The 57671-nt window shown below is 42.3% G+C and carries 57 protein-coding genes, 1 tRNA gene and 11 pseudogenes (1 of these 69 running past the window's edge); 38 read left to right on the top strand and 31 right to left on the bottom strand.

The features are described from left to right. The 12 genes from JCM10519_RS20705 to JCM10519_RS20650 form a co-directional block, all read right to left on the bottom strand. Positions 1-450: the 5' end (the start) of a doubled motif LPXTG anchor domain-containing protein gene (locus JCM10519_RS20705; RefSeq protein WP_054741526.1), read on the bottom strand. It extends 2202 nt beyond the left edge of the window; only the first 450 of its 2652 coding nucleotides appear in the window; it begins with the start codon at positions 448-450; its stop codon lies off the left edge, out of view. Positions 451-520: 70 nt separating this feature from the next. Continuing rightward, positions 521-814 (bottom strand): prealbumin-like fold domain-containing protein, encoded by a 294-nt coding sequence (locus JCM10519_RS32610; RefSeq protein WP_347845019.1) that lies wholly within the window; start codon positions 812-814, stop codon positions 521-523. Positions 815-887: 73 nt separating this feature from the next. Further along, positions 888-1154, bottom strand: a complete 267-nt coding sequence (locus tag JCM10519_RS20700; RefSeq protein WP_054741525.1) for a SpaA isopeptide-forming pilin-related protein — start codon at positions 1152-1154, stop codon at positions 888-890. Continuing rightward, entirely contained in the window at positions 1108-1608 is a 501-nt protein-coding gene (locus tag JCM10519_RS20695) for a hypothetical protein (protein ID WP_054741522.1), read from the bottom strand. Before JCM10519_RS20695 ends, JCM10519_RS20700 begins: the two co-directional genes overlap by 47 nt. Beyond that, positions 1581-3470: a hypothetical protein gene (locus JCM10519_RS20690; RefSeq protein WP_054741520.1), complete on the bottom strand. Its 1890-nt coding sequence runs from the start codon at positions 3468-3470 to the stop codon at positions 1581-1583. The genes JCM10519_RS20695 and JCM10519_RS20690 overlap by 28 nt, the downstream gene beginning before the upstream one ends. A gap of 90 nt (positions 3471-3560) precedes the next feature. Further along, positions 3561-5711 carry a SpaA isopeptide-forming pilin-related protein gene (locus tag JCM10519_RS20685; protein WP_054741518.1) on the bottom strand — a complete coding sequence of 717 codons (2151 nt, stop codon included), beginning with the start codon at positions 5709-5711 and terminating at the stop codon, positions 3561-3563. 63 nt (positions 5712-5774) lie between these two features. Continuing rightward, a complete protein-coding gene (locus tag JCM10519_RS20680) occupies positions 5775-8066 on the bottom strand; it encodes a SpaA isopeptide-forming pilin-related protein (RefSeq protein WP_054741516.1) in 2292 nt (763 codons plus the stop codon). A gap of 341 nt (positions 8067-8407) precedes the next feature. Then, on the bottom strand, positions 8408-9892 hold the full coding sequence (locus tag JCM10519_RS20675) for a hypothetical protein (RefSeq protein WP_347844996.1): 1485 nt from the start codon (positions 9890-9892) through the stop codon (positions 8408-8410). A 119-nt stretch (positions 9893-10011) separates the two neighbouring features. Continuing rightward, positions 10012-10395, bottom strand: coding sequence for a SpaA isopeptide-forming pilin-related protein (locus JCM10519_RS20665; protein WP_054741511.1), 384 nt, complete (start codon positions 10393-10395; stop codon positions 10012-10014). Between the two features lie 105 nt (positions 10396-10500). Beyond that, positions 10501-12258: a hypothetical protein gene (locus JCM10519_RS20660; protein ID WP_054741510.1), complete on the bottom strand. Its 1758-nt coding sequence runs from the start codon at positions 12256-12258 to the stop codon at positions 10501-10503. Beyond that, the gene (locus tag JCM10519_RS20655; RefSeq protein WP_054741507.1) at positions 12191-12766 is read right to left on the bottom strand and encodes a hypothetical protein; all 576 of its coding nucleotides are present in this window, start codon (positions 12764-12766) and stop codon (positions 12191-12193) included. Before JCM10519_RS20655 ends, JCM10519_RS20660 begins: the two co-directional genes overlap by 68 nt. Next, entirely contained in the window at positions 12747-13184 is a 438-nt protein-coding gene (locus JCM10519_RS20650; RefSeq protein WP_054741505.1) for a hypothetical protein, read from the bottom strand. Before JCM10519_RS20650 ends, JCM10519_RS20655 begins: the two co-directional genes overlap by 20 nt. 248 nt (positions 13185-13432) lie before the next feature. Between JCM10519_RS20650 and JCM10519_RS20645 the strand changes: the two genes are divergently transcribed. Together JCM10519_RS20645 and JCM10519_RS20640 are read left to right on the top strand one after the other, a co-directional pair. After that, the gene (locus JCM10519_RS20645; RefSeq protein ID WP_054741503.1) at positions 13433-14020 is read left to right on the top strand and encodes a biotin transporter BioY; all 588 of its coding nucleotides are present in this window, start codon (positions 13433-13435) and stop codon (positions 14018-14020) included. A 406-nt stretch (positions 14021-14426) separates the two neighbouring features. Next, complete coding sequence (locus JCM10519_RS20640; protein ID WP_347844995.1) at positions 14427-15101, top strand: NUDIX domain-containing protein; 675 nt, start codon at positions 14427-14429, stop codon at positions 15099-15101. 62 nt (positions 15102-15163) lie between these two features. Here JCM10519_RS20640 and adhE read toward each other — a convergent pair. After that, positions 15164-17781 (bottom strand): annotated as a pseudogene (adhE, locus tag JCM10519_RS20635) (bifunctional acetaldehyde-CoA/alcohol dehydrogenase). Between the two features lie 641 nt (positions 17782-18422). On the opposite strand from adhE, the gene JCM10519_RS32605 reads away from it, so the two are divergent. Together JCM10519_RS32605 and JCM10519_RS32600 are read left to right on the top strand one after the other, a co-directional pair. Further along, positions 18423-18848 (top strand): hypothetical protein, encoded by a 426-nt coding sequence (locus tag JCM10519_RS32605; RefSeq protein WP_347844994.1) that lies wholly within the window; start codon positions 18423-18425, stop codon positions 18846-18848. Then, on the top strand, positions 18781-19251 hold the full coding sequence (locus JCM10519_RS32600) for a hypothetical protein (RefSeq protein WP_347845018.1): 471 nt from the start codon (positions 18781-18783) through the stop codon (positions 19249-19251). The genes JCM10519_RS32605 and JCM10519_RS32600 overlap by 68 nt, the downstream gene beginning before the upstream one ends. A gap of 146 nt (positions 19252-19397) precedes the next feature. On the opposite strand, the gene JCM10519_RS20625 is transcribed toward JCM10519_RS32600, so the two are convergent. From JCM10519_RS20625 to JCM10519_RS20610, 5 genes and pseudogenes are all read right to left on the bottom strand, one after another. Next, on the bottom strand, positions 19398-19832 hold the full coding sequence (locus JCM10519_RS20625) for a DUF4446 family protein (protein WP_347844993.1): 435 nt from the start codon (positions 19830-19832) through the stop codon (positions 19398-19400). Between the two features lie 263 nt (positions 19833-20095). Continuing rightward, positions 20096-20317 (bottom strand): hypothetical protein, encoded by a 222-nt coding sequence (locus JCM10519_RS32595; protein ID WP_347844992.1) that lies wholly within the window; start codon positions 20315-20317, stop codon positions 20096-20098. A gap of 14 nt (positions 20318-20331) precedes the next feature. Beyond that, a pseudogene (locus JCM10519_RS32590) lies at positions 20332-20669 on the bottom strand (ParB/RepB/Spo0J family partition protein). 22 nt (positions 20670-20691) lie between these two features. Further along, positions 20692-20880, bottom strand: coding sequence for a hypothetical protein (locus JCM10519_RS20615; protein ID WP_054741501.1), 189 nt, complete (start codon positions 20878-20880; stop codon positions 20692-20694). Between the two features lie 2 nt (positions 20881-20882). Further along, positions 20883-21656 (bottom strand): annotated as a pseudogene (locus JCM10519_RS20610) (AAA family ATPase). Positions 21657-22074: 418 nt separating this feature from the next. On the opposite strand from JCM10519_RS20610, the gene JCM10519_RS20605 reads away from it, so the two are divergent. Beyond that, on the top strand, positions 22075-23022 hold the full coding sequence (locus JCM10519_RS20605) for an alpha/beta fold hydrolase (RefSeq protein ID WP_054741499.1): 948 nt from the start codon (positions 22075-22077) through the stop codon (positions 23020-23022). 130 nt (positions 23023-23152) lie between these two features. Here the strand turns inward: JCM10519_RS20605 and rsmG are convergent, their stop codons facing one another. From rsmG to rpmH, 8 genes and pseudogenes are all read right to left on the bottom strand, one after another. After that, a complete protein-coding gene (rsmG, locus tag JCM10519_RS20600; protein ID WP_054741497.1) occupies positions 23153-23884 on the bottom strand; it encodes a 16S rRNA (guanine(527)-N(7))-methyltransferase RsmG in 732 nt (243 codons plus the stop codon). Positions 23885-23894: 10 nt separating this feature from the next. After that, positions 23895-25796 (bottom strand): tRNA uridine-5-carboxymethylaminomethyl(34) synthesis enzyme MnmG, encoded by a 1902-nt coding sequence (mnmG, locus tag JCM10519_RS20595; protein WP_054741495.1) that lies wholly within the window; start codon positions 25794-25796, stop codon positions 23895-23897. A 36-nt stretch (positions 25797-25832) separates the two neighbouring features. Then, positions 25833-27211: pseudogene (mnmE, locus tag JCM10519_RS20590) on the bottom strand (tRNA uridine-5-carboxymethylaminomethyl(34) synthesis GTPase MnmE). An 87-nt stretch (positions 27212-27298) separates the two neighbouring features. Beyond that, a complete protein-coding gene (gene jag / locus JCM10519_RS20585; RefSeq protein WP_054741494.1) occupies positions 27299-27961 on the bottom strand; it encodes an RNA-binding cell elongation regulator Jag/EloR in 663 nt (220 codons plus the stop codon). A gap of 11 nt (positions 27962-27972) precedes the next feature. After that, on the bottom strand, positions 27973-29253 hold the full coding sequence (locus JCM10519_RS20580) for a membrane protein insertase YidC (protein WP_054741492.1): 1281 nt from the start codon (positions 29251-29253) through the stop codon (positions 27973-27975). Positions 29254-29272: 19 nt separating this feature from the next. Beyond that, positions 29273-29467, bottom strand: coding sequence for a membrane protein insertion efficiency factor YidD (yidD, locus tag JCM10519_RS32585; protein ID WP_347845017.1), 195 nt, complete (start codon positions 29465-29467; stop codon positions 29273-29275). 27 nt (positions 29468-29494) lie between these two features. After that, positions 29495-29839 (bottom strand): annotated as a pseudogene (gene rnpA / locus JCM10519_RS20575) (ribonuclease P protein component); the annotation flags it as partial. Between the two features lie 120 nt (positions 29840-29959). After that, positions 29960-30095, bottom strand: a pseudogene (rpmH, locus tag JCM10519_RS32580) (50S ribosomal protein L34). 358 nt (positions 30096-30453) lie between these two features. On the opposite strand from rpmH, the gene JCM10519_RS32575 reads away from it, so the two are divergent. From JCM10519_RS32575 to JCM10519_RS32560, 6 genes are all read left to right on the top strand, one after another. Then, entirely contained in the window at positions 30454-31008 is a 555-nt protein-coding gene (locus tag JCM10519_RS32575) for a family 43 glycosylhydrolase (protein ID WP_347844991.1), read from the top strand. Between the two features lie 192 nt (positions 31009-31200). Then, on the top strand, positions 31201-31329 hold the full coding sequence (locus tag JCM10519_RS32570) for a hypothetical protein (RefSeq protein ID WP_347844990.1): 129 nt from the start codon (positions 31201-31203) through the stop codon (positions 31327-31329). A gap of 52 nt (positions 31330-31381) precedes the next feature. Next, positions 31382-31537 (top strand): hypothetical protein, encoded by a 156-nt coding sequence (locus tag JCM10519_RS32565; protein ID WP_347844989.1) that lies wholly within the window; start codon positions 31382-31384, stop codon positions 31535-31537. 10 nt (positions 31538-31547) lie between these two features. Beyond that, positions 31548-32237: an AraC family transcriptional regulator gene (locus JCM10519_RS20565; protein ID WP_347844988.1), complete on the top strand. Its 690-nt coding sequence runs from the start codon at positions 31548-31550 to the stop codon at positions 32235-32237. A gap of 219 nt (positions 32238-32456) precedes the next feature. Further along, a complete protein-coding gene (locus JCM10519_RS20560; RefSeq protein WP_054741490.1) occupies positions 32457-33371 on the top strand; it encodes an ABC transporter permease subunit in 915 nt (304 codons plus the stop codon). A 34-nt stretch (positions 33372-33405) separates the two neighbouring features. Beyond that, positions 33406-33774 (top strand): hypothetical protein, encoded by a 369-nt coding sequence (locus JCM10519_RS32560; protein WP_347844987.1) that lies wholly within the window; start codon positions 33406-33408, stop codon positions 33772-33774. Positions 33775-34231: 457 nt separating this feature from the next. Here JCM10519_RS32560 and JCM10519_RS32555 read toward each other — a convergent pair whose 3' ends face one another. Then, entirely contained in the window at positions 34232-34408 is a 177-nt protein-coding gene (locus JCM10519_RS32555; protein WP_347844986.1) for a hypothetical protein, read from the bottom strand. An 88-nt stretch (positions 34409-34496) separates the two neighbouring features. Between JCM10519_RS32555 and JCM10519_RS20550 the strand changes: the two genes are divergently transcribed. The 6 genes from JCM10519_RS20550 (at position 34497) to JCM10519_RS32540 (ending at position 37193) form a co-directional block, all read left to right on the top strand. Next, positions 34497-34928, top strand: coding sequence for an extracellular solute-binding protein (locus JCM10519_RS20550; RefSeq protein ID WP_347844985.1), 432 nt, complete (start codon positions 34497-34499; stop codon positions 34926-34928). Between the two features lie 215 nt (positions 34929-35143). Then, entirely contained in the window at positions 35144-35344 is a 201-nt protein-coding gene (locus JCM10519_RS20545) for a hypothetical protein (RefSeq protein WP_054741486.1), read from the top strand. Beyond that, positions 35341-35631, top strand: coding sequence for a hypothetical protein (locus JCM10519_RS20540; protein WP_054741484.1), 291 nt, complete (start codon positions 35341-35343; stop codon positions 35629-35631). The genes JCM10519_RS20545 and JCM10519_RS20540 overlap by 4 nt, the downstream gene beginning before the upstream one ends. Positions 35632-35676: 45 nt before the next feature. After that, positions 35677-36396 (top strand): hypothetical protein, encoded by a 720-nt coding sequence (locus JCM10519_RS32550; protein ID WP_347844984.1) that lies wholly within the window; start codon positions 35677-35679, stop codon positions 36394-36396. Further along, entirely contained in the window at positions 36320-37009 is a 690-nt protein-coding gene (locus JCM10519_RS32545) for a hypothetical protein (RefSeq protein WP_347844983.1), read from the top strand. The genes JCM10519_RS32550 and JCM10519_RS32545 overlap by 77 nt, the downstream gene beginning before the upstream one ends. After that, a complete protein-coding gene (locus tag JCM10519_RS32540) occupies positions 36990-37193 on the top strand; it encodes a hypothetical protein (protein ID WP_347844982.1) in 204 nt (67 codons plus the stop codon). The genes JCM10519_RS32545 and JCM10519_RS32540 overlap by 20 nt, the downstream gene beginning before the upstream one ends. On the opposite strand, the pseudogene JCM10519_RS20530 reads toward JCM10519_RS32540, so the two are convergent. Continuing rightward, a pseudogene (locus tag JCM10519_RS20530) lies at positions 37194-37820 on the bottom strand (ECF transporter S component). It abuts the gene before it with no gap. Between the two features lie 125 nt (positions 37821-37945). Continuing rightward, complete coding sequence (locus JCM10519_RS32535) at positions 37946-38080, bottom strand: hypothetical protein (protein WP_347844981.1); 135 nt, start codon at positions 38078-38080, stop codon at positions 37946-37948. A gap of 206 nt (positions 38081-38286) precedes the next feature. Between JCM10519_RS32535 and dnaA the strand changes: the two are divergent. The 8 genes and pseudogenes from dnaA (at position 38287) to JCM10519_RS32530 (ending at position 48423) form a co-directional block, all read left to right on the top strand. Further along, a pseudogene (dnaA, locus tag JCM10519_RS20525) lies at positions 38287-39665 on the top strand (chromosomal replication initiator protein DnaA). A gap of 258 nt (positions 39666-39923) precedes the next feature. After that, positions 39924-41044: pseudogene (gene dnaN, locus JCM10519_RS20520) on the top strand (DNA polymerase III subunit beta). A gap of 53 nt (positions 41045-41097) precedes the next feature. Next, positions 41098-41307, top strand: a complete 210-nt coding sequence (locus JCM10519_RS20515; protein WP_054741589.1) for an RNA-binding S4 domain-containing protein — start codon at positions 41098-41100, stop codon at positions 41305-41307. Positions 41308-41315: 8 nt separating this feature from the next. Beyond that, positions 41316-42401, top strand: a complete 1086-nt coding sequence (recF, locus tag JCM10519_RS20510; protein ID WP_054741482.1) for a DNA replication/repair protein RecF — start codon at positions 41316-41318, stop codon at positions 42399-42401. 21 nt (positions 42402-42422) lie between these two features. Beyond that, positions 42423-44335, top strand: a pseudogene (gyrB, locus tag JCM10519_RS20505) (DNA topoisomerase (ATP-hydrolyzing) subunit B). Positions 44336-44349: 14 nt separating this feature from the next. Next, the gene (gyrA, locus tag JCM10519_RS20500; protein WP_054741480.1) at positions 44350-46911 is read left to right on the top strand and encodes a DNA gyrase subunit A; all 2562 of its coding nucleotides are present in this window, start codon (positions 44350-44352) and stop codon (positions 46909-46911) included. Between the two features lie 194 nt (positions 46912-47105). Further along, positions 47106-48050 carry a hemolysin family protein gene (locus JCM10519_RS20495; protein ID WP_347844980.1) on the top strand — a complete coding sequence of 315 codons (945 nt, stop codon included), beginning with the start codon at positions 47106-47108 and terminating at the stop codon, positions 48048-48050. Between the two features lie 7 nt (positions 48051-48057). After that, on the top strand, positions 48058-48423 hold the full coding sequence (locus JCM10519_RS32530; protein ID WP_347844979.1) for a transporter associated domain-containing protein: 366 nt from the start codon (positions 48058-48060) through the stop codon (positions 48421-48423). A 76-nt stretch (positions 48424-48499) separates the two neighbouring features. Here JCM10519_RS32530 and JCM10519_RS20490 read toward each other — a convergent pair whose 3' ends face one another. Both JCM10519_RS20490 and JCM10519_RS32525 read right to left on the bottom strand, forming a co-directional pair. Next, the gene (locus tag JCM10519_RS20490; protein ID WP_347844978.1) at positions 48500-50026 is read right to left on the bottom strand and encodes a PRD domain-containing protein; all 1527 of its coding nucleotides are present in this window, start codon (positions 50024-50026) and stop codon (positions 48500-48502) included. Between the two features lie 48 nt (positions 50027-50074). Next, positions 50075-50422: an HTH domain-containing protein gene (locus JCM10519_RS32525; RefSeq protein WP_347844977.1), complete on the bottom strand. Its 348-nt coding sequence runs from the start codon at positions 50420-50422 to the stop codon at positions 50075-50077. A 226-nt stretch (positions 50423-50648) separates the two neighbouring features. Here JCM10519_RS32525 and JCM10519_RS20485 point away from each other — a divergent pair, with 226 nt between their 5' ends. The 13 genes and pseudogenes from JCM10519_RS20485 (at position 50649) to JCM10519_RS20440 (ending at position 57475) form a co-directional block, all read left to right on the top strand. Next, positions 50649-50954 (top strand): PTS lactose transporter subunit IIB, encoded by a 306-nt coding sequence (locus JCM10519_RS20485; RefSeq protein ID WP_054741478.1) that lies wholly within the window; start codon positions 50649-50651, stop codon positions 50952-50954. 22 nt (positions 50955-50976) lie between these two features. Beyond that, a complete protein-coding gene (locus JCM10519_RS20480) occupies positions 50977-52008 on the top strand; it encodes a PTS transporter subunit EIIC (RefSeq protein WP_347844976.1) in 1032 nt (343 codons plus the stop codon). Next, a complete protein-coding gene (locus JCM10519_RS32520; RefSeq protein WP_347844975.1) occupies positions 51978-52241 on the top strand; it encodes a hypothetical protein in 264 nt (87 codons plus the stop codon). The genes JCM10519_RS20480 and JCM10519_RS32520 overlap by 31 nt, the downstream gene beginning before the upstream one ends. 17 nt (positions 52242-52258) lie before the next feature. Then, positions 52259-52600: a PTS lactose/cellobiose transporter subunit IIA gene (locus JCM10519_RS20475; RefSeq protein ID WP_054741475.1), complete on the top strand. Its 342-nt coding sequence runs from the start codon at positions 52259-52261 to the stop codon at positions 52598-52600. Between the two features lie 32 nt (positions 52601-52632). Continuing rightward, positions 52633-53139, top strand: a complete 507-nt coding sequence (locus JCM10519_RS32515; protein WP_347844974.1) for a family 1 glycosylhydrolase — start codon at positions 52633-52635, stop codon at positions 53137-53139. Then, complete coding sequence (locus JCM10519_RS32510; RefSeq protein ID WP_347844973.1) at positions 53136-53513, top strand: family 1 glycosylhydrolase; 378 nt, start codon at positions 53136-53138, stop codon at positions 53511-53513. The genes JCM10519_RS32515 and JCM10519_RS32510 overlap by 4 nt, the downstream gene beginning before the upstream one ends. Positions 53514-53608: 95 nt before the next feature. Further along, positions 53609-54070, top strand: a complete 462-nt coding sequence (locus JCM10519_RS32505) for a family 1 glycosylhydrolase (protein ID WP_347845016.1) — start codon at positions 53609-53611, stop codon at positions 54068-54070. A gap of 13 nt (positions 54071-54083) precedes the next feature. Further along, positions 54084-54356 (top strand): HPr family phosphocarrier protein, encoded by a 273-nt coding sequence (locus tag JCM10519_RS20465; RefSeq protein ID WP_054741473.1) that lies wholly within the window; start codon positions 54084-54086, stop codon positions 54354-54356. Between the two features lie 193 nt (positions 54357-54549). Continuing rightward, positions 54550-54981 (top strand): Rrf2 family transcriptional regulator, encoded by a 432-nt coding sequence (locus JCM10519_RS20460; RefSeq protein ID WP_054741471.1) that lies wholly within the window; start codon positions 54550-54552, stop codon positions 54979-54981. Between the two features lie 181 nt (positions 54982-55162). After that, positions 55163-56004: pseudogene (locus tag JCM10519_RS20455) on the top strand (fumarate hydratase). A gap of 27 nt (positions 56005-56031) precedes the next feature. Beyond that, entirely contained in the window at positions 56032-56583 is a 552-nt protein-coding gene (locus JCM10519_RS20450) for a Fe-S-containing hydro-lyase (RefSeq protein ID WP_054741587.1), read from the top strand. 4 nt (positions 56584-56587) lie between these two features. Further along, complete coding sequence (locus tag JCM10519_RS20445) at positions 56588-57301, top strand: 1-acylglycerol-3-phosphate O-acyltransferase (protein WP_054741469.1); 714 nt, start codon at positions 56588-56590, stop codon at positions 57299-57301. An 86-nt stretch (positions 57302-57387) separates the two neighbouring features. Continuing rightward, positions 57388-57475: transfer RNA gene (locus tag JCM10519_RS20440), tRNA-Ser, on the top strand. The last annotated feature ends 196 nt before the right edge of the window (positions 57476-57671 follow it).

Below are 57671 nucleotides of genomic sequence, written 5' to 3'. Positions count from 1 at the left end.
AAACCCGGAACCTTCCTCCTGGCTTTCCTTTAATCCGGTATAGGAGTTGTTTTCATCAAGGGCCACATACTTTCCGTCTGCAGTCATCAGTACAAACACTGCACCCTGCAGTATCTCTTCTGTCATTTGATCCCGTTTTTCAATGTTCAGCTCATGAGGCGTATTGACAATACCATTGTTTCCTGTAAAACTCACGCCTTCGGCGCTTTCAATGGTGAAATCCTTAGTCCATTCACTTCCGCTGCTGAATAAATATCCTTCCGGCGCCTTGATCTCCTTTAAGGTGTAGCTGCCGTATGGGATCTCCGTCAGAAGACCGGCCTTTGAATCTCCGGTTCCATCTACCTGGAACCTGATCCACAGCCTTCCGTCCTCATTTCCGGTTGATACATGGGATACTCCCAGACCTAGTACCTGATTTTGGTAAGAGGCAAACGCCCCGTCAATCACTGAGGTTCCGCTTAACTCAAACTGGACTCCACCGATGGCCTTTCTGGTTTCCCCGTCGATCTTTTCTAAGCTAAGAACCGGTTTTAATCACGTTCTTAACAATCAGGTTGATCTGGTTCTGTTCTGAGCTGTTTAAAGTAAGCTCGCCCCGCTCTTCCCCATCTAACAGAGAAACGGTTCCAGCCACATCAATTCTTACGTAAAATGGCTTCACAGATTTATAACCCTCTGCATTAAATTCCTCTATTTTGTAATCCCCATATGGCAGATTCCAGGTGATAAGGCCGTCTTCATTGGTCTGTTTTACTTCATATCCTTTTTCAGACGGATCATTTAACTTAAATCTGGCTTTGCTGAACGGAATCCATGAACTGCTTTCATATTTCCCAGGACCAGTTATGGCAAACTGTATTCCGGCTACCTTGTCGTTGCCTGCATTATCCGCCTTTTTTTATGCTTAAGCTGTATTCGGTTCTGGTATTCTTAATAAGGTTGCCCTCAGGGCCCGCAAGCACTGCCTGCTGCCCGTTGGTTTCGATGCGGAATTCCATATCAGCCTGTTTCTTAGTGATATCGTATCCATCAGGCACCCTGATTTCTGACAGAGTGTAGGTTCCATATGGGATTCCGGTCAATATTGCCTTACCAGATACCACCTCAAATTCTACTGTACTGTCTGTTGCCGTTACCTTTGTCACTCCCATGGAGCCGGATCCGCTTCATGGCATCTGTAAATGCCTTCCAGGCCTCCTCTACCACAGTACCCTTTTTCTCAATCCTGAATGCTGCTCCGCCAAGCTCCTTTTCCGTCAATCCATCCAGCTTTGTAAATTCCAGAGTCCCGGATACATAGCGGTTCTTAACCGTTATAGTGCTTGGTATTGAGGTTCCAGCCGTCTTAAACTCCTTGCTGAGAAGCTCCCAGGCCTTCTGACCCTCCACCTGATAGGAATCCATTGGAATCATATCATCGGATTGTGCACCGGCAATCTCATATCCCACAGGCGCCCCATCCTCTACAACAATATAATTCCGGTAATAGAGTAGTTCTCCTGCATTCCAGACTGCCTCGCCGCCGGCCAGAGCCGTACTGCCTTGGGCAGCCGGACTTCCAAGAGCTGCTGCATCCCTTATTCCATTTTTCCGGAATGCTTCCATCTCTTCGTTGGTATACGGCCCGTATACGCTGAATGAGTGCCCGTCACCGGGTTTCCGGCTTCATTTGTCTTATTAATCGTTACATTCCGATATGGTACAAAACCGATATCCTTTGTCTTGTCATAGTCACTTCCTGTAGACCATAAGAAGAAGTCTTCTGATGCATAAGAGCCTTTTGCCTCCTTAAAGTTGCTGTCGCGGCTCTCTTCGTAATTGCTTCCTCCTTCTGCCAGAGTGCCAGGCAGCCTTGATCTTCCGGCCTCCGGATTTTCCCCGGTGGAAAGCATGGTCGGTTTTGCCAGCTTAAGCACCAGATCTTCATATCCCTCCGGCATGGTACCTGTTGTCACATAAATCCTGTAATGGGCCGGATCCTCGCCCTTTAGCTTTGATAAGATCAGAGACTGATTACTGTACCAGCTGTTTTCCTGATCCCTGGTGAATTCTGACCCAGTGATTCCAAAGGGCTTTGCAGGTATCAGATTTTCAAACAGGAATCTGGCATCCCTGACTCCTACTGCTCCTGTTACATCTTCGTCACCGCTCTTACTGCTGTACTTCAACAGACTGACCTTAAAGTACTCTGACTGAAGCACCGGAAGCAGATCCGTAAGGAGATGATCGTTCTCAATGCTCTCATCCTGTATACCGTTATTGTTGTCATCAATCCATATCCGTCCTGATACCTTCACTTTTCCCGGAACCAGAACTACCTGAACCGCGTTGCTGGTCTGAACCAGAGTGAAGTCTATATCAGCAGCATCTGATAGTTTCTTCTTATAGCTAAAGGAAGTAGCAAAGTCATTGACCGCATATCCGTAAGCTACATCATCCAGCTCCTTCATTGTGTTATAAGGTACAACCGTTTTATAGACCACCACCAGGTTTTCTCCCGGAGCCAGGTAAAATTCGGGATCAGTGATCTTAATGCGGATAGCCGTGGGGTCACTGGAGCTTCCAGACCAGAACCCGTCTTTGTTGTTATTTAACAGAGAGTCTTTTCCTTGCAGAGCCGTTTCTTTATTGTTAATTGCCTTTTCAGAATAAGTCACCTCTTTGCTGAAATCACTAACTTTTCTTCCTTCCTTGTTATCTGTTCTGTTCTCAATGGAAACAGACACAATATCCTCAAACTTCAAGCGGTAATCACTAAGCCGTTCAAAATTGCCGGTACTATAGTCGCCCTTAACCGGAAGGATATCCATAAGCTGCAGCTGGGTGATATAATCAGTGGCTGAAACATTATTGACTGTGAGCCGGTATAATACGGTACCATCCTTATCAGCGAGCTCCGTATCATCCCCACTCTTTTCCACCTTTCCTACCGTAGTCCCTGATACGAATCTGGTGTCTAAATTTCCTTTTACCTCCTTATGGAGGACAATTCCGGTACCGGTGCTCATGGTGTTCTCCGCAGAATCCGAAGCATAACCATAGCCGCGGTACTTTTCATCCGGCAGCTGCACATCCTTTGGCAAGTCCGCACTGGGCCATTTGCTGCCTGAATCTGTTTTGAGCATAAAGGAAGCACCTGTCTGATTTAATGAAAACGCAGGCTGAAGAACATCACTTGTAACATAAAGTTCATTGAGAATGTTCTTTCCATAATTGATAATGCTTCCCGCAATCTGTGCTTTTACTTCAACCGTAACGGACTCACCCTTATCCAGAGCTCCGCTTAACTGGATGAATAAGGTTTCCCTTCCTGTCTCTGGATCAATCTTTTTAATAGTCTTTTCAATGGCAACGCCATGTGGCGCATCCTTTAGGCTGACAGCCTTTAACAGGCGATTTTCACCGGCTGACTCCCCTGATACAGTAACTCCAAGAGGCACATAATCAATGAGAATGGGCTTTTGCATTGGAACAATATCAGGATTATTGCTTGTGGTATCATTCTTTACATAAAGCGTATAAGTCAGGATATCACTTGGCTGTATGCCTTAATGGGATCAACGCTCTTTTTTTACCGAAATCGCCGGGGCCTGGCTTTGTACGACCGGAATATCCCATTCCTTTTCTGCCTGACTCTTTTCCTGGCCCTGAACCAGCGTTCCGTTAATATCCCATTTTCTGAATTCCATAGCCACATTGGCCTCGTTGCGGATATATTTGATTTCTTTCTTAAAGGTTCCGTTAGACAGCTTTGGATCCTGGCGGTTCAGCTTTACCGTAACTTCTATGCTTCCCGGTACAAAATCATTTCCGAGGACATATTGGTTTTCCGTAGAGCCTTTTAAAGTGTCATCCCGGTAGCTGATCTGGAAGGATTTTACCTTTTTGCCGCTTACCGGTTTTACCAGACCAATCTCTCCGTCACCTGATACCGCAACGCTCTGCACCTCTCCCACCTGGTTTCCGTTAAAATCATAGAAGGTCACATCAGCCATGATGGTTCCGGTCTTTGCACCTTTCATGCGGTTTTGTTCCGTGGCTTTTCCCGGCTTAATCCCGGTGATCGTATATTTTTCGTAGGTGTAATCAGCCTCTGAAAGCACTGTTTTTCCTTCATCCAGCATCTTTAAGCCCGTATCTGTTACTACAAACCGGTCCAATGGTATGCTGTTGACCACATGAGGCGTTAAGGTATAGGTTACTGTCTGGCCGTCATTCCACCATAAATCCTTTAGTGAGGCCGTTAGAGATGTCTTATCCAGTGTCACTCCTGTCTTCTGCTTTACGTTAGTAAATTCGCATGGCTCTGGAACTGCCCCCTTCTTAACTTCCACTTCTTTCCTGTAAATAGTTCTGACATCATCCTTATTAATGACATATCCCTGGTTATTCTGGGTCACTGCCATCTCTTCGATGATATAGGTTCCCGGTAACAGAGGCACCGTAATTCCGGTTTCCCCGTATGGTACGGCAACCAGATCACCAACCTGCTTTCCAGATTCTTTTTCCATGATCTTCATGGAAGCGGTAATGGATCCGCCAGGATTATCTGATTTATTCACATCGTTCTTAATGAGTTTTAAAGGCAGCGCTTCCTGGTTATGAGCCTTAAAGTCATATACTCCCGGAGTAACAGTATTGTCTCCTGTCAGAACATAAAGATCCAGACCTGTTTTGGTTTCTCCGTTTTTTACCACCTCCGCTGTTATAGGAAGGATGGTTCCTGCCTCTCCTTCAAAGGAAGCCATACGGAATGTTTCAAAGCCTTTTTCCTTCTTCGTCACCTCATAAACTCCGTAAGAGTCACCTGCCGTCAGCTCAAGTCCCCGGAAGGAAAGCTTTCCTCCGGAATCGGTGGTTCCTTCTGCAACATAATTCCAGGCACCTTCGGACTTTTTGTAAAGCTCAAAGCTGATTCCTGATTTAAGGGATTCTGAACCTCCATTTCCGCTGTATTTGGTAATCTGCAAATCAATACCACCCTGATTTTCCACGGTAATTTCTGTTGTTTTTCCTGTCTCTGCTGTCAGGCCTTCCGCCGGTATGGCTGTTGTGATTGCAATATAACCTGCAGGAGCATTCACTTCTTTTATATAGTAGGTTCCAGGGCTGTAAAGCTTGGTGGAAAATACCATTTCATATACTCCGCTCTGCCCTATCTCTGTGAAATCTCCTACCGCTTTTGTCAGCTCCGGATCAGAATACAGCTTAAAGGCTGCTCCCGTTAATTTCTTTAAAGGATTCGTCCCATCCACCTTGGTCAGACGCACCCTTGCTTTTGCATATTGGTTGTTCACCGTAATGGATACCGGGTTTTGGGAAGTAAAATCTGTTTCTCCGCCTACCTTAATATATCCGTCTTCCTGAAGGGTACCGTTATCTTCCACACCTAAGGCTGAAAGCATCCAGTCAGGGTTTTCCTGCTCCTTCAGATAATAGGCGCCGCCTTCCGGCTTCTGAGGAAGTAACGCAGTTCCCTTTGCCGTATAATATCCATCCTGAGCTTCAAAGCTCTGGAGTTTTACCTGAACCGGCCTGCTGCTTTCGTCTAATACCTGCTTATAGGCATTATCGGAATAGGTATAAATATCAAATATGATCTCAGCCGGAAGCTTTTTAGCAATGTTCTCTTCATTTATAAATCCATCGCCAAAGAAAAGCTTCTTTGTTACGGTCAGTTCTGCTTTCTTTCTGTTTTCAAAGGTCACAGGAGTAATCCCCTGGTATCCGCCTGCATATCTCCCACTACAGCCACAATCATCGGCTGGGCGTCAATGGTATAGCCTTCCGGGGCTTTCTGCTCTGTAATCCGGTACCAGCGGTGCACAGTCCTCCAATGTATAGGAACCGTCCTTGTTATCAGTCAGAGTCCCTGAAATTTCTTCAAAGTCCTGATCTGGTTTGCTATATCCTTTATCTGTTACATTCTTCAGAACCCCTTCGAATAAATCTGTATCGGAACGGAACTTCAAGTATTCCACTTTAAAGGAAGCACCTGCCATACCAGAACTGCTTTCCGTTGTTTCTGCATCTGTCTTATAAATAACAAGATCAGCCAGACGCGGATTCTTAACTACAGCTGTTGCCAGCTTTCCTGTTACGCTTTTTTCAACGGGAACCAGAGATACCTTTTCTCCGGCAGCTGTTGCTTTGTATCCCACATTCACTGATGCCGTTTCAAAATATCCGCTGGTCACAGATTTTGCCGCTCCGTCTCCTAAATCCTCCGCCTGAATGGTGTAAATGCCGCTGTCTAAATCTTTAAAGCTGGCAGCATATTTTCCATTCTCAAGTTTTACAGTAGCAGCCTTGATCTCGCTGCTGCCTGATTTTTGAATGGTGAAGGTGATCCCCTGAAGGTCTATGGAAGAATCTCCTGCCCAGGTGGTCTTTTCAATTACAAGATCCGGTTTCTCCGGGTTATAAACGTTCACAGTGGAAGGAGTGCTTCCTACCGTAAAGTATCTCCAAAGATTGTCCTTGCCGGTATACATGGTAACATACTTACTCTTCTGGGCTGTTGTCAGGGTTTCCTTTAACCGGTACCGCCCCGCTTTTAAGCCCTTAGGTATCTTGATCTGGCCATTGCTTTCCGTAGTATAAGTTCCAATGCTTACATAACTATAACTGCCGTTTGCCCACTGGTACTGAAAGATTTCAAACTTTACGCGGCTTAAAGGCGTTTTTATGATGTTTAAGGCATCCAGCTCCTCATCCGTTTTACCAAAAGTACTGGAATCCGGTACGTATCCGTATTTAGCCAGAGTTACCGGGTATTCCTCCAATACTGTGTTCATCAGACGGTATTTCTCTGACTTTCCCTGCTTCCAGAAATACTGGGAATCAATGGCATCCTGGTTTTTGGGAATTGTCACTTCCAGGTAGTGAAGGGTTGGATCCATCTGGACCTTAGAAGGCGCATATACCTCCTCCAGTCCAAAGAGGGCTTTTACATTATCATTCTCAAGCTTAAGGATCCTTTCAATACTTTCTTTATCAAATCCTTTGCTTTCAAGCTCTGTCTTAAGCTTACCCATGTTGATCATCCTGGAAAGGGCATAGCCTGTTTTGTTCTCACTGTCGGATTCCAGACCGGTTTCCACCACCTGGACAGGAAGCAGTTTTGCTTTACTATCAGGATCCAGCAGCCATATCTGGAATTTAGCTCCGCCTAAAAGGGTTGGTTCTGCATTTTGCTTCGAACCATCCTTCAGCCATTTGTTTAATGCAATCTGGAAATAGTATGCATCAAAGCCTCCCTGGCCATCTCCATGCTGATTTTTCACAACAGCGATTTGTTCATTGCGACCATTTTCATACAGATGAAGCATTTCATTATATCCTGTGTAACCGGAATCTTTTGGTGCAAATACTGCTACGATCTGGCGTCCGCCAGGAAGCTGATATCCCGGTGCAGCCTCTTCTTCTACCAGCCAGTATACCTTGCCGGTTTCCAAAATAGCGGTATCAAATTCCCCGTTCTCTCTGATTCCTGTCTTCGGATTGATGCGGGTGCCGCTCTCATAGCTGTCTACCTTCTCAAACCTGTCTTCATTCGCCAAATCCTCTAAATGAATTTCCGAAAGATCTTTCACATTACCCTTCATCTTATAAAGGCTAAATTTCGCTCCGTTGACACGTTCCTCTGTATGGGGAGTTCCATCAAATGCCTTTCCATCACAGGTTTTTAATATATTAAACTGAACCCATGGCTTATAGTTAAAAAGCGGATCAGTATTCTGGGTTAAAGAGTCCGCTGTTTTTGCAAGATCCTTACCCGTATATTTCACTGCATTGTATTTACCTGCTTTTAGGTCTGAAACAGAAAGTGTTTTCGGAGGTTCACCATTTCCTTCTGCCAAAGGTGTCTTATCCTTCATATTCAGGTCAAAATCAAAGCCAGTTTCTTCCTTTGTGGGTACCCGGACCTCAACCACATAGTAAGTGTCATTCCGGTTAATATCATAGAAGGTTGCGATCCCGTCATAGGTATTGGTGGTTTCTGTTTTTACATAGTCTGCCGTGACGCCGTCTGCGTTTATCTTATAGAGGGCCAGCTTCACGTTTCCAAGAACATGATTCGCCGGATAGAACTGGTAATTCCATTCATCCCTCCAATACTTCTGGGTACGGAGGGTTAGTTTGGGTTCGTTCTCAATAACAAGCGCACTTCCATTATCATCTCCATTGACCTTAGTAATTACCTTGCCTTCCTTTAAGGTCGTAGTTAAAATCTCATAGGATGGCAGATATCCGGCTGGTGGTGTTATTTCAGCAATGACATAGGAAATCCTGTCTCCATTGCTGTCAAAGATCTTAAGGTCTGGACTGCTGAAGGTTGCCTGGCCGCTTCCGCTTGTGGTTACCTTCTCAATTGGATTTTTAATGCTGTTTGCCCAATCATTTATATTAAATTTATCTGCTCTGAAAATACCAAAATGGCTCCGTTCACAGTGATATCCCTTAACGCATCCATTTTAGTAACCGTTACTTTTCCATTATTCTTGTAATTCTCTACGGGCTTATTCTCTCCTGCCAGATAGATATTCAGGCTCTTTTCGCTGCTTGTAGACGCTGCGGTTATGGTTACCGGTCCGTAGTATACATCGGTTCCGTAAATCTCATAGCCAGGATTACCCGGATGGGTACCTTTCTCTTTATCAGCATCAGAAAGCAGGTAATAAGGGTTGATATTACCGTCAGGAACAACTTCCTTAAAGTAATACGTTCCAGGAGCAAGCTGGGTCGGTACACTGGATTTCAGACTAGTTGCTTTTGTAAAGCTGCTGCCATTCTTTACATAAGCGTCAAACTTTATTTGTGCAATGGGATTTGCCGTGCCGTCTGCATCATATTGCGTCTTCTTAATGGAAACAGATTTATATGGTTTATTTTCAATGGTCCGGCGGGTTTCTTCATTGCCCTGGGTATACCACCGTTCCAAATCCGCTTTTTGAACAGGCCCTTTAGGAGTTGTGATCTTAATGTCTTTCCCTTTTTCAAAATTAGCAGGAGGCGTTGTTTCTTCCATGGTATACTCTGTTCCGGGATCAAGAATCACATATGTTCCCTTATTGGTCACCGAACCGCTGAAAACAACTGTCTTATCAGCATCTCTTGTTATTTTAAATTGTGCTGATATGGAATTGTTCTTATTTGTGATATCAACCTTATAAAGCCAGTAAGGTACCTTTTGAGGAATGTTATAAGCCTTTACAATGGTATCACTTTCTCTGACTACCTTATAAGGCCCGATAAAAACCTGATCTCCGGAAATTACCATCTGCTCAGAATCATCTGCTTCCAGCCTTCCGCTGCTGTTGATTTCAGACCAGTAATAGTCCTTTGTTACATCAAGGCCCTTTACCAGAATTTCTCCGTTACTGTTTGTTGTATAGACCTTATTGAGCAATACTTCGGTGAAGTCATTTCCTTCTTTATAATAAAGCTTAAACTGAAATCCACTTTTGGAAGCATTCTTATTCAAGCTTCCGCTGCTGATGGACCAGGCATCCTTTTGAAGCTTTAAGGTTCCCCCTTTATTATTTTTCAAGTCAACCTGAGCGGTCTTTAAAGGTTCCAGGGAAAAGGTCTTATAAATATAAGTGTTACTCCCTTTTATTTCCTGTGAAAAACCAGCTTCGGCGCCATTGCCGTCGGAATATCCGTCAGGAACTTCCTCAACTACGCGGTACTTAATCACCTGGCCGCTTCCATCATAAACTGGAAGAGCTGCCGTAAACTGGCTTGAACTATCCAGAGAGTAGGTGGTTTTGGAGTCAATGCTCACTTTTGTCCACGTGCCCTCCACATTTTTTTTCAAACCAAAATTTATTATTAAAGTCCCCTCTGTAAGCTCCAGGCACCTTAATATAACCAGCTTTGTCATTCTGCATCCACTTTGTCACATTTACCCTTGCTTCATTTAAAGTGTTGACAAGAAGGTTATTCCCGCCTTTTACCGGCGATGTCTTTCCGGCCTCTACGGTCACTTCATAATCATGATTGTCAAGGATATAACCGCTGGCGCTTTTTTTCTCTTACAATGTATTTGCCCGGTGTAAGAGGCTTAAACAACACATATCCTTTGCTGTCTGATTTAACGGTTTTAACTTCTGAAAGGTCTCCATCTTCATTTTTCTGGAAAAGAATGAATTCTGCGCCTTCCAAAGCATTTAATTCTGTTTCACTAAGGGTTACGCTGTTCCAGGTACGGGCCTTCTTATTAAATTCAATGGCTCCCTTTCCAATGACTTCGTTCACCACTGTGACCTCAGCGTTTTCTCCTGCCTTTAAGGTGACCTTAATATCGTCCCCTTTGGCAACCGCTTTTGTTCCCACCTTTGCGGAGCTGAATTGGGTTCCAACTGGATTTGCTGTCTCATTGATCACATAGGTTCCCGGATCTACCTGGATCTGGATGTAACCATCATCCCTGTTGCATAGAATCCGCTTTCCGTTTCATCCCTTGAAGGATTGACGGCAATGTTTTTATTGTTAATTTTTTTGACCATGTCCGTCTATAACCGTATAATTGTCATAAGGCGTCTGCTTGTTGTCAGCATCCAGGGAATAAATCTCAAAGCCAGCCATCCCGGGATATTCCTTTTCCATGGTCAATCCATACTTCTGGGTAAAGCCCAGACCCTCGTCAATTTCCTTCTTTATCTTGATAACTGCCGGCTTGTTGAACTCATGAATCGCAATATTTACATCCGAGTCTTCTGTCACCAGCTGATCTGTTCCCAGCTTTACATATTCCAGACGGGCCTTATTGTTGACCGTAAATACGGTCTCGTTCCCAATACGTTCATCATTGTACTTCAGCAAAAATGGTTCATAGGGATAGCGGGCGGTTACCAGATAAGAGCTGTAGGTTGGCGCTAAATCTGACACGTAAATATGATCCGCATCATTCTGTCCCTGGGTCTTGAACTCATTAATGGTAATCGACCCATCCCCATTGTTAATCACCCTGACATTGGATCCGCCTTCCCATTTGGCCGTTACGGAAACCGGCTTCATGGCCTCAGGAGCATGTTCCGTGAGGATCTTAAGAGAGTCTGTAATTTTATAAGAATCCTCCTTAAAACCAGTACGGCCATAAGTCTGGTAAATGGTTCCGTTAGACTGCCTGGATATATCGCCTGAGCTTCCGTACATGCCCATTTCAATCTGATAGGTAATGTCCACAAATTCAGGATTTCCTGCATTGTCGCTTACCACCGTATAAGAATGATCCGTTGGATAAACTCTCTTTTTAATATGCCATGCATCATCGGAAACAAGAGCCAGTGTGGTGTCCTCTGGCTGCTCCGCATAAGTGACTGTTTCAACATTACCGGGATAAGTTACATTCTCCTTATCTGTCTTATCAGCCACCTTAACGTCAGCATAGAAAGCAATGCTGTCCTGAGACAGTTTAAATTCTTCGCCAACCCCTCTTTTTCCATTCCCGTCAATATAGGCGTTCACGGTTATGCTGTCTGACTTGCCCGGACGAATTACATTCTGTTCATCCCCCACGCTGATTTCATAAACCTTACCACCATCATCAGAAGATACCAGCTTTACTTTTCCGGGCCGCTCTTCTATGACAATGCCGTCAGGCACAGTGAAGAGAATTTTTGCATTCTCATAGGTATCAAAGAGGGGCAGCTTTCCTCCTGCAGCATATTCGTAAAGAGGTGCTGCCTGCATGGTATAGGTGATGGTATAGGTATATAAAATTCCTGCCTTTATGGAGCCGGTCTTACTTTGAGACAGATTCACTTCAACCGTATCCTTCTTATCCTCAGCATCTGGCCCATAATAAGTCAGAGCCGTTTCATAAGGACTGAGCCTGCCTTCACTGTTCACCTCTGTATTCAGCAGGGTCATTCCATAGCTGTGGACCACCATGCCAAAGGATGGCTGGCTGAGAAATGAGAATAAACTTATTTTCTTTTCTTCCCCATTCAGGGTGGCAACATCGGTTCCCATGAGGGCGGCCCGCTCCTCTTCTGACAGGGCCTTCGTATTCCCTACAGAAACAAGATCAGCATCTTCCCCGCCGTTGAAATAATTGTCTGCTTCAGAAGCTGTTGCCAGCGTATTTTCAGCGTTTAAAAGAACCGGAACCTCATGCCTTATTATTGAAACCCCATTTATTCCGACGCTGCTTACAGAAAGAGCTTCCCCGGATTTATCAGAATTGGAACCTTCCCCCTGTTCTTTTCCGCTCTGTTCTTTTTTTGCTTTCTTCTTTGACTCCATTTTCTGATTTTTCCTCGATTTCCCTGGAGTTCTCTTCTCTCTGTGTCTCTTTCACTTCCCTGGTCTGGCTTTTTGTTTCTTCATCCGACTCGGAAAGATTCTTATGAGCCTCACTGGTTTCCTGAGCCTCAGTTTGGTTAGTCCCGGTTTCCCGAATCTCAGATTCGTTAGTCTCGGTTTCCGGAGCATCCGTTTCCTGATCCTTGGACTCTTCCTCTGTTGCGGCAGCCGTTTCCACGGTTCCGGAACTTCCAGAACTTCCCGAGCTTCCGGATTGGTTCCCGGTTGAGGAAGGTTTTGCAGCCATTTCTTCCTGTGAATTTTCCCCGATGACCGCAAATTCTTCCATCTGGGCATCTGTGATCATTAAATCTTCACCAACGATCCGCAGCCGGAATTCGCAGTCCCGGTCCTTATAGCCATTGACGCCTATGATCTGAATATTCTTAAGGATTGATTCCTGCCTGATGCGTTCGGATTTATCAGCCTCAAAAAAAAGGTTCTCCATCCAGAGTATCTGATACCACTACCAGATACATGGCTTTTCCCACCTTCTTCTGGAGCACCAGAGTTTTTCCCTCCAGTTCTTCATACAATTTTCCTATGACCAGATCCTTTTGATCTCCTTCAAAGGGAACCAAATCTTCCTTTAATTCCGGTCTGCTGTCAAAATCCTTTTTAAGAACCTTTTCAATGGCAGACTGAGTGACCTGGACGTCAATAACTCTCGCCGCCTCTGACGGGGTCGCCTCCGACGGAGATGCTTTCCCTGCATTGGAAGAAGATTCACTTCTGCGCTCAGCAGTCTCCGAAGCATATGCGGTAGTTACTGAAAGCTGTGATATATTTCCGGTAACAATCGCAATAGTCAGCAACCAGGCAATCACTCTTTTTAAGCGATGCACTTTCTTCCCTATACCTTTCATACTTATATCCTCCTTATTTATTGCAATCTCAAGGTTAAAATCTATTAATAAGCTAAAAGCTGTATTTTCTATCTATTCAGTATATATCTCAACGGTTACAGGCTGGTTATTTTTTTCAAGTTTATATCAAAATTTCCTTGTAACCACTTTTTTAATTGTTAACCTATTATATTTTTTTAGTTGACAATCGATTTATCATGTGTTACCATTCCAGTAGAATCTTATACTACATAAGGGAGCCTGATCTCATGAATACAGCAAAAACATTTCAAACAAAGACTTCATCCCCTGCCAAACGCCGGATTACAACAAAGGAATTAGTCTTGGCCGGGATGTTTGCGGCAGTTCTTGCCGTGATTTCCCAGATATCTATCCCCTTGCCAACCGGTGTTCCCATAACCATCCAGATCTTTGGAGTAGTACTTATAGGAACCGTGTTAGGATGGAGGCTGGGATTTTTAGCAACACTTATTTACATCCTTCTTGGAGCTGTAGGCCTTCCGGTCTTCTCAAACTTTCGCGGAGGCCTCCAACACTTGATGGGGTTAACCGGCGGTTACATATGGGGCTGGCTTATTATGGTACCTCTCTGCGGCATCAGACCAAAAACAGGCAGCAAGCTTTTTAACACGATTCTTATATTCCTGCTCCCGGTTCTTGGCACCCTAATAGATGAAACCATAGGAGGTCTTCAATGGGCCGCATTATCCGGTGATATGTCGGTCTTAGGGGTATTTTCTTATTCCATAGTGGCATTTGTTCCTAAGGATATTGTTCTTACAGTGATTGCTGTTATCATCGGAATTCCTATCCGAAAAGCCGTTTTACGGCAATGACAAATATATATGATCGGCCGGCGCCAATAAATGCGCCGGCCTTTCTATTTTTAACTATCTTCTAATGGCTTGACAGGAAACATTTTGAAATTTAAAATAGATTACAATACTTTAATGTAAATAATTTAGAAAGGAAGTTCAGTTTGCCTTTGGCTCACTGGATGGCTGATTTTTTTAAATACAGGCGCGCTTTGCTTGCTTCATTAAGTAAATTATGCCAAAGAAGGTTCTTTACAGATGATTCAGGATATTTTTCCCCATGTATTCCATAACGAATTTCAGATAAAAACGCCCCACATGGACAGCTATTTTCTATACTTCCAGGATGGCTGCCTCCTCCTTGACCACAAGAGTTCCACAAAAATCCCCCAATTCGGAGACTTAAAAAAACTTAAGCAAAGAAGCCATGTCCTGCTCTGACTATCTTTTCTCCATTGACCAGATGGATTTTTTTCTTGTAGATGAAACCAATATCAGCCTGACAGGAACCGATTCCCTTTTCTTTTATAAAACAGGAGCATTAAGGGAGCTAAAGCCCATGTGGGTGTCCTTTGCAGCTGTTTCTGCCGGGCAGCTTCACCGGTTTTACAGCTCCAACCGGTTCTGCGGCTGCTGCGGCTCTCCCATGATGAAAAGTAAAAAAAGAACGATCCATGGTCTGCTCCTCCTGCGGCAATACCGTTTACCCAAAGATTGCTCCAGCCGTCATTGTGGCTGTTACTTACAACGGAAAGCTTCTGCTGACCAAGTATGCGGGAAGAGAATACACCCGGTATGCCTGATCGCAGGCTATACGGAATTCGGTGAGACCCTGGAAGATACGGTAAACCGGGAGGTAATGGAAGAAACAGGTCTTCGGGTCAAAAACATACGCTATTACAAAAACCAGCCATGGGCGTTCAGTGATTCCATTTTAGTCGGTTACTGGGCTGAGCTGGATGGTTCTCCACAGGTCCGTCTGGATGAAACAGAGTTATCCACAGCAGACTGGATGGCTCCGGAGGATATCCCTGACGATTTCACCAACTTAAGCCTGACCCATGAGATGATCCTTTTATTTAAAGATGGGAAGGTAAAATAAAAAAAGAAAATGCAAAAGGCCGCCCCGCGATTCGGGTACGGCCTTTTGCCACCTATTTAAACTTATTTACCGTAGTAAGCTTTTAAATACATTTCCTTAATTTCGCTCATAAGAGGATATCTTGGATTTGCGCCTGTACACTGGTCATCAAATGCATTTTCAACCATTTCATCCAGAGTAGCCAGGAAGTTCTTCTCATCAATGCCATAATCCTTAATGGTTGCCTTGATTCCTACTGCCTTCTTTAATTCCTCGATCTTTGCAATAAATTTCTTAAGCAGTTCTGCATCATCCTTACCTTCCAGGCCGCAGAAACGAGCGCATTCTGCATATCTTGCCAGGGTATGTGGATACTCATACTGTGGGAAGGTTCCCATTTTAGCCGGAACTTCACAAGCATTGAACTCCATGACCAGGGTGATCAGCAGCGCATTTGCAACACCATGAGGAAGGTGATGATAAGCGCCTAATTTATGGGCCATGGAATGGCATACACCTAAAAATGCGTTATTAAATGCCATACCAGCCATGCAGGAAGCATCTGCCATCTTACATCTGGCCTCTACATTAGTTCCGTCATTGTATGCTATAGGCAGATAGTTAAATACATTTTTCATGGACTTAAGTGCAAGACCGTCCGTATAATCAGAAGCCATTATAGAAGCATAAGCCTCCAATGCATGAGTCAAAACGTCAATACCGGAAGCACTTGTGAGGCCCTTAGGCTGACTCATCATGTTGTCCGCATCAACGATAGCCATATTCGGCATTAATTCATAGTCTGCAAGAGGATATTTTACCCCTGTTTCCTGGTCAGTAATAACCGCAAAGGAGGTTACCTCAGAACCAGTACCAGAAGAAGTTGGGATGGCCACAAAGTAAGCCTTTTCACCCATTTTAGGGAATGTGTAGACTCTCTTACGGATATCCATAAAGCGCATGGCCATATCCTGGAAGTCCACCTCTGGATGCTCATACATTACCCACATGATCTTACCTGCGTCCATGGCAGAACCGCCGCCTAAGGCGATAATGGTATCCGGCTGGAATGCCTTCATAGCAGCCGCACCTGCCTGAGCATTTGCCAGGGTCGGATCTGGCTGAACATCGGAAAATACGGTATAAACGATGCCCATTTCATCTAATTTATCTGTAATCGGTTTTGTATAACCGTTCATGTAAAGGAAGGAGTCTGTTACTACAAATGCTCTCTTTTTGTTATATACATCCTTTAATTCACTAAGTGCTACAGGCATACAACCTTTTTTTAAAGTAAACCTTTTCAGGATTTCTGAACCACAGCATGTTCTCTCTCCTCTCAGCAACGGTCTTAATATTCAGCAAATGCTTTACCCCAACGTTTTCAGAAACAGAGTTTCCGCCCCAGGAACCGCAGCCCAGAGTCAGGGATGGCTGAAGCTTGAAGTTGTAGATATCACCGATACCGCCGTGAGAAGATGGGGTATTCACCAGGATACGGCAGGTCTTCATAGCCGCTGCATGCTTTGCCATTTTTTTCTTTTTCATTTACATTTATATAAAGAGAAGAGGTATGTCCGTAACCACCGTCAGCAACCAGCTGCTCTGCCTTTTCAATCGCCTCATCAAAGGTTTTTGCCTTATACATAGCCAGAACCGGTGACAGCTTTTCATGTGCAAATTCTTCTTCCAGATTAACGCTCTCAACCTCACCGATCAGGATCTTTGCGGATTCAGGAACTTCCACGCCTGCAAGCTTTGCAATGGTGTGAGCTTTCTGGCCTACGATCTTGGCATTTAACGCGCCATTGATAATAATGGTCTTACGTACCTTATTCAGTTCATCTTCCTTTAAGAAATAGCAACCTCTGGCTGCAAACTCTTTTTTAACTGCATCATAAACAGGTTCAAGAACCGTTACAGACTGCTCGGAAGCGCAGATCATACCATTGTCAAAGGTCTTGGAATGGATAATGGAGCTGACAGCCATCTTAATATCAGCCGTATCATCAATGATTACAGGGGTATTGCCTGCACCAACGCCAAGGGCTGGTTTTCCTGAAGAATAAGCTGCTTTCACCATACCAGGGCCGCCAGTTGCCAGAATAATATCTGCACTTCTCATGACCTCATTGGTCAGTTCCAGAGAAGGAACGTCGATCCAGCCGATGATTCCTTCCGGTGCGCCGGCCTTAACAGCGGCATCGAGAACCACCTTTGCAGCCGCAATGGTAGAATTCTTTGCACGTGGGTGAGGGGAAATTATGATGGCATTCCTGGTCTTTAAGCTGATCAGGGTTTTGAAAATAGCAGTTGAAGTCGGGTTTGTAGTCGGAATAACCGCCGCAATCAGACCAATAGGCTCTGCAATTTTCTTAATGCCATATGCCTTATCTTCTTCGATCACACCACAGGTTTTGGTGTCTTTATATGAGTTATAAATATATTCTGCAGCATAGTTGTTCTTAATGACCTTGTCTTCTACAACACCCATACCGGTTTCTTCTACAGCCATTTTTGCCAGAGGGATTCTTAACTTATTGGCAGCACTTGCTGCTTCATAAAAGATCTTATCCACCTGTTCCTGGGTGAAGGAAGCAAATACTCTCTGAGCCTCTTTCATGACTTCCATCTTCGCGATCAGGGCATCTACACTATCAATGATCTCAGGAACTCTTACCTGTTCTTCTTTCTTAGCCATCATGATTTTCCTCCAATTTTTAAAATAAGTTAAATAGGTATTTTTGTATCGATATTTTTTTTAACGATCTATCGTGATTTCATTATATGCTATTGTTATTTTTTTGTCAATGTTATATTTTACAAAAAATATACATGGTTCAAGCTATTTTTTATTCAAATCTCATATTTTTAAATTTAATACAATATAAGGTTACTTCTGAGCGCTCTTCTCTTTTTTTTCAATTAAACATACGACCGGAAGCCAAAAACACTTCCCATAATCGGAGGAATGGGATAAAAATCAGCACTTTTATCTTCACCTGCACTGCAAGTTCAGATAAGTTATAATTATAGAAACAAAAAGTTGTTTACATAATCTGATGAGCGGCTGTAAAAAACACTGCCTTTTATCAGAAATCTGAAAAGCTGTTTTAGATAAGTTATATTCTGAGCATCTATTTCCCGGTTTATTCTTAAAAAAAGGACGATAAACGGCTTTTGGACGGATTTAAAAACTTGGCAATGCGCATCATGTATGATATAGTAAGCCTTAACAACGCAGGTATATCTGCGCAGACATATAATTATGTTACCTTAAACATCGTTTTCACAGGTAAGATTATATTTTTTTATATACAAGATTAAGGGGATTTTAAAATTATGAAAATTACAATTGGAATTGATCTTGGAGGAAGCACAACTAAAATTGTAGGATTTCAAGATGGTAAATTAAAAATTCCTACTTTTGTTAAAGCTGATAACCCAATCGCTTCTCTGTTTGGAGCTCTTGGAAAATTCATCTATGAAAACAACATCCAGTTGAATGAAATTGAAAAAATTATGATCACAGGGGTTGGCAGCGCTTACGTAGAACAGCCCTTATACGGAATTCCTACTTTTAAGGTAGACGAATTCACCTGCAATGGTCTTGGAGGACAATATTTTACTGGACTGAACGACTTAATCGTGGTAAGCATGGGAACAGGAACCTCTCTTGTCCAGGTAAACGGAGAAAAAAATTACTCACACCGGAGGAATCGGCATAGGTGGAGGAACCATCCTCGGCCTTTCAAGCCTACTCCTTAAAACCCAGGATATCTCCCAGATCATGGAGCTGGCAAGCCGGGGGAATATAAGCAACGTTGACTTACAAATACAGGATATCTCAAGAACTCCCCTGCCCGGCCTTCCTCTTTCTGCCACAGCCTCTAATTTCGGTAAGGTGAGAAACCTTGTATCCGACGAGGATATTGCCGTAGGAATCATTAATATGGTACTTCAGGTTATAGCAAAATCCGCTATTTTATCTTCACTGAACAGCAATATCACTAATTTTGTCATGACCGGAAATCTGGCAAAATTCCCTCAGTGTAAAGACGTCTTCCAAACCCTTGAACCATGTTTCATGTTCATTTCATCATACCGGACCAGGCGGAATACGGTACTGCCATCGGAGCAGCGCTTACAGAGGAACGCCATATGGAAATGAAGCAGATCATATACCCCTCCGATCATATACCTTCGTAGAATTATTGTAAACTAAAATTCAATCTATTCTTTCAAAGGTTTCGATCAAAAATTATAATGCTTTTGCTATTATAAAAACCAGGTGCAGCTTTCGCCGCACCTGGTTTTTTATGAATGATATCCCAATGCCTGCTCCAAAGCATCTTTTTCCTCGCTTCCAAGCAAAACATCTGTTTCTCCTCTTTCCACTTCCTTAATGTAAACATAGCATCCTTCCCGGCTATGAACGGAATTCAAAACAAAACCGGAATTTGTATAATCAAGGATTGCCATTGCAAAGCTTAGGTTACCGCCCATCCCTTTAAATGCATTGTATTTTATAAGTCCGAATTTCTGGAAAGCACTTCTGTAATTCTTGTTAGTATTACGAAGAGAGTCCTTATTGGCGCGGTCTTCCGCTTTAAGCTCCGCAATATCCTCCATCTGTTCCATAATAATCTCTTCCAGGGTTTCCGCATCCTTGCCCCTCATAAAATAGTCGTATCTGCGATACAGCTTTCTCATCTGAATCAGACATATGATTACAACGATCAGTAATATCATGGTAATTACAGCTAATCCAATAATTAAAAAAAGCAGGATCAACCGGTAACTGATTCAATAAACTGTTGTCCATTCTTTCGTCCTCGCTTCTATGATGTTATCTTATGGATTCTATCAACTCTACTATTCTTTCCAATTCTGCCTCAGAATAGTACTCAATTTCCACTCTTCCTTTGTTACTGTCTTTCCGGTTAATGCTTACTTTGGTTCCCATGGCAGTTTTCATTCGGTCTTCCAATTCCCTGAATATCAGAAAAATGCTCTCATCCTCTTCCTTTTTTTCCTTTGGTTCTTTTTTTCTTCGATAAGGATTTAACAAGCTTTTCCACTTCACGGACACTTAGATTTTCAGCAACGATCCTTCCTGCAATTTGAAATTGCATTTCAGGATCATCAACAGCCAGAAGTGCTCTGGCATGTCCTCCTGTGATCTGGTTTTGTATGAGCATATCCTGAACTCGTTTTTCCAGCTTTAATAAACGCATGCTGTTGGTTATGGTTACCCTGTTTTTTTTGCCACCCGTGCTGCAATTTCTTCCTGCTTTAATCCAAATTCCTGCATCAGCCTTTGATAAGCCTTGGCTTCTTCAATGGGATTTAAATCTTCTCTCTGTACATTTTCAATCAATGCAATTTCCATTGACTGCTGCTTCGTATACTCCCGGATCACCACAGGCACTTCTTTCAAACCTGCCAGCTTTGCCGCTCTCCATCTTCGCTCACCGGCAATGATTTCGTAGAAATCCCCTTTTTTTTCTGTACCAAAAGTGGCTGCAAAACACCATATTCTTTCATGGATTCCGCCAATTCTATAAGGGATTCCTCCCTAAATTCCATTCTTGGCTGATTATGATTCGGTTCAATGGAGGATATTTTGAGGAACATTCCTTTTCCTGCTTCCGATTCCTCTTGTCCTGTTTCTTTTTTTTATTATTGTCTGCTCCGGCTTTGGATGGTTTTTCATTTCCTGTTCCTCTGCTGCAGATTCCATTACTTCATCTCCAAAAATTGCTCCAAGGCCTTTTCCTAAACCCGTTCTCTTTGCCATAATTATATTTCTTCTCCTCTGCTTATTACTTCTGCCGCCAGTAACCGGTAGCTTTCCGCTCCTGCTGATCTGGAATCATATAAATTAATCGGCATTCCATGGCTGGGAGCCTCTGCCAGTCTGACATTTCTGGGTATAATGGTTTTATAGATATTCTGGTTTAAATTATTTTTAACACTTTCCACAACTTCCAGGGAAAGGTTTGTCCTGGCATCATACATGGTAAAAACCACACCTTCCATCTCAAGGGCGGGATTTAGCTTCTTTTTTTACCAGATTTACCGTTTTCAGTACCTGGCTCAATCCTTCTAACGCATAATATTCACATTGAATTGGTACTAATACGGTGTTTGCAGCTGTTAAGGCATTAATTGTCAATAGATTCAATGACGGAGGACAATCTATGATAATAAAATCATAGTGTTTCTTGATTTTTTTCAAGATATGTTTTGAGGAGTGTTTCCTTGTTCTCGATTTCCAATAATTCAATTTCTGCTCCTGCTAAATCCACATTGGAAGGAAGCAAATCCAGGTTTTCCTGAACATTGGTAATCAGGCATTCTTCAATTTCACACTCTCCTACCAGCAGATCGTATACCGTTCGCTCAATGGAACTTTTTTTCGACCCCCAATCCGCTGGTCTCATTTCCCTGTGGATCAAAATCCACAGCCAATACCCGCTGTCTTGATTCCGCAAGACAAGCAGATAAATTGATCGCAGTAGTCGTTTTACCGACTCCGCCTTTCTGGTTTGCTATCGCAATGATTCTTCCCATTTTTAATTTTGCCTCCTAATGAATCAAGGGGATATACTTGTTTATCCAGTTGATCCACAAATTAAAGGTTAAAAGACATTTTCCTTTCAACCTTTTCCTGTTATAACATCCGGAAATTGCATTTCAAAGTAGAGTATAGCATACTTTATTTTTTTTTCCTATGGTTTCCTGTAAAAAAAATCTATAAAATATAAAAAATGTTTCACGTGAAACATTTTTCCAGTTTTATTTCTATACATAGCCATCATAAGGCTGTACCCAAAGGAATTTAACAATTTTATGACCAAGTTCTTCCACTAAAAAAGAATATCTGTAAGGTTTTTCCAAGTTTTAAGAATAAATTAATATGTTAGGCGTTGTAAGTCCATATTGATTATATTATAATAAGAAAAGATAAACTCACTTCAGGAGGGAAAATATGAAAACAAAGAACAAATTATTGACCTTGCTTATTTTATCAGCCAGCACTGCCACTGCCACTGCTGTCATTAATAAATGTATTAAATATTCCGCAACCTCCAAAAACATATTGTCTGATTCAAAATCCCTTTGCTATAAATGGCGTTTTGGTAATATTCATTATACAAAAACGGGAACCGGTAAGCCGCTTTTACTCATTCATGATTTAACAGCTTGTTCCAGCGGATATGAATGGAATCAAATGATAGATCATTTAAAAGAACAGTATACCGTATATGCTGTGGACCTCTTAGGATGCGGACGCTCTGAAAAACCGGATCTGACTTATACCAACTACCTTTATGTTCAGATGATTTCTGATTTTATCAAATCAGAAATTGGACATCGTACCAATGTCATTGCATCCGGTTCCTCATCTCCACTTGCTGTTATGGCATGCAATCAGTCACCAGAATTATTTGATCAGATCATGCTGATTAATCCGGATACCTTACTGTCATGCAGCCAGATACCGAACAAGCACGGTAAAGTTTATAAATTTATTTTGGACTTGCCTGTTTTAGGAACACTGCTCTATCACTTTGCTACCAGCAAACAGGCAATTATGGAAGAATTTTCTAGCAACTTCTATAATCCCTATTCCGTAAAGACCTCACTGGTTGATGCATACTATGAATCAGCCCATTTGGGAGAATCACCCAAATCCTTGTATGCCAGTGTCAGATGTAATTATACCAAGTGCAATATTGCAAATGCTTTAAAGAAAATCAATAACAGCATTTATATTATTGGGGGATGTGAAATGGAAAACATTAGCGAGATGATCAGGGAATATCAGATATATAATCCGGCCATTGAAAGTTCCCTGATTGGTAACTCCAAATACTTTCCTCAGCTGGAAAACCCTTCTGAATTGTATCGTGTTATTCAAATGTTCTTTGTTTAATCAAAATAATAAAAAAATAATGTTTCACGTGAAACATCCACTGCTCAATTAGTCAATCGGATATTCTCAATCCGCTTTGCTACTTAATGAGGTTTAACTAACAGCTTAAGGATGTTTCACGTGAAACATTTTATTTTAACGGCTCCTTTGATGGCAAGCCAGCTTTTCTTGGATACTTTTTAGAAATGCCATTATTCTTGATTATCTTAACCAATGACCGTTCCGCATCTGTTCCCGGCAATAAAAAGGTTTTCACTTCCTCCACACTTCCACCTAATAAAAATATGGCGTGTTTTGCCGCTGCCAGCTCTTCTTCAATCTTCCCGGATTTATACGGAATAAAATGACCTCCCACTTTTACAAAAGGCATACAGTATTCGGATAAAGTGCTTAAGTTAGCAACTGCTCTGGAAACGCAAAAATCATACTGTTCCCGATGAAGAGCATCTCTTCCCAGGTCTTCTGCCCTCCCGTGGATGGCCTCTATTTTTTTAAGTCCCAAACCATTAATTACTTCATTTAAAAAATTCACCCTTTTATTCAAGGAATCCATTAATGTGATTTTTAAATCAGGAAATGCAATCTTTAAAGGAATTCCAGGAAATCCTGCCCCAGTTCCTACATCAATGATTCTGTAATGCTTTGTACCAATCTCCTCTACTGCTTTAATCAGGGATAAACTGTCAACAAAATGCTTTGTGATCACTTCATCCATTTCTGTAATTGCAGTTAAATTCATGAATTTATTCCATTCTACTAATAATTCAAAATAATTATAAAATTGATTTATTTGATTCTCTTCTAATTCTATGGACAATAAATTCAGTTCTTTTCGGAGATTTTCTTCAAATGCTCCTGTCATATATAATTCCTCATTCTTTCTTTTCCAGGCTCTTCTGATATCGAAGCTGCTCTAAATAAACGAGCAAAACTGATATATCTGCCGGTGATACACCGGATATTCTGGATGCCTGTCCAATGGACATGGGCTTATACAGATTCAGTTTCTGGATGGCCTCTCTTCTAAGCCCCTTTACCGTGGAATAATCAAATTCCACATCCAGCTTTTTATTCTCCAGCTTTTTATACTGACTTACCTGTTGTCTCTGCCTGCGGATATATCCATCGTATTTAATATTAATATTGACCTGTTCCATAACATCCTCGGAAAGGACAGGTCTGTCCTTATCTATTTTAGTTAACATAACATAATCCAGCTCTGGTCTTCTAACAAGTTCAGCCAGGGTTGTTCCCGTTTTTAAAGGAGTGCTCCCGTTTTCTTCCAGGAATTCCTGCACTTCTCTGGATGCTCCTATATTTGCAGCTTCCAAACGCCTGATTTCTTCCTCAATCATCCGTTCCTTTAAAAGCAGGTTTTCATACTGCTCATCGCTGATCAATCCAATATCATGGCCGATCTTCATAAGACGGATATCTGCATTGTCCTGACGCAGCAACAGCCTGTATTCAGCCCGTGAGGTCATCATGCGGTACGGCTCGTGATTTTCTTTTGTAACAAGATCATCGATCAAAACACCGATATAAGCCTGGGAACGGTCCAGTACGATCTGTTCTCTCCCCAGTATCTTCATCGCCGCATTTACACCGGCCATAAAGCCCTGGACTGCCGCCTCCTCATAGCCGGAGCTTCCGTTAAACTGACCGCCGCAAAACAACCCGCTGATCGGCAGGGTTTCCAGGGTCGACTTAAGCTGGATGGAATTGATGCAGTCATATTCAATTGCATAAGCATTCCTGACGATTTTCACCTTTTCAAGGCCTGGGACCGTCCGGTACATGGCATACTGCACATCCTCCGGCAGAGAGCTTGACATACCGGCTAAGTACATTTCATTGGTATAAAGGCCCTCCGGCTCAACAAAGACCTGATGACGGTCCTTATCCGAAAATTTTACCACCTTATCTTCAATGGATGGGCAGTATCTTGGCCCGGTTCCTTCGATGGCCCCTGAATATAAGGGAGAACGATCCAAGTTTTCCCGAATGATCTCATGGGTCTTTTCATTGGTGTAAGTAAGCCAGCAGGAAATCTGCTCCTTTTCCAAAGCTTCCCTATCCGTGGAAAAGGAAAAGGGCACCACTTTCTCATCCCCAAACTGCTCTTCCATCCTGGAAAAATCAATGCTTCTCTTATCCACTCTGGCAGGAGTCCCCGTCTTAAAGCGCAGCATTTCGATCCCATGCTCCTTTAGGGAATCAGTCAGATGATTGGCTGCCTTAAGGCCGTTAGGGCCTGTATATTCGCTCACATCGCCGTAGATGCACCTTGCCTTTAAATAGGTTCCCGTAGCCAATACTGCCGCCTTGCAGCGGTAAACTGCCCCGGAAAGAGTCTTAACACCTGTAAGAGTTCCATTCTCTACAATGATTTCCGTAACCTCTGCCTGCCTTATGGTCAAATGATCCGTATTTTCCAGGGTCATTCTCATGGCTCTGGAATACTCCTGCTTGTCCGCCTGAGCCCTTAAGGAATGGACTGCCGGTCCTTTTGACTGATTTAACATTTTGGACTGGATAAAGGTTTTATCTATAATTTTGCCCATTTCACCACCTAAAGCATCCAGCTCCCTTACCAGATGGCCTTTGGAACTGCCGCCGATATTGGGATTACAGGGCATCAGTGCAATGCTGTCCACACTGACTGTAAACATAATTGTCTCAAGGCCCAGCCTTGCTGAGGCCAGGGCCGCCTCACAGCCGGCATGGCCTGCACCGACTATGACAACATCATAAGATTCTTCTAAATGCTGCATTTCATTCTCCTTTCCTATCACTCCCCATCAAAATCCTTACTTACCCATACAAAACTTGCGGAATATCTCATGCACCAGATCATCCCCAACAGATTCTCCCAGGATGGTTCCCAGCTGCTCATAAGCATCCATTAAATCAATGGAATAGAAATCCTCCGGCATTCCTTCTTTCACGCTGCCCTCCACCATAGAAAGGCTCTTAAGAGCCTCCAAAAAGGCATTCTTATGCCTTACATTTGTGATGTAAACCTGATCATTAAAGTCAATTTCACCCTGATAGAACATGGCCTTTATCTCATCCTCCAGGTTCCCGATCCCAATACCTTCCTTTGCGGAAATGGGAATCACATGGTGTCCGGTTTTCTTTTTAAGCATATCTTCTGTAACAACAGGAATAAGATCCGTCTTATTTAAAAGTACAACTGCCTTCCGGTTCTCAATGAATTCTAAAATCTCCTCATCATTTTCATCAAGGGGACAGGACCATCCACCACATAGATAATCAGGTCCGCTTCCTGGGCCGCATTTCTTGCCTTCTCAACACCAATCCTTTCGACCACATCCTCTGTATGCCGGATTCCTGCCGTATCAATGATATTAAGGCTTAAGTCTTCCAGCCTGATCTGCTCCTTTAAGGTATCCCTGGTGGTTCCTGCAATATCCGTGACAATTGCCCGCTCCTCTCCCACCAGAACATTTAAAAGGGAAGATTTTCCTGCATTGGGCTTTCCTAATATAACAGTCTCAATGCCTTCTGAAAGAACTCTTCCATTATCCGCAGACCTAATAAGAAGATTCAGCTCCTCTTTTAAAGGCTTAATTGCCTGCAAAAGAAGGTCCTGGTACCCATCCAGAGAAATGTGTTCCGGATCATCAAGAGCTGATTCAATAAAAGCGATATGATAAATAATTTTATCTCTCATATCCTTTATTTTCCTGGAAACAGCTCCCTCTAGCTGGCTGACAGAAGACTTTAAGGCATAATTATTTTTCGCATTAATCACATCAATGACGGCCTCAGCCTGGGATAGGTCCACCCTGCCGTTTAAAAATGCCCTTTTCGTAAATTCTCCAGGCTCCGCAGGACTGGCACCGTACTTTAACACAGTCTCCAGGATTCTTTTCGTTACAAGAACTCCTCCATGGCAGTCAATCTCAACCGTATCCTCTGCCGTATAGCTTCTTGGTCCCCTCATGATCAGAACCAGAACCTCATCAATGACCTCATCCCCGTCACAAATATAGCCATAATGGATGGTATGGGATGGCTCATTAGAAAGCTTTTTCTCCCCCTTTCCCTTACCCTTAAATATCTTATCTATAATCTGAAATGACTCCTCGCCGCTGACCCTTACAATTCCGATACCGGAACTTGACATGGCTGTGGCGATGGCCGCTATTGTATTCATCTTCATATTCAATCACCTGAAAAAAACACCTATTTAAGAAAAGGGGTGAGGGTGCCTTCCGACAGCCCCAACCCCTCATAGTTATTTGTCTATTTATCTCTTTCCTGATTCCGATCTTTTTTTTGAATAATCCTTCTTTAAGGAAATAACAACGTGTCTGAATGGTTCCTCTCCCTCACTTCTTGTAACAACAAACTTGTCATTTTGAAGTGTGGAATGGATTATCCTTCTTTCATAAGGATTCATCGGTTCCAGAGAAACAGAACGTCTTGTACGCTTCACTTTGTAAGCAATGTTCTTTGCAAGAGTTTCCAGAGTTTCCTTTCTCCGCTCCCTGTAATTTTCCGTATCAAGCTTTACCCTGATGTAATCTTCATTTTCCTTATTTATAACAAGGCTTACCAGATATTGCAGGGAATCCAGGGTCTGTCCTCTTTTTCCTATTAAAATTCCCATGTCATCTCCTGACATGTTAATGGAAAGCTCTTTTTCTTTTTCATGGTAAGAAGCTTCCATATGGACTCCTAAATCCATAGCGCCGAACATATCGGAAAGAAAGGCCATAGCCTTGTCTTCCATGGTTTCTTTCTTTTTTGCACGGATGACAGCCGGCTTTGAACCGATAAATCCCAGAATACCATTACTGCCCTTATCAACAATTTCGTACTCCAGCTTATCACTGGTTGTCCCTAATTCGATTAATGCCTTTGTAATCGCTTCATCAACGGTTTTTGCTGAAACTGTAATCATATCCATAGGTCACCCTCCTATTTATTGTGCTTTTCGTTGTACTTCTCAACCATCCTCGCCTTTGACGCAATGCTGCCCGGATTTGAGGATCCGCTGTTATAATAATCGCTGGAGGCCTTAACCTGCTCTTTTGTTTTCTCAGCCTTGGCATTAATCTCAGCTTCCTCTTTTTCATTGGCAGCCTGAAGATTTTTCAAGCTGGCTGTAGCATTCTGGGCAACGCGCTGAGGAGGAAGTCCCTTCTTTGCACGTTTCTTATTAGCCTTTTCAACATTCTTCTTAATCATATCATCCATATCAATCCGGTTTAAATAACGGTTTACCGCAACCTGCTGGATGATCTGGAACACGCTGGAGGCAATCCAGTAAATACCGATACCGGATGCAAAGGTGAAGCAGAAAAATACTGACATAAGCGGCATGACTGTATTCATGCTCTTCATGGACTGAGCCATGGCATTGTTTTCATTATTCCCATTTTGAGGCTGGTTTACTGTCATGAGCCTTGCACTGAACCACTGGCTTAAACCTGCCAGAATCGGAATGAGAATGGCAAGACTGAAATGGAAGCCCCCTCCTGGCGGAAACAGTACGCTGGATGGCGTAGAAGCCAGGTTGATTCCAAAGAAGGAATTCATATGGGAAATCTGTGCTGCATTGGTTGCAATGGTATCCTTAATGGAAGGGAATAATCCCTGTAAAGAATTCCACTGGCTTGGATTTAACTGATATAAGAAATCTACCATTCCATTGCTGGTTGTAAGACTTCCGATTCTTGATATATTAACTTTATTATCTGCAGCAAACTGTGTCAGCATTCCAACATGATCCACTCCAAGGGAATTGATGGATGTCACCACATTTTCAAATACCGCTTTCACGCTCTGTACATAAGCAGGAATATGATAAATAACCTGATACAGGGCAAAAAGAATGGGCATCTGGATGACAAGCTGTACACAGCCTCCTGTCATGGAAGTTCCATATTTCTCATAAACCGCCTGAACCTCCACGTTCTGCTTTCTCATGGATTCCTGGTCGGTCTTTCCTTTATACTTTGCCTGAATCGCCGAAATTTCCGGCTGCATAACACTCATAAGCTTTGAAGATTTCTGCTGTTTTAAGGTCAGCGGAAACATAAGAAGCTTTGTTACAAGAGTAAATAAAATAATACACAAACCAATATTCTGGATACCAAATGTACTGGTCAGCTTAAAAAGCCAATCCATTATTACACCCAGAACGGTCGCAAACGGCCCCAAGATGCCTCCTACCTTAGTCAATACTAAGAATTCCAATGAACTACCTCCTCATCTGTTACGGAACTGGATCATAACCGCCTTTTGCAAATGGATTACACCGAAGTATCCTCTTGCAAGCCAAAAATGTACCTTTTAACACGCCGTACTTTTTAAGTGCTTCAATGGCGTATTGAGAGCACGTAGGCGTGTAAATGCAGTGAGTTCTTATTTTCAGAGGAGATAAATACTTCTGGTATCCTCTGATCAACAAATCATGATTTTTTAACCATAAGATCACTTCGATTCTTTTTTTTAAAATGTTATGAAGTCCGCACAAGTGCAGATATGCACTTTCGATTGTTTTGTAATTTTCTTCCTTTGCCGCTGATCTTACAACGACTACGATGTCTAATCCTGCCTCTACCATTTCCTCATGAAGCCTGAAGCTCTCTCTGATTAATCTGGTTATGTGATGTCTTACAACGCTGTTTCCTACTTTCTTGCTGACGGATATGCCGATTCTGGTCTCAGGCCTGTCCGTTTTCCTGACATACATTACAAGAAGTCTGTTGGCAAGGGACTTTCCGTTTTGATAAACCTCTTGAAAATCCCGGCTTTTCTTAATTGAATTAAAATGTTTCATGAAACTTTTTCCTATCTCCTGTCCACGTTTTTGGACATAAAGGTATACCTGAAAGGTATTTTTCCTGTTTCCCAGGAATTTGAGAAAAGAAAAGGCCACAATTACTTGCGGCCTGGTCCATTAAGCTGATAATTTTGCTCTTCCCTTTGCTCTTCTGGCAGCTAAAACTTTTCTACCGCCTGGAGTGCTCATTCTGGCTCTAAAACCATGAACTTTAGATCTCTGTCTCTTTTTTTGGCTGAAACGTCATCTTCATAATCTACGGACACCTCCTCTTGTTACAATAGCTTATCATAGGCAATATGATGAAACATATTGAGACTATTTTAATTAAACATCGTTTCAATTATATAGAACAAAAGGTGGTTAGTCAAGGGAAAAATGTATTTTTTTCTTTTGAAACCAACCCTCTCCTGGCTGTTTTGCAGAGCTTTTCAAATACTGGATCAAATAGATAACAGACATTCATTTCCATATACAGGAAATATCCCATAAAGTCGGCTCACAATCTACCAATCAAACCATTTATACAGTATAATTAAACTGGAAAATATTTCTATCTGTTGATATGGATAGATATGGGAAAAACGCTCTTATGAAAGGATGGTTTGCAAATGAATCTTGAAAGAATCAATATCAGGGATCCCTTTATATTGGTAAATGAGGGGAAATACTATATGTATGGAACAAGGGCCGAAACCTGCTGGACATCTGCCACCGGATTTGACTGCTACATCAGTGAAGACTTGGAAAACTGGAATGGTCCTTACGAAGTATTTCATAAGCCGGAAGACTTTTGGGCCGATTTGAATTGCTGGGCTCCGGAAGTCCATAAATACAACGGTTCTTATTATATGTTTGCAACCTTTAAAGACAGTCATTCCCATGGAGGAACTTCAATTTTAAAGGCAGATCATCCCTTAGGACCGTTTATCCCACACAGCGAAAAGCAAATCACACCACATGACTGGGAATGCATTGACGGAACGTTTTATGTAAGTCCGGAAGGAAAACCCTATATGGTTTTCGTTCATGAATGGGTTCAGATTTCGGATGGTTCCATCTGTGCCGTAGAACTGAGCCTGGATCTAAAACAGGCGGTATCTGAACCCAAGCTTCTCTTTCACGCTTCAGAAGCAAAAGCCTGGATCGTCCCCGTAAAAAAATAAAAGGCCTGGTACAAATTATGTAACGGATGGTCCTTTCCTGTACCGAACCAAAAGCGGCCGCTGATTCTTCTCTGGTCCAGCTTTGGAAAGGAAGGGTACACGCAGGCCCTTGCTTATTCCGGCAACGGTGATATTACGGGAAAATGGACTCAGGATGACAGGCTTCTATTTGAAAAAGACGGAGGCCATGGCATGATATTCAAAAACTTATCCGGTGAACTTTATCTTACCCTTCATACCCCAAATGAACATTTAAAAGAGCATCCTGTTTTTTACAAACTGGAAGAAACAGATGACACCCTTTGGGTCAGCGGAACTTAATCCCCTTCAGGTATACCTTTATGCCCATAAGGCATTGCAGGAAAGAGGAAATATGAAAGAAGTGATTTTTACAGGAAAATGCAATGGAATCGGAATCAGCCATGTGGCCAGGGACTGTGACCTGGCTGAAACCATTGGATTTTATAAAAATGAATATCAGATTTATTATATCCTGGATGGAGAACGTTTTTTTCTATTCAAACAATAAAAGCTACAGGATGTCAAAAGGCACCCTGTCTTTTATTGATAAAAAAAAGATTCCTTTTACAAACGTAATCGGCGGAAAATACCACGAACGGATATTAATAGAAATCGAAGAATCATGGCTGATCTCTGCAGGAGCTGCTATGGAACTGGACTTAACAGGATTTTTCTGCAATTTACACGGTGTTCTTCAGATGAATTCTAAACATCAGGAAATCATTGAAAAGAAACTAAAGAAAATGGAAGCGGTTTTGAAGACAGAAAAACCTTATGCCGCCGCGGAAGTGAAAGAACTGCTTCTTTCCATCATCATAATGATTTTAAACGGAGCTGGTACCAGACCGGAGGAATACCCCGCTGCAGGCGGTAAAATGATGCGCTATGTAAAAGTGAAGGAAATTATGTACTACATTATGGAGCATTATTCTGAGATTTATGGTCTTGAGGATCTGGCAGGCATATTTTACCTTGATAAAAGTTATTTAAGCCGCATCTTTAAAGAAGTAACTAATTTTACCGTAAATGAATTCATCAACCTTCAGAAAATCGACCATGCCAGAAATCTGCTTATCGATGATTCCCTTTCCATAGAGGATATTTCAAAAAAATTAGGGTATGAAAGACTTTCTTATTTTGACCGGGTTTTCAAAAAACACGTAGGGATGTCTCCCCTTCAATATAGAAAATCCAGGAAAACCACATAAGTCCAGTCAATTTAGTGAAAATAATGAGGATTTTTTGATGTATTGGCGCTTTGCCCAATATATGTTGTTATTTTCATTCAAAAACAGTAAAATATATACATATAAAAGCAAATCCGGATTTCATTATTGTATATTTTAAACATCTTTTCAAAACGTAAAGGAGGTTAGACAGATTGAAAAAGATGAAAAAAATTCTGTCGTGATAATTTTATCCCCTATATGTTTCTGCTTCCCTGGCTGATAGGAATTCTTGGCCTTACGGTTTATCCCATGCTCATGTCGCTCCGCATGAGTTTTACGGATTATGATTTCACAAAACCCGATTCGGTCCAGTGGATCGGTTTCGGCAACTACATAAGGATGTTTGGTTCATTATTCGGTATCACTGATTTTACGGCGGTATCGGGCAAAATAATGAGGGTAGACCCCTACTATTTAAAATCATTATCAGTCACATTCACCTATGTGTTCACATCGGTGCCCTTAAAGCTGGTTTTTGCATTGCTGGTAGCTGTACTGATGAATCAGAAGCTGCGGTTCGTGTCTTTTTACCGCGCCGTATACTACATTCCCACGCTGCTGGGAGGTTCTGTGGCAATAGCAGTTTTATGGAGAAAGTTATTTGAAAAAGAAGGTTTGATAAACGGCCTCCTCTCGTCATTTGGATTTACGGATCTGCCAGGATGGATAACCAATCCCAAGTATGCTCTGGGCACTCTGGTACTTCTCACTGTGTGGCAGTTCGGTTCATCCATGATCATCTTTCTGGCGGGCTTAAAACAGATTCCCACGGACTACTATGAGGCCGCCAGTGTGGACGGTGCCAGTAAAGTCCAGCAGTTTTTTTCAATAACCATTCCATCGCTTACACCGGTTATACTTTTTAACCTGGTCATGCAAATGATTTCGGCATTCCAAACATTTACCCAGGCATACATCATTGGCGGCGGCAAAGGAGGAGTCTTAAATTCAACTCTTTTCTATACCCTGCATTTATATCTTCAGGGATGGACTTACCATGAAATGGGTTATGCTTCTGCAATGGCATGGGTACTTTTGATTATCATCGGAGCATTTACGGCAGTCATATTTGGATCATCAAAACTATGGGTCTCCTACGGAAACGGGGAATAATCTATGAAAACGAAAAAAACAATTTCATATCATCATGACACATATTTTTATTGTAGCACTGGGAATTACCATGCTTTATCCGGTTATCTGGATGGTTGTCAGTTCCTTTAAGCCCAACAATATGATATTCAGCGACACAGGCCTGATTCCCAAAGCAATCACCATTGATAATTATATCAGCGGCTGGAAGGGCTATGCAGGAGTTTCATTTGGTAAATTTTTCTCAAACTCCATGCTTCTGTGCATAGCTGCAGTGGCCGCAAACCTCATTTCATGTACTATGGCGGCTTATGCTTTCGGAAGGCTTAAGTTCTTCGGAAAAAAACTTTTGGTTCGGTATCATGATGATAACCCTTATGCTTCCGGCACATGTTACACTGGTGCCCCGTTATATCCTTTTTAACACCTTCGGCTGGGTCGGTACTTACTTGCCGATCCTGGTTCCCAAATTTTTAGCTACGGATGTGTTTTTTTGTTTTTCTGCTGGTACAGTTTATAAGAGGACTGCCAAAAGATCTGGATGAAGCCGCCATCATAGATGGATGCGGAAAAATCGGAATATTTTTCAGAATCGTGATCCCTCTTGCAGGACCGGCAATGGTTACGACCGCACTCTTTACTTTCCTCTGGACATGGGACGACTTTTTTTAATCATCTTCTCTACCTTACGTCTCCGGAAAGCTATACCGTATCCCGTGCCTTAAGAACCTTTGTAGGGGATGCCGGTGCCGTATCAAACTGGGGAGGTGCACTTGCCATGTCCACTCTCGCCATGCTGCCAAGCTTTATTTTATTCTTTTCACTTCAAAAATATTTTGTTCAGGGAATCGCTACATCCGGAATTAAGGGATGACACCCTCTCAATCAAATAACATGAAAAGGAGAATACTATGAAAAAAATCGATCCAACTGCTGTTAGCTGCCTGCGCAGTCCTTTCCTTATGTGGATGCAGCTCCAAAAACATTTCAGAAACAACAAGTGCACCAACTGCGGTTCCTGCTGAATCACAAAAAGCAGAAAATGAACCAGTTGACACAAAAGGTCTTCCCCCATATACCGGCGAAGCAGCTGAGCTGCGGTTCGGCTGGTGGGGCAATGACGAACGCGCTGCCCTCACCAATCAGGTGATAGACAGGTTTATGAAGGCCTATCCAAATATCAAAATTACAGGCGAACCTAACGGCGGCACTGCCGATCATTTTCAGATCATCGATACCCAGCTGCAAGGGAATAATGCTCCGGATCTGATTCAATTCGGAGGCAATTATCCGGACTACATACAGTATCTCACACCTCTTAACGATTATCTCGGTAAGCAGCTTTTGATCGGTACTGCCGGACAGTTTGACCAGGTAGCCCTTGAAGCTGCAACCCTGGATGGAAACCTCTATGCCGTAAGCCTTGGAACCAACACTCTTATTCTTGCCTATAACAAATCATTGATAGAATCCGCCGGTGCCGCTGTCCCTGATTACAATCTGACCTGGGATGAATTAATTGCTTACGGCAGAGAGTTAAAAAAACAAGCTGCCGGATGGCGTATTCCCCTTCGTTGATAACAGTACAAATCAGGCCAACTACTTAAGCTACTATTGCCAGCAGGAGGGTACTCCATTATGGACCGCTGATCAGGGCGGCAAAGGTTATCTGACATTGGAAACTTCTAAAAAAATGGATTAAGTTATGGGCAGATTTACGGACCGAAGGACTGATACCCGATGCTGACACTACGGCGACCTACGCAGAAACAGGCGCTGACAGTTCTGCCCTTGTGGCAGGCAAAGCTGCAATCGGAATGATATGGAGCAACCAGTTAGCCGGTTATCAGGCGGCGATGACCGATCAGCTTGGAGCGACCACACTTCCGGCAGGCGGAGAAAAGGCATACGCGATCCAAATGAGCCAGTATCTCGGAATTAACAAAAACAGCCAGTATCAGGAGCAGCGGCCCTGTTCATTAATTTCTTTGTGACCAGCCCCGAAGCCGGTGAAATTCTTGGCACCAACCGTGGCATTCCCTGTTCTCCGATTGTACGTGAAGCAATTTCCGGGAAATCCACTCCAGTTGATGCAGCCGTCTATTCTATTTATGATGCCATCAGCGGCCGTTCCATTCCCCAGGGACCAAATTTGCCAAATGACCAGGAATTCATAAATGAATTACATCTCATTGGCCAAAATGTAGCCTATGGCAGTATTACCGAAGACCAGGGTGCTGTTGATCTTTTTGATCTTGTTCAAAGGCTTATTGTTAAATAATAAAACTAAATCAGCAGGAGAACCCCTGACCCTTGGAGGCGGAATGTGAATATTCAAACAAGTGTATCATTTCAGACTTCTTATGAACTTTTGCAAAAGCTTATGGACTCAGCCGAAATAAAAACAGGGAATAACTTAAAATACTTTAATTCCAGACTTGTACTGATCGAAGGCGGCGGCTACGAAAAATTATGGCTGGAGACCCAACCCATGGGCGGGGAAATGTACGCAAAAAGAAACATGGAAGCCGGACTGAATAACCATCTTTTGTTTATGGAAACTCAAAGGAAGGATGGAAGATTTCCCGGGAGCATTGCTTATATTGATGGAAAAATCACTCCCCAGTTCAATAAATTTCAGGGATTCTGCTTTCCCTCTTCTGCTCTTAACATGTATTATTTAATGGGAAAAGACCCGGAATATTTAAATCTTCTTTATACCACTTTGGAAAAATTTGACACTTATTTATGGGATGTAAGAGATTCAGACGGAGATGGCTGTCTGGAAAGCTGGTGCAAATACGATACCGGAGAAGATCATGCCCTCCGGTACGGAGATGCACCGGATTCCTGGAGTGGAGAACTTCCCCCAGAAAATTGCCAGATCGTACCCATGGCATCCATGGACATTATGAGTTTTTCTTATTCCTCAAGAGAAATCCTTTCAAAGATCTGCAGAATACAGGGAAATGAAAAAAGGGCTGAAATTCTGGATAAAAAAGGCATTATCCGTTCAGAACAAAATAAAAAATTATCTTTGGGATGAAACAAAAGGCGCCTGCTTTGACCGGGACCGGAATCACAATGTCATGAATATCATGACCCATAACAATTTAAGAGCCATGTACTGGAACAGCCTGACCCATACCATGGCCGGCCATTTTGTCACAAAGCACCTGTTGAATCCGGAAGAATTCTGGACAAATATGCCCCTTCCATCCATTGCAGTAAATGATCCTCTGTTCCGTAACATTACCACCAATAACTGGAGCGGACAATCCGAGGCTCTCACCTATCAGCGGGCAATCCGCGCTCTTGAGAATTATGGCTACGATCATCTGATCCCCTATCTGGGAGAAAAACTGTTCCAGGCAATTGGAGAAACATGCATCTTTGTTCAACAGTATGATCCTTTCACCGGGAAGCCATCCCTGGAATCCTTAGAAGGAATCCAGGACTCCTATGGCCCTGCCATGCTTTCCGTTATGGAATATGCAGCCCGTATGTATGGGATCCATATAGAACATGAAAGGATTTACTGGGGAACCACAGGCGGACACGAAAGCCTTTACGAACAGGTATGGGGGAAGCATACATTTAAAATCAAAAACTCCGGATTCCAGGCAGAAGCCTTTGTTGATGGAAAAAAAAGTTTTTGAAGCTGGAAAAGACTTAAAGATCATTACAGATATAAAAGGCAATCTATTGGATCTAAGGCAATTCAATACACATGCGGATATCAAAAATTTAAAAACTTTTTTTACAATTCAAATTAAAATAGTAAGAGCCATTTCTCCACCAAATGATTTGTCCATGGAGAAATGGCTCTGTTATTATCAGTAATTACCCTTTCATTGCCTTAAATAAAGCCTGTGTAACCGCTACCGTAAGTATTCCTGCCACAATGGCTTCCGGAATTCCATTGATGCATATAATTCCTATAATAACGGAATAAATTCCTTCCGTCAGTCCTTTTGCTGCCTGTCCATATTCTTTTCCGAAAAATAAGTAAATCAGATTCATTACCAAAAGAGTATTGGTTAATGATCCGGCAACCCCTGCGGCTCCTAAAGCAATGGTCCTCTTTCCGCTTTTTTTCGCCCAGAGCTTTTAACACTCCACGGAATACATAATAGGCTACGATTCCCACAAGAATTCTGGGAACCATACAAATAATCAGCTTCCAATATTTCCGCCGTACTCTCCACTTTAATAAAGGGAGAAAAAAACAAAGGACGTAGGATTGGGCATATTGGTATTTTTCCACAAACTTGTCAGTCCGAATACCATTCCCAAAAATCCGCCATATTTTGGTCCAAGAATAATGGCTCCAATTATGACCGGAACGTGAATGATGGTAGCGTTCATAAACCCCAGAGGGATATACCCAAAGCGTAAACGCATGATGACGATAATGGCAACAAATACGGCTGCCAATACCAGGCTACGGGTTTTGTTTTCAATATTCATTTTTTTTACCTCCTGTGCTACTGTTCTTTTAATAAGATACAATGCATCTGGTTACACGTGCATTATATTATAAAAAGTTACTATCCGTCAATCTGCGTCAGTAAATTCACTCCCATTTTGTTAATTTACATAAACTTATCAACATTATGGGGATAACTTGTGGAAAACTCTATGGATATTATCTTGATAATTGCCGTTTTATTCACAGGCCTGTCCTTTAAGCCCAGATAAATTCCATACTCCCGGGATGTGAATAACATAACTTTCCAAATCCTCCTTTTTTTGTGGACAACTATCTCTCTGGATGATTATCAACATATGATTCACATGCAATACACATCCTCTGCACACACTTATCCACAATTTTTTTCTATTATCATTGAAAATTGTTTCGAAATAGTATAGAATGAACTGTAGATTGGGTAAATGCGCATATTTGCATTTTTATAAACGTAGGAGACTTAGAATGTTAGAAAAGTTAAAGGAAAAATGGGATGAAATCTTATTGAATTTAAAAGAAGAACACGAAATTACGGACGTGTCTTTTAAAACATGGCTTCTTCCGCTGAAGGTTTATTCTGTAAACGGCGAAAAAGTCATCGTCACGGTACCGGATGTGGAATTCTTGGGATACATCCGCAAAAAATACGGGTTTCTTCTAAAGATTACCATAGAAGAAGTGACTGGATTTGAGTGCAGCATCGATTTTGTCGTTGAAAACCAGATCCAAAAAGAGGCCGCAGCCGCACCTGCAGGCAACACTCTTATTACCAATACCATGAATCAGGTCAGCCAGTCGGCCATCATAACCGCAAATTTAAATCCGAAATACACCTTCGATACCTTTGTGGTTGGTGCCAACAACAACCTGGCTCATGCTGCCTCATTGGCTGTTGCGGAATCTCCAGGCGAAATCTATAACCCTCTGTTCATATACGGAGGCGTTGGTCTTGGAAAGACCCACTTAATGCATTCCATCGGTCATTTTATCTTAAAAAAATAATCCGGCTGCAAAGGTCCTCTACGTGACCAGCGAGAAATTTACCAACGAGCTGATTGACGCGATCCGTAACAAAAACAACTTCTCTTCTACGGAATTCCGTGAGAAGTACCGCAACAATGACGTTCTGCTGATCGACGATATCCAGTTCATCATCGGCAAGGAAAGTACCCAGGAAGAATTCTTCCATACCTTCAACACCTTGTACGAAGCCAAAAAGCAGATCATTATTTCCTCTGATAAACCGCCAAAAGAAATCGAAACATTGGAGGAACGGCTCCGTTCCCGGTTTGAATGGGGCTTAACAGTGGACATACAGTCCCCTGATTATGAGACAAGGATGGCCATCCTCCGGAAAAAAGAGGAAATGGAAGGCTATAACATTGACAATGAAGTCATTAAATACATAGCAACCAACATAAAGTCCAACATCCGGGAGCTGGAAGGCGCCCTGACTAAAATCGTAGCCCTCTCCCGCCTTGATAATAAGGAGATCACTGTAGAACTGGCTGAAGAAGCATTAAAGGATATCATCTCCCCCAACGATAAGCGGGAAATCACGCCGGAACTTGTCATACAGGTAGTTGCAGATCACTACGGCATTACTCCTCTTGATATTTCTTCCCAGAAACGGAACAAGGAAATCGTTTATCCGCGTCAGATTGTCATGTATCTCTGCCGCGAAATGGTTGGAACCCCCTTGCAGATGATCGGAAAATACTTAGGAGGAAGGGACCATACAACCATCATCCATGGCATAGAAAAAAATCACCACGAACATGAACAAAAACGAATCTTTAAATAACACCATTGAAATTCTGAAAAAGAAAATCAATCCACAATAAGGTGTGTATTAGATGTTAATCTTCTGTGGATAATTAAGGGCCTAAAACTGTTTCTCATCTCCATGTGGATAACCTCATAGTTTTCCTTAGATTTTGTGGACATTATTCACATCGTTATGAACATGGAAACATCTGCCTTTATATAGGTTATTAAGGCTTTTACACAAACCCACAGCCCCTACTACTACTACGACGGAATTTAACTATATCATCCATCTATTTATTGCAATTTCTAGAGCAAAGGAGTTATCAACAATTATGAAACTGACATTTAAACAGGATGAGATCCTAAACGGCATTAATATCGTACTGAAAGCAGTTCCCAGTAAAACAACTATGTCCATCCTGGAATGCATCTTCATCGATGCCAGCGGATCAGAAATCAAACTGACTGCCAATGACATGGAGCTGGGAATTGAAACTAAGGTAGAAGGAACCATCCTGGAGAGAGGAAAGATCGCTCTTGAGGCAAAACTGCTTTCAGAGATCGTAAGAAAACTCTCTTCTGCAGGAGATTCCCTTGTAACCATTGAAAGCGATGAGAAATTTACCACCACCATTTCCTGTGAAAACTCTGTATTCCATATCCAGGGACGGGATGGGGAGGAATTTGCTTATCTTCCGTATATTGAACGGGATCATTATATCTGCCTTTCCCAGTTCTCTTTAAAGGAAGTGATCCGCCAGACCATTTTTCCATTGCCCCCAATGACAGCAATAAGATGATGACCGGAGAGCTTTTCCAGGTATCCGGGAACCAGTTAAAGGTGGTTTCTCTGGATGGTCACAGGATTTCTATCCGAAATATTGAATTAAAAGATACTTATCATGATATAAAAGTCATTGTTCCTGGCAAGACTCTAAATGAAGTCAGCAAGATCCTGGGCGGGGACAATGAAAAAGAAGTGCTTATTTTCTTCAGCACCAATCACATTTTATTCGAATTTGATGATACCATCGTTGTGTCCCGTTTAATAGAAGGAGAATATTTCCGGATTGACCAGATGCTTTCCAGCGATTATGAGACAAAGACCTCAGTCAATAAAAGAGAACTTTTAGACTGTCTTGACCGTGCCACCATCCTGGTAAGGGAAAATGATAAGAAGCCCCTGATCATGAATATTGAAGATCAGGAAATGCAGCTTAAGATGAATTCCAGCTTTGGTTCCATGAATGCTCAGGTTCCGATTCATAAAACAGGAAGCGACATCATGATCGGTTTTAATCCAAAGTTTCTTATTGATGCCTTAAGGATCATTGATGACGAAGAAGTAACCCTTTATATGCTGAATCCCAAATCCCCCTGCTTTATCCGGGATGAAGAGGGAAAATATATTTACCTGATCCTTCCTGTCAACTTTAATGCGGCAGCGGTTTAAACTGTCCATGTCTGGTAAGGGAAATATGGGATTTGGAAAATAGAGAGGAAAATATGGAGACAATCAAGTTAAGGGATGAATACATCAAGCTGGGACAGGCTTTAAAGGCTTCCGGTATGGTGGGATCAGGAGTTGATGCCAAATTTGTCATTGAGGATGGACTTGTACGCGTCAACGGCCAGGTAGAATACCAGAGAGGAAAGAAATTAAGAGCCGGAGACGTAGTCACATTTGAAGGTAATACCATCAAAATCGAGGAATAAAACCATCCATGATAATTGAATCGATAGAGCTTAAGAATTACCGCAACTATGATGAATTACATATGGATTTTAGTCAGGGAACCAATATACTCTATGGGGACAATGCCCAGGGGAAAACAAATGTCTTAGAAGCAATCTATGTCTGTGCTACGACAAAATCCCACAGAGGGAGCAAGGATAAGGAAATCATACAGTTTGACAGGGATGAGTCGCATATCAAGCTAAACATCAGAAAGAAAGATATTCCATACCGGATTGACATGCATTTGAAGAAGAATAAAGCCAAAGGCGTGGCAGTAAACGGCGTTCCCATAAGGAAAGCCAGTGAATTGTTTGGAATAGTCAACGTTGTATTTTTTTCTCCGGAAGACTTAAATCTCATAAAAAACGGACCGGCCGAAAGGCGCCGGTTCGTTGATTTGGAATTATGTCAACTAAATAAGCTTTACGTCCATTCCCTTGTGCAGTATAATCGGATTGTGACGCAGCGCAATAAACTGTTAAAAGATATGGCTTTCCGGTCTGATTATGAGGAAACCCTGGACATATGGGATATGCAGCTGGTCCAATATGGAAAAGAAATGATAAGTTACCGGAAGGCATTTATAGAGCAGCTGGATGGTATCATCGGACCCATCCATGGGAATCTTTCCGGGGAAAAGGAAACTCTGCGCATCCTTTATGAGCCAAATGTAGAGGCGGATGCGTTTGAAGATGTCATAAGGCGAAGCAGGCAGCAGGATATCAAGCAGAAAACAACGCTTACCGGTCCCCACCGGGATGATTTAAGTTTCATCATCAACGGAATCGACATTCGCCGGTTCGGTTCCCAGGGGCAGCAAAGGACAGCGGCGTTGTCCTTAAAGCTTGCAGAAATAGAACTGGTAGAAAAAACAGTATATGATTATCCCATCCTTTTATTGGATGACGTATTATCAGAGCTGGACAGCAGCAGACAAAATCAATTACTTGCAGGAATCAATCATATACAGACCGTGATCACCTGTACGGGACTGGAGGAATTTGTAAGAAACCGGTTTCCAGTTGATAAGATATTCCGGGTGGTAAGCGGTACCGTAGGCAGTGAAAATTAATTCAGGAGGAAGCGTGCAAATATGAGTCAAGAATATGGTGCAGATCAAATCCAGATATTAGAGGGTCTTGAGGCAGTAAGAAAAAGACCTGGTATGTATATCGGCAGTACATCCACAAGGGGACTTCATCATCTGGTTTACGAGATCGTGGACAATGCGGTGGATGAGGCTCTGGCAGGATATTGCGACAGCATAGAGGTGATTGTCCATCCTGACAATTCCGTTACAGTCGTGGATGACGGGCGAGGGATCCCCGTAGGAATTCAGAAAAAAGCCGGGATACCGGCAGTAGAGGTGGCATTTACCATCCTTCATGCCGGCGGAAAGTTCGGCGGCGGGGGATATAAGGTTTCCGGCGGCCTCCACGGCGTGGGCGCTTCTGTTGTAAATGCTCTTTCCCAGTGGCTTGAGGTGGAAATCCGCAGGATGGAAAGATCTATAAACAGCGTTATGAAAAGGGAAAGACCATGTACCCCTTAAAGGTCATGGGAGACTGCGGTCCGGATGAGCATGGGACAAAGGTTACCTTCCTTCCCGATAAAGATATTTTTGAAGAAACGATCTTTGATTATGATACCTTAAAGATCCGTCTCCGTGAAACTGCATTTTTAACCAAAAACTTAAAGATTGTCCTGAAAGATGAGAGAGAAGAAAGCCACGAGCACGTGTTCCATTATGAAGGAGGCATCAAGGAGTTTGTCACCTATTTAAACAAGGGAAAAACCTCTCTTTATGATCAGGTATTTTACTGTGAAGGAACAAAGGATGGCGTTTATGTTGAAGTAGCCATGCAGCACAATGATTCCTATACAGAAAATATTTACAGCTTTGTCAATAACATCAATACTCCGGAAGGCGGAACCCATCTGGCTGGCTTTAAGAGTGCCCTGACAACCACCTTAAATGATTATGCCAGAAAGAACAAGCTGTTAAAGGAAAATGAAACGAACCTATCCGGTGAGGACATCAGAGAAGGTCTGACAGCCATTATAAGCGTCAAGATCGAGGAGCCTCAGTTTGAGGGCCAGACAAAGCAGAAATTAGGAAACAGCGAGGCAAGAGGAGCGGTGGACAACCTCTTAAGGGAACAGTTCACCTATTATTTAGAGCAGAATCCAAGCCTTTCAAAAACCATATGTGACAAATCCATCCTGGCCCAGCGGGCAAGAGCCGCAGCCAGAAAAGCCAGGGATTTAACCAGGAGAAAGACCGCCCTTGAGGGGATGGCCCTTCCTGGAAAGCTTGCGGACTGCTCCGACAAAAATCCGGAAAACTGCGAAATCTACATCGTAGAGGGAGACAGTGCCGGCGGCTCTGCCAAGACGGCCCGTTCCAGGAATACCCAGGCCATTCTTCCACTGCGCGGAAAGATCCTTAACGTGGAGAAGGCAAGGCTTGACAAGATCTATGCCAATGCGGAGATCAAGGCAATGATTACTGCCTTTGGAACAGGAATCCATGAAGACTTTGACTTAAGCAAATTAAGATATCATAAAATCATCATCATGACCGATGCCGATGTGGATGGTGCTCATATCAGCACCCTGCTTCTCACCTTTTTATACCGCTTTATGCCGGAGCTTATCCGAGAGGGCCATGTATATCTGGCACAGCCTCCTTTATTCAAGGTGGAAAAAAAATAAAAAGGTATGGTATGCCTACGACGGTGAGGAACTTAATTCCATCCTGAAGGAAATCGGCCGTGACAACAACAATAAGATCCAGCGTTATAAAGGTCTGGGAGAGATGGACGCAGAACAGCTTTGGGAAACCACCATGGACCGGAGCGAAGAGTCCTTCTGCGTGTTGTCATGAATGAGGATACCACATCCGAAATGGATTTAACCTTTACCACCTTAATGGGCGATCAGGTAGAGCCAAGACGTGAATTTATCGAAGCCAACGCCAAATACGTACAGAATCTTGATGTTTAATTGGAGGAAATAAAATGGAACCAAATATCTTTGATAAAGTTCATGATGTGGACCTAAAAAAGACCATGGAAAAATCGTATATCGATTATGCCATGAGCGTCATTGTTTCCAGAGCCCTGCCTGATGTAAGAGACGGTTTGAAGCCGGTTCAGCGTAGAGTCCTGTATTCCATGATCGAGCTCAACAACGGTCCGGATAAGCCACACCGTAAATGTGCCCGTATCGTCGGTGATACCATGGGTAAATATCATCCTCATGGCGACAGCTCCATTTACGGAGCTTTGGTGAATCTGGCACAGGAGTGGTCTACCAGATATCCGTTGGTGGATGGCCATGGAAACTTCGGTTCCGTGGATGGAGACGGCGCGGCTGCCATGCGATATACGGAAGCCCGCTTAAGTAAGATTTCCATGGAAATGCTTGCTGATATCAACAAAGATACCGTTGATTTCAGCCCTAACTTTGACGAGACTGAGAGGGAGCCGGATGTTCTTCCGTCCCGCTATCCCAATCTTCTGGTAAATGGTACCTCCGGTATTGCCGTTGGTATGGCTACCAACATCCCTCCCCACAACTTAAGGGAGGTCATTAACGCAGTCGTTCATATTATTGACAACCAGGTGGAAGAAAACAGGGAAACCACCATGGAGGAAATTCTTGAAATCATCAAAGGACCTGACTTCCCAACCGGAGCGACCATCCTCGGAAAGCGGGGAATTGAAGAAGCTTACCGCACAGGACGGGGAAAAATCCGTGTCAGAGCTGTCAGCGATATTGAGGCCATGGCAAACGGAAAAAGCCGGATCATTGTAACTGAGCTTCCATACATGGTCAATAAGGCCCGTCTCATTGAAAAAATCGCGGAGTTGGTAAAGGATAAGAAGGTAGACGGCATTACCGACTTACGGGATGAGTCCGACCGTTCCGGTATGAGAATCTGCATTGAACTCCGCAGGGACGCCAATGCCAATGTAATCCTTAATCAGCTGATCAAGCATACCCAGCTTCAGGATACCTTTGGCGTGATCATGATTGCTCTCGTTAAAAACAGTGCCGGCGTTCTGGAGCCAAAGGTCTTAAACATCCTTCAGATGTTAAATTATTATCTGGATCACCAGAAGGAAGTGGTGACCAGAAGAATCCGTTACGATTTAAATAAGGCGGAAGAGAGAGCCCATATTTTGGAAGGCTTGCTCATTGCCTTGGATAATATTGACGAAGTCATCAGGATCATCCGGGGTTCAGCAAATGTCCAGGCAGCCAAGGCAGAACTCATGAGCCGTTTCGGCTTAAGCGATGTCCAGTCTCAGGCAATCGTGGATATGCGTTTGAGAGCTCTTACCGGTCTGGAAAGAGAAAAGCTTGAGAACGAATACAGGGAACTGGAAGCCAGGATTGCGGAATTAAAGGCCATCCTTGCTGATGAGAAAAAGCTTTTAGCAGTGATCAAGGAGGAAATATCCATCATTTCTGCAAAATACGGAGATGACAGAAGGACCTCCATCGGCTTTGACGAGTACGATATGTCCATGGAAGATTTGATTCCCGATGAAAGCACCATCGTCGCCATGACAAAACTGGGATACATTAAGAGGATGTCTATAGACAACTTCAAGAACCAGAACCGGGGCGGCAGGGGAATCAAGGGAATGCAGACCATTGACCAGGATTACATCGAGGACCTGATGATGACAACAACCCATCATTACCTGATGTTCTTTACCAATACAGGCCGTGTTTACCGGTTAAAGACCTATATGATTCCGGAAGGAAGCAGAACCTCCAGAGGAACCGCCATTGTGAACCTTTTGCAGATGCTTCCAGGAGAGAGCATTACGGCTATCATCCCCATGAAAGAATATGACGATGACAAGTTCTTATTCATGGCAACCAAAAACGGAATGGTAAAGAAAACACCTATGATGGAATATGCCAATGTCCGTAAGAACGGCCTCCAGGCTATTGTCCTCCGGGAAAATGATGAACTGATTGAGGTTAAGGCAACCGACGATACAATGGATATTTTCCTTGTAACGAAAAAGGGCCAGTGCATCCGGTTCCATGAAAAGGATGTCCGTATAACAGGACGTGTATCCATAGGTGTTATCGGTATGAAGCTCAATGATGATGACCAGGTTATCGGCATGCAGATGGAGTCCCAGGGACCAAAGCTTTTGATCGTATCTGCCAACGGTATGGGCAAACGTACCCCAATTGAAGAATTTACTCCTCAGAGGAGAGGCGGAAAGGGTGTTCTGTGCTATAAGATCACAGAAAAGACAGGAGATATTGTGGGAGCCAAGTTAGTTGAGGATGACCATGACCTCCTTCTGATCACAACGGAAGGCATCGTGATCCGTATTTCTGTCAATGATATCTCTGTTATAGGCAGGAACACTTCCGGAGTGAAGCTGATGAACATTGACCAGGATTCTGATATCAGCGTTGCCAGCATTGCCAAGGTACGGGATGACGGCAGCAAGTCCGACGGTGAAGGCATGGAAGAGCTGGATATGGAGGATGAAGAGATTCCCGAAGAAATCGTTGAAATTGATGAAGCCCCTGAAGAGGAATAAAAAAAATTTTAACACCAAAGATATGGTAATATATAATTTTTTTATATTATAATATGTACCATCAATAATCAGCAGTAAAAGACTTTGAATGCAGCTATATTAACTTTACTGCATCCAAAGTCTTTTCTTTATTGAAATTTAGCAGGAAAATCCTGCATGGACGAACATGTCCTAAAAAAAGGAGGAATACCAGCTTGGACAGTGACCCAGGCGCGGCGCAGATAGCCGCACAGATATTATTATTAATTGCTTTGACCTTAATGAACGCGTTCTTCGCAGGAGCGGAAATGGCTGTAGTATCAGTCAACAAAAACAGGATCCGGATGCTGGCTGACAGCGGAAATAAGAAGGCAGCCCTGATTCAAAGGCTTTCTGAGGATTCAACCGGTTTTCTTTCAACCATCCAGGTAGCCATAACCTTTGCCGGTTTCTTTTCCAGTGCATCGGCTGCAACAGGAATTTCACAGATACTGGGAGCAAAGATGCTGGCTTTGGGAATCCCATACAGCCGGAGCATTGCCATGGTGACAGTAACCATTATCCTGTCTTATTTTAACCTGGTCTTTGGAGAACTGGTGCCTAAACGGGTTGCACTACAAAAGGCGGAATGGTTCAGCTTATTCGCTGTACGCCCTATTTACGCCGTATCAAGAGTCATGGCTCCGTTCATAAAGCTTCTTTCTATGTCAACCAATGGAATATTAAAGCTTCTTGGCATGAAGACAGATAATCTGGAGGAAGAAATTTCTGAGGAAGAAATCCGTTCCATGCTTCAGATGGGTCGGGAAAGCGGTGTGTTCAATAAAATCGAAGAGGATATGATCACTTCTATTTTTCTCTTTGATGATAAAAGAGCCAGAGAAATCATGATCCCCAGACAGGATATGGTGGCAGTGGATATTAAAAAGCCCATGGAGCTGGTTCTTAATGAGATATTAGACAGCAGACATTCCAGAATTCCGGTTTATGAAGAAGAAATTGATAATATTATCGGTATTTTGTCCATGAAGGACTTTATCATTGAAATGAATAAGTATGATCAGGCGGGGATCGATATCCGTACCATCATGCAGAAGCCTTATTTTATACCGGAAAATAAAAAGACAGATGATTTATTTCTGGAAATGAAAAAAAAGTAAGACGAAAATGGCCATCCTGGTAGATGAATACGGAGGTGTTTCCGGTCTTATCACCATGGAGGATCTGATAGAAGAAATTGTAGGAGATATTCCGGATGAATATGATGATTGGGAGCCGGAGCTGATAGAAGTAGAACCTAATGTTTTTAAAGCGGCAGGAAGCATTTCCCTGTATGATCTGGATGAGGTGCTTCATGAGGAAATAGAAAGCTCCTGCGATACATTGTCAGGATATCTGATCGAAATACTTGGTTATATTCCAATGAAATCCCAGCTTCCATTGGAACTGGAGGATGAAAAAAATAATTATTCCATTTTAGAAATGGATGATAAAGTAATAAAGAGTGCGATTGTCCGGATAAAGGATAAATAATTTAAAAATACCCATAAAAAGTTGTCCAGCTTAAAAAGCCAGGACAACTTTTTTATGAGCGGCTATGAAATCTGAACTAGAAGGTCACTTCCAGGTTATCGGTCAGCATTTGAATAAAGGTTTCATGGTCTTTGACCTGGATCAGTTTTTTAATCAATTCCCTGTCAGTGAGCATCATGGTAAGAGGCTCAAAAATTTCATTAAAAATGTACCGGTCATTCTTGTTAAAGCACATCATGATTATTAAGGAAACGGGCTTTCCGTTCCATGAGACAGGTGAATCAGAAATCAATATGTTAAGCCCGGTTTTTTCTGCATGCATTTTCATTGCATGGGGGATTGCAAAATCATAAAAGGCAGTGGAAGAAAGTTTTTCACGCATGTAGATATCTTCCCGGAATGTTTCGTTTACATAACCCATCCGGTGCATTTTACCTGCCATATATTCGATTGCATCCCTCTCTGTTTTTAAATCATTTCTTCTTTCAAAAAATTCAGGAATAATCAGAAGTTCCAGATAATTCTTAAAGGTCGCTTTTCTTTTATTGATTCTTACGGATGTAATTTTATTTCTGATCACAGAAATATCCTTATCCGTAAAAAACATTCCGATATGGACGATATCCATTCCATAATAGCCATGAAGCGGTACCGTAGACATAATAAAATCGCATTTAGGAACCTGTTCCAGTAAAGTATCATCCGTTATGATGTTGGTTATCAGCATCTCACAGGAGAAGTGCTGATTGATGGTATCTGTCAGACGTATATTTAAATCATAATAGTTCGGGCAGTATAAAATAGCAGTCACTTTTTTATTAAGGCTTTTTTGAGCTTCCAGAGTGCTCCCCAGGTGAAAGGTGATATATGCAATTTCATCGTCATTAATGATGATCCCTGTACGGTCTTTGATGATTCCGGATAAATATACGGAGACATCATAAATTAATGGGCAGGAAGTTTTAATTTCTTCGGTTAAAGGATTTTTTGAAAATTGCTGGTTCTTTGATCTTTGAAGTAAATTTCTAATATGAATGGCAAACCGGATCAGGAATTCAGGTTCCGATAGATCAATATAGTAATAGGCATTGACTGACTGGATCATCTCCTCCACCAGGTCAAAGCATTCCTTGCCGATAAAGTCCTCTAAATTAGCAGTGGTTATGCTTTTATAATCAATGGTGGTAGCTCTGGAAATCAGCAGAAGGGCAAGTTCATATATTTCCGCGTCACTATATGTGATATGAAAATGATCTTCCAATTCTTTTGTTACCTGGCTTGCCAGTTCATATTCGTGATGCCGTATCTGCGCCAGCTCTTTCACATCCTGGGTATTGATATTGTGATTTTTGATTCTGTCAATGGCTATGGTGATGTGCAGAACAATATTGATCAGAGAATAGTCATTGACAAAATATTGGTATTTATCAAAAATATTCAGCAATGTATTTTTAATATATTCAATTTCAATATCAGGAAAAACATGCTGTATGGTTTTCAGGCTTACAAAGTTAATGTTGGATTCATCGTATAAAATAGAGCTTAGCAGACGGCGTTTGTTTTTTTCCAGTCCCTCAATGAACAAATTGTCCTTTTGGTTCACAAGCTTTAAATCAAACTGGTTCAGCTTCTTTTTTTTACAGCTCCCAGTTCATTTTTTTAAAGTGGAGTAGCTGATGTATATGGTATCGCATAAATCGTATGCGTCAATGCCGGCTTCCTGTTTGATCAAAAGATTGATAATATAAACCATCCTTTCCTGAGAGGATTGGGGGATGTGAGTTCCGGAATCATTTAATACTTTTCTTCCGGCCTCCGCCTGGATCGAATACCCCTTCCTGGAAGAGCGGATGGTCTGAGGATGGTTGTCATTGATTTCTGAAATGTAATTTTTAATGCTGCGTTCCGATACCCCCATCTCAGCAGCTAAAGCAGAAGCAGTCATTTCGTTTGTATGCATCAGCATAATACGAATTAATTTTAATAGTTTTGGCCCCATAGTAAAATCCTCCTTCTGTCTATTATAAGAGTATAGAAAGGATTATTCCACCAGACATTTGCACCCTCCATGTGCAAATGTCTGGTGGAATTATAAATAAAAAAAAGTCATAATGAATACATCAAATAAATTATGAAAACTAAAATTTGTTTTCAGCATCTTTTTATGAGGGGATACAGACTGCTTCTCATAAACCATAGTATACAGATAAAGGAGGATTTTATTTATGTTAAATGTTTTACTTGTTTGCGGATCCGGTGCAAGCTCCGGGTTTATGGCAGCTAATATTAGAAAGGCAGTGGCCGCAAGAAAAGTGGAGATCAATGTAAAGGCCAGAGGGGAAAGTGAAATTGAGAACTATATTGATGAAATTGATGCTCTTATGGTAGGACCTCACCTGGCTTATATTCTGGATGAGATTGAAGAATATACAGGCGGAAAGGATGTGAAGGTCATCTTAATGAAGCCGGAATATTATTCAACATTAAATGGAGAAATGGCCCTGGATCATTTGCTTGGCGAAATGAGCTGAGGGAATAAGGAGGAGGAGAAAAATGAAACAGCTAATTCATTGGTTAGAGCACAGTTTTGCACCAAAGATGAATAAAATTAATAACAATGTCTGGGTTACCACCTTAAAAGATTCTATCATGCAGGTGCTTCCGTTTATTTTATTAGGATCAATATTCTGCTTTTTAACTGTTCCGGGAGAAGTGTTCGGCTGGCAGTGGTGGCCTAATTTCTGGACTCCCTTTGGTTGGACAATGGGATTGTTGTCATTGTTCATTGCATTTTTAATACCATTTAATTTAATGGAAAAAAAGCGTCTGCGCAAGCAAAGGATCATTGCGGCGCTTACCGGTGTAGTAGCATTTTTAATTATTATTTCTCCACAGGTGATCAAAGATGGTGTACCAGGGTTTTCCCATGCATCTTTAGGAGCCGGAGGCATGTTTGTAGCGATTACCGCAGGTGTATTCACGGGTTTTATAATGGTGATTTTCGGGAAGTTCTCATTTTTTAAAGAAGATTCTGTGATCCCGGATTTTGTCAAGGCATGGTTTGATTCCATGCTGCCGATTGGTATTGTTGTTTGTTCCCTCTGGGTTTTGGTAGATCTGCTTGGAATTGATATTTATAATATTCTGCTGGCGTTATTTATGCCGATTTCCAATGTAATGCAGACCCCATGGGGATTTGCCCTTTCCCTTTTTCTTGTTTGCTTTTTATATTCTATGGGAATTTCAAGCTGGGTTCTTACACCGGTCTATAAACCGGCAATGCTCATGGCCATTACTGCTAACGTAAGTATGGCGGCGGCCGGAACAGCTACCCATGAGACTTTGAATCTGGTCACTGATCCTACGGTATATTCTGCTTATCTATGGATTGGCGGAATCGGCTGTACATTGCCGTTGGTTATCATGCTCATATTTGCAAAAAGCAATAAATTAAGGGCATTGGGACGCGCCTGTTTAGCCCCTGCAATTTTTAATATTAATGAGCCGGTAGTATTCGGATGTATTGCATGGAATCCCATCATGATGATCCCTATGTGGCTGATTGGATCGTACTTCCTGCAGTAGTCTGGATTTTTACAAAGGTAATTCCATTTGCACCTATTCCAACAAGGGTTTTTGATATGTGGTATTGTCCATTCCCTATTTCCACATGGCTGACAACGGGAAGTATCAAAGGTATTATTTTAATGGCTGTCTGTGCATTGCTTTCAACCGTAATATGGTATCCATTCTTCCGTATATATGACAGCCAGGAAGTAGAAGTTGAGAAAAAAAGCAGCGGAAAAGAAGTAGAATAATAAGAAGGGTGATAAAAATGGATGAAAAAACACTAGAATCTGCAATGAGCATTATTATGAATGCGGGAGATGCACGCTTACTGTGCAAGGAAGCATTGACAGCCATTGCTGACCAGGATTTTATTTTGGCAAATGAAAAGATGAAGGAAGCACAGAAAAAGATTACAGAAGCACATCGGATCCAGACAGATGCCATCCAGGGAGAAACCAGAGGAGAAAAAGCAGAGTATTCATTGATTTTCGCCCATGCACAGGATACGTTAATGACCATATACAGTGAAATCAATATTGCAAAACAAATGATCAAAATCTTTGAAAATTGGGAAAAGCGTTTGATACGCTTGGAAAATCAGGAATAAACCATTAAAATCAGGAAGGAAAGGAGAATATCATGAAGAAAGTACCAAAAGGCTTCCCATCAGATTTCATGTGGGGAGGTGCTGTTGCGGCAAATCAGCTGGAGGGAGCTTATGACCTGGATGGCAAGGGTCTTTGCCTGGCAGATATTAATGAGTTTCAAAAGGATCTTCCCATTGAAAAACGTTCCAATGGGGAAATAACCAGAGCATATATAGAAGAAGCCTTAGAAAGCAGTGATAAAAATTTCCCTAAAAGGAGAGGCATTGATTTTTACCATACCTATCCTGAGGATTTAAAAATGCTGGCTGATCTGGGACTAAAAACATTCAGAACTTCCATTAACTGGTCCAGAATCTTTCCAAAGGGAGATGATGGGCAGCCAAATGAAAAAGGCCTTGAATTTTATGATAAGTTATTTGATGAGATCATTAAAAACGGCATGGAGCCAATGATCACCATTTCCCATTATGAAATGCCCCTTCATTTAACCACTGCATACCAGGCTGGTATTCCAGAGAAACCATTGATTTTTTTGTGAAGTATTGCAAAACTGTATTTGACCGGTATTCTGGTAAGGTGAAGTACTGGATAATTGTCAATCAGATTAACTTAATCGGCCATGAGTCATTTAATCACCTTGGAATTGCAGAAGATACGGTTGATGACCTTCTTTCTGCAAAATATCAGGCAGTTCATCATGAGATGGTTGCATGTGCCAGGGCAACAAAATATGCCCATGAAAAATATCCTGAGATGCAGATCGGCATGATGCTGTGCGGCGGGCCGGAATATGCTGCCACATGTAAGTCCGAGGATGTGTTGGCTGCATTGAAGCATAATCAAATGGAGTATTTTTTTGCCGACGTATTGCTTCGGGGATATTATCCTGGTTATGCATTCCGTTTTTTTTGAAGACTGGAATATTAAGCTTACATTTGAAGACGGAGATGAAGAGGATTTAAAAAAATACGGCTGACTTTTTCTCATTTTCTTATTATTATACTCAGATATGTTCAAAGGAAAGCTATGAGAAGGGGAATGAGGTATACAGGAATAAACAGCTGCCGGCAAATCCGTGGGGCTGGACCATTGATCCCATTGGACTCAGGATTTTATTAAATGAATTTTATGACAGATATCAAAAGCCTATTTATATAACTGAAAATGGAGTGGGATACTATGATGAAGTAGAAAATGGAGAAATCCATGATTCCTACAGAGTGGATTATCTCCGGGCGCATATTGAGCAGATGAAGGAAGCCATCCGGGACGGGGTAGATCTAAGAGGTTATTATGCATGGGGTCCTATTGATATTGTTTCCTGCTCTTCCAGCGAAATGAGCAAACGTTATGGTTTTATTTATGTAGATTATGACGATTACGGAAAGGGAACAGGGAAAAGAATCAAAAAGGACAGTTATGCATGGATGAAAAAAGTGATTGCATCGGGTGGTGAAGATCTGGCTTAACAGGAGGTGCTTTGTGAAGCAGTTTGAATTTGTAGTTCAGGATGCAATGGGGATTCATGCCAGGCCGGCAGGAGATCTGGCTGCAGCAGCCAGGAGATTTACCTCTCATCTCTTATTAAAAAAAGAAAAAATGGAAGCTGATCTGAAAAATCCTCTGGCTATTATGAGATTAGCAGTCAAACAGGAAGAGGAGGTAACAATAACAGCCGCCGGGGATGATGAAAGCCAGGCGATTGAGGAACTGAAAGACCTGATAGTAAAAATTGGATTATCCAAAAGCCGCTGAATTCCATGAAGTAAAGGAAGTCCCCTTGACATTGATCCGCCAAATTGATAAAATATAAACTGAAACTATATCAATTACAGATAAATGAGGTTCGATTTGCTTAACGGCTCATCGAACGGCTGATTTTCAAAGTCAGGTCGGAATTTCGTTTGACTTCACTTAGAAAATCATGCCTATGAAATAGGGGATTCGTATGACAAGTGAGTTTGCAGTAGCGGTTCATGGAGTAGTTTATTTAAACCAGAGGAAGACAACCATTTCCAGTGAAGAGCTGGCTTCCAATGTATGCACCAATCCTGCCCGGGTAAGAAAAGTGATGGCAAAATTAAAAAAGGCCGGAATCATCACAACAAAGGAAGGGCTGGAGGGCGGCTATCATTTTGCAAAAGATTCCTCTGAAGTAAATTTAAGAAGCATTTGTGATGCTCTAGATGTTACCTTTGTATCCTCTTCCTGGAAATCCGGAAATGTAGATACCCCCTGTATGATTGCTTCCGGAATGTCAGGGGTCATGGATGAGATTTATGGGGATTTAAATGAGCTTTGCAGAAGAAGAATGGAAGAAATCACGATAAAAGATATTCAGGAAAAGCTGATTCGGAATCGCCTCGATTCTAAGGCATGATTTTCTTAATGAAAGCAAACTAGCCGTTGGATGGATTTTGAGTGAACCGATTTTCCTTTAAATAAGGCCGGGAATGATAAATAAAGCATTCCCAGCCTTATTTTGTGTTTGAACTTGATTTCACAATAAGAATCATTTATGATGAAATAAAACAAAGGGACCTGCATATCTGGAGGAATATATGATCAGAACGGTTAGAATTGAAGAAATAACAAAGAACGTGAAAGAAATGTGCATAGAGGCCAACCATGCGCTGTCAAATGATATGGAACGGGTATTTCTAAAGGCAGTGGATGAAGAAACATCTCCCCTTGGCAGACAGGTGCTCTGTCAGTTGAAGGAAAACTTGAAAATTGCGGGGGAAGATATGATTCCTATCTGCCAGGATACAGGATGGCAGTGATTTTTGTAAAGATAGGGCAGGACGTACATATAGAAGGCGGCAATCTTACCGATGCAATTAATCAGGGAGTAAGAGAAGGATATGGGGAAGGATACTTAAGAAAATCTGTGGTGGAGCCGGTGGAACGAGTGAATACAAAGGATAATACCCCTGCGGTCATCCATTATGAAGTTGTAAGCGGAGATCAGATTGATATTACAGTGGCTCCCAAAGGATTTGGAAGTGAAAACATGAGCCGTATATTCATGCTAAAGCCTGCGGATGGACTGGAAGGAATCAAGGATTCCATATTAACTGCCGTTAAGGAAGCCGGGCCAAATGCATGTCCTCCCATGGTCGTTGGAGTGGGGATCGGCGGAACCTTTGAAAAATGTGCTCAGTTAGCCAAGCAGGCTTTGACCAGGGATATTGAGAAACCATCCAGGGTTCCGTATGTAAAGGAACTGGAATCAGAGATGCTTGAAAAAATCAATAAGCTTGGAATCGGACCCGGGGGTCTGGGAGGAAGGATTACTGCCCTGGCCGTAAACATTGAAACTTATCCGACCCACATAGCCGGACTGCCTGTAGCAGTCAATATCTGCTGTCATGTAAACAGGCATGCACACAGAGTCATATAATGAGTGGAGCAAAGAATGGAGGAAACCATGGATCATCACATAAAAGTACCGATCAGCAGGGAAGATGCAAAAAGCTTGAGTGCAGGGGATTATGTTTATCTGACTGGGACTATTTATACTGCCCGGGATGCTGCTCATAAAAGAATGAAAGAAGCTTTGGACCAAAATGGAAATCTTCCATTTGATATAAAAGGAAACATGATTTATTATATGGGGCCATCCCCGGCCAGGGAAGGACGCCCCATCGGTTCCGCAGGGCCGACTACGGCCAGCCGCATGGATAAGTACACACCCCTTCTGCTTGATATGGGAATGGGGGGAATGATAGGAAAAGGAAAAAGAAGCAAAGAAGTTATCGAAGCCATCGTAAGAAACGAGTCCGTTTACTTTGCTGCGGTGGGAGGGGCCGGGGCCCTTCTTTCAAAATGCATCCTTGCCTCTGAAGTAATTGCTTATGAGGATTTAGGAACAGAGGCCATAAGGCGTTTGGAAATCAAAGACTTTCCAGTGGTGGTTGTCATAGACAGCAAAGGAAACAATTTATATGAAACAGCCATAGAAAGATACAGGGAGGATTAAAAAAATGAATCGTATCTTTTATATGGTAATAAGAAATCTTTTTCGTGTCCCCGTATGGTTTTACCGCATATGGAGGATGGGACTTCCGAAAGATACCCACACCGAGGAGCAGCGCTATGATTACCTCCGCCATGTAGTGAAAACAGTAAACAGAACAGGACGTATTAAGGTAGAAGTTCAGGGAGTCGAGAATCTTCCTACTGAAAATGGCTTTATTCTGTTTCCGAACCATCAGGGATTGTTTGACGTACTGGCTCTTATGGAAGCCTGCCCCAGTCCTTTTAGCGTGGTAGTGAAGAAAGAAGCCGCCAAGCTTATATTAGTAAAACAGGTAATCAAGGCCCTTGATGGTTTTTCCATTGACCGTCAGGACATCAGGGCTTCTATGGAAATCATAACTAAGATGGCGGAAAAGGTAAAAATGGGAAAGAACTTTGTAATCTTCCCAGAGGGGACCCGCAGCCGTGAGGGAAATAAACTCCTGGCATTTAAGGGAGGAACCTTTAAAAGTGCTGTAAATGCCAAATGTCCCATTGTGCCGGTGGCATTGATCGACTGTTTTAAGCCCTTTGATGAGAATTCTTCCAGAAAACAGACCGTGCAGGTTTGTTTCTTAAAGCCGGTTTATGCAGAGGATTATCAGAAGCTGAAAACCATCCAGATTGCGGAAATGGTACACGACAAAATACAGGAGGAAATAAATCTAAAAATAGGTTGACAAGTCGAAATATATCTTGTATAATTGTTAATGCGTCTGGAAAAGAATTTCTTTGATAGACACATCATATGGAAGCTATGAACTACGGAGAAATACTCAAGAGGCCGAAGAGGCGCCCCTGCTAAGGGTGTAGGTCGGGCAACCGGCGCGAGGGTTCAAATCCCTCTTTCTCCGCTCATTTCCAAATGATTATTTTTTTCCTTCTAGGCAGTGAAAAAAAAGTAGTTGACATGGTAATGAAGATGTGATACTATATACCAGCTGTCGAAAAACAGTGAAAAAAAGAAAATAAAAAAAAGTGTTGACAGAACAGAAACGCTGTGATAGAATAAACGAGTTGCTGTTGAGACAGAACAACACAAAGTACCTT

The sequence above is a fragment of the Clostridium sp. NkU-1 genome, from assembly GCA_001312405.1.
This window is presented reverse-complemented; position numbering and strand designations above follow the sequence as displayed.

Coding starts and splice junctions, on each gene's coding strand:
- JCM10519_RS20460 (WP_054741471.1), top strand. CDS start 54,550: ATGACAAGTGAGTTTGCAGTAGCGGTTCATGGAGTAGTTTATTTAAAC.
- JCM10519_RS32515 (WP_347844974.1), top strand. CDS start 52,633: ATGAAGAAAGTACCAAAAGGCTTCCCATCAGATTTCATGTGGGGAGGT.
- JCM10519_RS20515 (WP_054741589.1), top strand. CDS start 41,098: ATGGAGACAATCAAGTTAAGGGATGAATACATCAAGCTGGGACAGGCT.
- gyrA (WP_054741480.1), top strand. CDS start 44,350: ATGGAACCAAATATCTTTGATAAAGTTCATGATGTGGACCTAAAAAAG.
- JCM10519_RS20660 (WP_054741510.1), bottom strand. CDS start 12,258: ATGGAGTCAAAGAAGAAAGCAAAAAAAGAACAGAGCGGAAAAGAACAG.
- JCM10519_RS20700 (WP_054741525.1), bottom strand. CDS start 1,154: ATGGGAGTGACAAAGGTAACGGCAACAGACAGTACAGTAGAATTTGAG.
- JCM10519_RS20615 (WP_054741501.1), bottom strand. CDS start 20,880: ATGGCAAAGAGAACGGGTTTAGGAAAAGGCCTTGGAGCAATTTTTGGA.
- JCM10519_RS20475 (WP_054741475.1), top strand. CDS start 52,259: ATGGATGAAAAAACACTAGAATCTGCAATGAGCATTATTATGAATGCG.
- JCM10519_RS20485 (WP_054741478.1), top strand. CDS start 50,649: ATGTTAAATGTTTTACTTGTTTGCGGATCCGGTGCAAGCTCCGGGTTT.
- JCM10519_RS20450 (WP_054741587.1), top strand. CDS start 56,032: ATGGATCATCACATAAAAGTACCGATCAGCAGGGAAGATGCAAAAAGC.
- JCM10519_RS32605 (WP_347844994.1), top strand. CDS start 18,423: ATGAAAATTACAATTGGAATTGATCTTGGAGGAAGCACAACTAAAATT.
- JCM10519_RS32535 (WP_347844981.1), bottom strand. CDS start 38,080: ATGTTATTCACATCCCGGGAGTATGGAATTTATCTGGGCTTAAAGGAC.
- JCM10519_RS32575 (WP_347844991.1), top strand. CDS start 30,454: ATGAATCTTGAAAGAATCAATATCAGGGATCCCTTTATATTGGTAAAT.
- JCM10519_RS32545 (WP_347844983.1), top strand. CDS start 36,320: ATGAAAAAAGGGCTGAAATTCTGGATAAAAAAGGCATTATCCGTTCAG.
- JCM10519_RS32565 (WP_347844989.1), top strand. CDS start 31,382: ATGAAAGAAGTGATTTTTACAGGAAAATGCAATGGAATCGGAATCAGC.
- JCM10519_RS20645 (WP_054741503.1), top strand. CDS start 13,433: ATGAATACAGCAAAAACATTTCAAACAAAGACTTCATCCCCTGCCAAA.
- JCM10519_RS32525 (WP_347844977.1), bottom strand. CDS start 50,422: ATGGGGCCAAAACTATTAAAATTAATTCGTATTATGCTGATGCATACA.
- recF (WP_054741482.1), top strand. CDS start 41,316: ATGATAATTGAATCGATAGAGCTTAAGAATTACCGCAACTATGATGAA.
- JCM10519_RS20695 (WP_054741522.1), bottom strand. CDS start 1,608: ATGGAAGCATTCCGGAAAAATGGAATAAGGGATGCAGCAGCTCTTGGA.
- jag (WP_054741494.1), bottom strand. CDS start 27,961: ATGGATATGATTACAGTTTCAGCAAAAACCGTTGATGAAGCGATTACA.
- JCM10519_RS20565 (WP_347844988.1), top strand. CDS start 31,548: ATGTCAAAAGGCACCCTGTCTTTTATTGATAAAAAAAAGATTCCTTTT.
- JCM10519_RS32560 (WP_347844987.1), top strand. CDS start 33,406: ATGACACATATTTTTATTGTAGCACTGGGAATTACCATGCTTTATCCG.
- JCM10519_RS20675 (WP_347844996.1), bottom strand. CDS start 9,892: ATGACAAAGCTGGTTATATTAAGGTGCCTGGAGCTTACAGAGGGGACT.
- JCM10519_RS20605 (WP_054741499.1), top strand. CDS start 22,075: ATGAAAACAAAGAACAAATTATTGACCTTGCTTATTTTATCAGCCAGC.
- JCM10519_RS20650 (WP_054741505.1), bottom strand. CDS start 13,184: ATGAAAGGTATAGGGAAGAAAGTGCATCGCTTAAAAAGAGTGATTGCC.
- JCM10519_RS20560 (WP_054741490.1), top strand. CDS start 32,457: ATGTTTCTGCTTCCCTGGCTGATAGGAATTCTTGGCCTTACGGTTTAT.
- JCM10519_RS20640 (WP_347844995.1), top strand. CDS start 14,427: ATGTCCTGCTCTGACTATCTTTTCTCCATTGACCAGATGGATTTTTTT.
- JCM10519_RS20480 (WP_347844976.1), top strand. CDS start 50,977: ATGAAACAGCTAATTCATTGGTTAGAGCACAGTTTTGCACCAAAGATG.
- JCM10519_RS32540 (WP_347844982.1), top strand. CDS start 36,990: ATGGAAAAAAAAGTTTTTGAAGCTGGAAAAGACTTAAAGATCATTACA.
- rsmG (WP_054741497.1), bottom strand. CDS start 23,884: ATGACAGGAGCATTTGAAGAAAATCTCCGAAAAGAACTGAATTTATTG.
- JCM10519_RS20655 (WP_054741507.1), bottom strand. CDS start 12,766: ATGGAGAACCTTTTTTTTGAGGCTGATAAATCCGAACGCATCAGGCAG.
- JCM10519_RS20625 (WP_347844993.1), bottom strand. CDS start 19,832: ATGATATTACTGATCGTTGTAATCATATGTCTGATTCAGATGAGAAAG.
- JCM10519_RS32570 (WP_347844990.1), top strand. CDS start 31,201: ATGATATTCAAAAACTTATCCGGTGAACTTTATCTTACCCTTCATACC.
- JCM10519_RS20445 (WP_054741469.1), top strand. CDS start 56,588: ATGAATCGTATCTTTTATATGGTAATAAGAAATCTTTTTCGTGTCCCC.
- JCM10519_RS32595 (WP_347844992.1), bottom strand. CDS start 20,317: ATGCGTTTATTAAAGCTGGAAAAACGAGTTCAGGATATGCTCATACAA.
- JCM10519_RS32530 (WP_347844979.1), top strand. CDS start 48,058: ATGGCCATCCTGGTAGATGAATACGGAGGTGTTTCCGGTCTTATCACC.
- JCM10519_RS20690 (WP_054741520.1), bottom strand. CDS start 3,470: ATGCAAAAGCCCATTCTCATTGATTATGTGCCTCTTGGAGTTACTGTA.
- mnmG (WP_054741495.1), bottom strand. CDS start 25,796: ATGCAGCATTTAGAAGAATCTTATGATGTTGTCATAGTCGGTGCAGGC.